General features: G+C 71.2%; 47 protein-coding genes (1 of these 47 running past the window's edge). 27 read left to right on the forward strand and 20 right to left on the reverse strand.

The features are described from left to right. Positions 1-123: 123 nt before the first annotated feature. The 3 genes from E1202_RS21590 to E1202_RS21600 are packed head-to-tail and all read right to left on the reverse strand — an operon-like array spanning position 124 to position 2565. A complete protein-coding gene (locus tag E1202_RS21590; protein ID WP_132684967.1) occupies positions 124-564 on the reverse strand; it encodes an FmdB family zinc ribbon protein in 441 nt (146 codons plus the stop codon). A gap of 54 nt (positions 565-618) precedes the next feature. Beyond that, on the reverse strand, positions 619-1437 hold the full coding sequence (locus tag E1202_RS21595) for an N-acyl homoserine lactonase family protein (protein WP_132684968.1): 819 nt from the start codon (positions 1435-1437) through the stop codon (positions 619-621). A 12-nt stretch (positions 1438-1449) separates the two neighbouring features. Beyond that, positions 1450-2565, reverse strand: coding sequence for an NDMA-dependent alcohol dehydrogenase (locus tag E1202_RS21600; protein ID WP_132684969.1), 1116 nt, complete (start codon positions 2563-2565; stop codon positions 1450-1452). A gap of 379 nt (positions 2566-2944) precedes the next feature. Between E1202_RS21600 and E1202_RS21605 the strand changes: the two genes are divergently transcribed. From E1202_RS21605 to E1202_RS21625, 5 genes are all read left to right on the forward strand, one after another. After that, positions 2945-4174, forward strand: a complete 1230-nt coding sequence (locus E1202_RS21605) for an MmgE/PrpD family protein (RefSeq protein WP_132684970.1) — start codon at positions 2945-2947, stop codon at positions 4172-4174. Then, complete coding sequence (locus E1202_RS21610; RefSeq protein WP_132684971.1) at positions 4171-5328, forward strand: acyl-CoA dehydrogenase family protein; 1158 nt, start codon at positions 4171-4173, stop codon at positions 5326-5328. The genes E1202_RS21605 and E1202_RS21610 overlap by 4 nt, the downstream gene beginning before the upstream one ends. 45 nt (positions 5329-5373) lie before the next feature. Further along, positions 5374-6123, forward strand: a complete 750-nt coding sequence (locus tag E1202_RS21615) for a GntR family transcriptional regulator (protein WP_132684972.1) — start codon at positions 5374-5376, stop codon at positions 6121-6123. Between the two features lie 32 nt (positions 6124-6155). Further along, the gene (locus E1202_RS21620; protein WP_132684973.1) at positions 6156-7298 is read left to right on the forward strand and encodes a CaiB/BaiF CoA transferase family protein; all 1143 of its coding nucleotides are present in this window, start codon (positions 6156-6158) and stop codon (positions 7296-7298) included. 98 nt (positions 7299-7396) lie between these two features. Then, positions 7397-8005 carry a dihydrofolate reductase family protein gene (locus tag E1202_RS21625; RefSeq protein WP_132684974.1) on the forward strand — a complete coding sequence of 203 codons (609 nt, stop codon included), beginning with the start codon at positions 7397-7399 and terminating at the stop codon, positions 8003-8005. On the opposite strand, the gene E1202_RS21630 is transcribed toward E1202_RS21625, so the two are convergent. Further along, positions 7987-8532: a CGNR zinc finger domain-containing protein gene (locus E1202_RS21630; protein ID WP_235878822.1), complete on the reverse strand. Its 546-nt coding sequence runs from the start codon at positions 8530-8532 to the stop codon at positions 7987-7989. The two genes, E1202_RS21625 and E1202_RS21630, sit on opposite strands and share 19 nt — an antisense overlap. Before the next feature lie 127 nt (positions 8533-8659). Here E1202_RS21630 and E1202_RS21635 point away from each other — a divergent pair, with 127 nt between their 5' ends. Beyond that, a complete protein-coding gene (locus E1202_RS21635; protein WP_207918849.1) occupies positions 8660-9589 on the forward strand; it encodes an MFS transporter in 930 nt (309 codons plus the stop codon). Then, positions 9568-9927, forward strand: coding sequence for an MFS transporter (locus E1202_RS31885; RefSeq protein ID WP_207918850.1), 360 nt, complete (start codon positions 9568-9570; stop codon positions 9925-9927). The genes E1202_RS21635 and E1202_RS31885 overlap by 22 nt, the downstream gene beginning before the upstream one ends. Before the next feature lie 111 nt (positions 9928-10038). Here the strand turns inward: E1202_RS31885 and E1202_RS21640 are convergent, their stop codons facing one another. The 3 genes from E1202_RS21640 to E1202_RS21650 all read right to left on the reverse strand — a co-directional run bounded on the left by E1202_RS21640 (position 10039) and on the right by E1202_RS21650 (position 13987). Beyond that, complete coding sequence (locus E1202_RS21640) at positions 10039-10818, reverse strand: hypothetical protein (RefSeq protein ID WP_132684976.1); 780 nt, start codon at positions 10816-10818, stop codon at positions 10039-10041. 650 nt (positions 10819-11468) lie between these two features. Next, positions 11469-12233 carry a crotonase/enoyl-CoA hydratase family protein gene (locus E1202_RS21645; RefSeq protein ID WP_132684977.1) on the reverse strand — a complete coding sequence of 255 codons (765 nt, stop codon included), beginning with the start codon at positions 12231-12233 and terminating at the stop codon, positions 11469-11471. Between the two features lie 176 nt (positions 12234-12409). Further along, a complete protein-coding gene (locus E1202_RS21650; protein ID WP_132684978.1) occupies positions 12410-13987 on the reverse strand; it encodes a BCCT family transporter in 1578 nt (525 codons plus the stop codon). Between the two features lie 688 nt (positions 13988-14675). Between E1202_RS21650 and E1202_RS21655 the strand changes: the two genes are divergently transcribed. After that, positions 14676-17618 carry an FAD-binding and (Fe-S)-binding domain-containing protein gene (locus E1202_RS21655; protein ID WP_132684979.1) on the forward strand — a complete coding sequence of 981 codons (2943 nt, stop codon included), beginning with the start codon at positions 14676-14678 and terminating at the stop codon, positions 17616-17618. A gap of 4 nt (positions 17619-17622) precedes the next feature. Here E1202_RS21655 and E1202_RS21660 read toward each other — a convergent pair whose 3' ends face one another. The 7 genes from E1202_RS21660 to gabT all read right to left on the reverse strand — a co-directional run bounded on the left by E1202_RS21660 (position 17623) and on the right by gabT (position 27304). After that, positions 17623-19047 carry a gamma-aminobutyraldehyde dehydrogenase gene (locus tag E1202_RS21660; protein WP_132684980.1) on the reverse strand — a complete coding sequence of 475 codons (1425 nt, stop codon included), beginning with the start codon at positions 19045-19047 and terminating at the stop codon, positions 17623-17625. After that, positions 19047-19991: an agmatinase gene (gene speB, locus E1202_RS21665; protein ID WP_132684981.1), complete on the reverse strand. Its 945-nt coding sequence runs from the start codon at positions 19989-19991 to the stop codon at positions 19047-19049. The genes E1202_RS21660 and speB overlap by 1 nt, the downstream gene beginning before the upstream one ends. After that, a complete protein-coding gene (locus E1202_RS21670) occupies positions 19988-21310 on the reverse strand; it encodes a flavin monoamine oxidase family protein (RefSeq protein ID WP_235878824.1) in 1323 nt (440 codons plus the stop codon). The genes speB and E1202_RS21670 overlap by 4 nt, the downstream gene beginning before the upstream one ends. A gap of 12 nt (positions 21311-21322) precedes the next feature. Beyond that, positions 21323-22780: a purine-cytosine permease family protein gene (locus E1202_RS21675; RefSeq protein ID WP_132684982.1), complete on the reverse strand. Its 1458-nt coding sequence runs from the start codon at positions 22778-22780 to the stop codon at positions 21323-21325. 156 nt (positions 22781-22936) lie between these two features. Then, positions 22937-24355: a PucR family transcriptional regulator gene (locus tag E1202_RS21680; protein ID WP_132684983.1), complete on the reverse strand. Its 1419-nt coding sequence runs from the start codon at positions 24353-24355 to the stop codon at positions 22937-22939. Positions 24356-24496: 141 nt separating this feature from the next. Then, positions 24497-25945 carry an NAD-dependent succinate-semialdehyde dehydrogenase gene (locus tag E1202_RS21685; RefSeq protein WP_132684984.1) on the reverse strand — a complete coding sequence of 483 codons (1449 nt, stop codon included), beginning with the start codon at positions 25943-25945 and terminating at the stop codon, positions 24497-24499. Between the two features lie 18 nt (positions 25946-25963). Next, the gene (gabT, locus tag E1202_RS21690; protein ID WP_132684985.1) at positions 25964-27304 is read right to left on the reverse strand and encodes a 4-aminobutyrate--2-oxoglutarate transaminase; all 1341 of its coding nucleotides are present in this window, start codon (positions 27302-27304) and stop codon (positions 25964-25966) included. 98 nt (positions 27305-27402) lie between these two features. Between gabT and E1202_RS21695 the strand changes: the two genes are divergently transcribed. Continuing rightward, complete coding sequence (locus E1202_RS21695) at positions 27403-28269, forward strand: LysR family transcriptional regulator (protein WP_235878826.1); 867 nt, start codon at positions 27403-27405, stop codon at positions 28267-28269. 13 nt (positions 28270-28282) lie between these two features. Here E1202_RS21695 and E1202_RS21700 read toward each other — a convergent pair whose 3' ends face one another. The 3 genes from E1202_RS21700 to E1202_RS21710 all read right to left on the reverse strand — a co-directional run bounded on the left by E1202_RS21700 (position 28283) and on the right by E1202_RS21710 (position 32479). Beyond that, the gene (locus tag E1202_RS21700; RefSeq protein ID WP_165943934.1) at positions 28283-28795 is read right to left on the reverse strand and encodes a pyridoxamine 5'-phosphate oxidase family protein; all 513 of its coding nucleotides are present in this window, start codon (positions 28793-28795) and stop codon (positions 28283-28285) included. Positions 28796-28913: 118 nt separating this feature from the next. Then, a complete protein-coding gene (locus tag E1202_RS21705; protein WP_132684987.1) occupies positions 28914-31067 on the reverse strand; it encodes an acyl-CoA dehydrogenase in 2154 nt (717 codons plus the stop codon). Between the two features lie 221 nt (positions 31068-31288). Then, positions 31289-32479, reverse strand: a complete 1191-nt coding sequence (locus tag E1202_RS21710; RefSeq protein ID WP_132684988.1) for a thiolase family protein — start codon at positions 32477-32479, stop codon at positions 31289-31291. A 135-nt stretch (positions 32480-32614) separates the two neighbouring features. Here E1202_RS21710 and E1202_RS21715 point away from each other — a divergent pair, with 135 nt between their 5' ends. From E1202_RS21715 to E1202_RS21735, 5 genes are all read left to right on the forward strand, one after another. After that, positions 32615-33376 carry a 3-hydroxyacyl-CoA dehydrogenase gene (locus tag E1202_RS21715; protein WP_132684989.1) on the forward strand — a complete coding sequence of 254 codons (762 nt, stop codon included), beginning with the start codon at positions 32615-32617 and terminating at the stop codon, positions 33374-33376. Positions 33377-33448: 72 nt separating this feature from the next. Continuing rightward, complete coding sequence (locus E1202_RS21720; protein ID WP_132684990.1) at positions 33449-34087, forward strand: TetR/AcrR family transcriptional regulator; 639 nt, start codon at positions 33449-33451, stop codon at positions 34085-34087. Between the two features lie 272 nt (positions 34088-34359). Further along, positions 34360-34641, forward strand: coding sequence for a hypothetical protein (locus tag E1202_RS21725; RefSeq protein WP_165943935.1), 282 nt, complete (start codon positions 34360-34362; stop codon positions 34639-34641). Continuing rightward, positions 34638-35534, forward strand: a complete 897-nt coding sequence (locus E1202_RS21730; protein WP_132684992.1) for a terpene synthase family protein — start codon at positions 34638-34640, stop codon at positions 35532-35534. Before E1202_RS21725 ends, E1202_RS21730 begins: the two co-directional genes overlap by 4 nt. A 225-nt stretch (positions 35535-35759) precedes the next feature. Beyond that, complete coding sequence (locus E1202_RS21735) at positions 35760-36563, forward strand: siderophore-interacting protein (protein ID WP_235878828.1); 804 nt, start codon at positions 35760-35762, stop codon at positions 36561-36563. A gap of 6 nt (positions 36564-36569) precedes the next feature. Here the strand turns inward: E1202_RS21735 and E1202_RS21740 are convergent, their stop codons facing one another. Beyond that, positions 36570-37058, reverse strand: coding sequence for a MarR family winged helix-turn-helix transcriptional regulator (locus E1202_RS21740; protein ID WP_132684993.1), 489 nt, complete (start codon positions 37056-37058; stop codon positions 36570-36572). Between the two features lie 315 nt (positions 37059-37373). Here E1202_RS21740 and E1202_RS21745 point away from each other — a divergent pair, with 315 nt between their 5' ends. The 6 genes from E1202_RS21745 (at position 37374) to E1202_RS21770 (ending at position 45071) form a co-directional block, all read left to right on the forward strand. Continuing rightward, positions 37374-38648, forward strand: a complete 1275-nt coding sequence (locus E1202_RS21745) for a NupC/NupG family nucleoside CNT transporter (RefSeq protein WP_207918851.1) — start codon at positions 37374-37376, stop codon at positions 38646-38648. Positions 38649-39006: 358 nt separating this feature from the next. Beyond that, the gene (locus E1202_RS21750) at positions 39007-40533 is read left to right on the forward strand and encodes a class I adenylate-forming enzyme family protein (protein WP_132684994.1); all 1527 of its coding nucleotides are present in this window, start codon (positions 39007-39009) and stop codon (positions 40531-40533) included. Between the two features lie 21 nt (positions 40534-40554). After that, entirely contained in the window at positions 40555-41313 is a 759-nt protein-coding gene (locus tag E1202_RS21755) for an SDR family oxidoreductase (protein WP_132684995.1), read from the forward strand. Between the two features lie 83 nt (positions 41314-41396). Then, positions 41397-43391, forward strand: coding sequence for a neutral/alkaline ceramidase (locus E1202_RS21760; RefSeq protein ID WP_132684996.1), 1995 nt, complete (start codon positions 41397-41399; stop codon positions 43389-43391). A 147-nt stretch (positions 43392-43538) separates the two neighbouring features. Then, positions 43539-44264 carry an Rv0361 family membrane protein gene (locus tag E1202_RS21765; protein ID WP_132684997.1) on the forward strand — a complete coding sequence of 242 codons (726 nt, stop codon included), beginning with the start codon at positions 43539-43541 and terminating at the stop codon, positions 44262-44264. 111 nt (positions 44265-44375) lie between these two features. After that, on the forward strand, positions 44376-45071 hold the full coding sequence (locus E1202_RS21770; protein ID WP_132684998.1) for a DUF899 domain-containing protein: 696 nt from the start codon (positions 44376-44378) through the stop codon (positions 45069-45071). Position 45072: 1 nt separating this feature from the next. Here the strand turns inward: E1202_RS21770 and E1202_RS21775 are convergent, their stop codons facing one another. Beyond that, positions 45073-45507: a DoxX family protein gene (locus E1202_RS21775; protein ID WP_132684999.1), complete on the reverse strand. Its 435-nt coding sequence runs from the start codon at positions 45505-45507 to the stop codon at positions 45073-45075. 206 nt (positions 45508-45713) lie between these two features. Next, positions 45714-48617 carry an arabinosyltransferase domain-containing protein gene (locus E1202_RS21780; RefSeq protein ID WP_132685000.1) on the reverse strand — a complete coding sequence of 968 codons (2904 nt, stop codon included), beginning with the start codon at positions 48615-48617 and terminating at the stop codon, positions 45714-45716. Positions 48618-48924: 307 nt separating this feature from the next. Here E1202_RS21780 and E1202_RS21785 point away from each other — a divergent pair, with 307 nt between their 5' ends. The 7 genes from E1202_RS21785 to E1202_RS21815 form a co-directional block, all read left to right on the forward strand. Then, positions 48925-52002: an amidohydrolase family protein gene (locus E1202_RS21785; RefSeq protein ID WP_132685001.1), complete on the forward strand. Its 3078-nt coding sequence runs from the start codon at positions 48925-48927 to the stop codon at positions 52000-52002. A gap of 130 nt (positions 52003-52132) precedes the next feature. Beyond that, positions 52133-52957 carry an SAM-dependent methyltransferase gene (locus E1202_RS21790; protein WP_235878830.1) on the forward strand — a complete coding sequence of 275 codons (825 nt, stop codon included), beginning with the start codon at positions 52133-52135 and terminating at the stop codon, positions 52955-52957. Between the two features lie 84 nt (positions 52958-53041). After that, entirely contained in the window at positions 53042-54136 is a 1095-nt protein-coding gene (locus E1202_RS21795; protein ID WP_132685002.1) for a baeRF2 domain-containing protein, read from the forward strand. Next, positions 54136-55497: a hypothetical protein gene (locus E1202_RS21800; RefSeq protein WP_132685003.1), complete on the forward strand. Its 1362-nt coding sequence runs from the start codon at positions 54136-54138 to the stop codon at positions 55495-55497. The genes E1202_RS21795 and E1202_RS21800 overlap by 1 nt, the downstream gene beginning before the upstream one ends. Positions 55498-55559: 62 nt before the next feature. Beyond that, complete coding sequence (tal, locus tag E1202_RS21805) at positions 55560-56657, forward strand: transaldolase (protein WP_132685013.1); 1098 nt, start codon at positions 55560-55562, stop codon at positions 56655-56657. An 18-nt stretch (positions 56658-56675) separates the two neighbouring features. After that, positions 56676-56933: a hypothetical protein gene (locus E1202_RS21810; RefSeq protein ID WP_132685004.1), complete on the forward strand. Its 258-nt coding sequence runs from the start codon at positions 56676-56678 to the stop codon at positions 56931-56933. Positions 56934-56962: 29 nt separating this feature from the next. Next, positions 56963-57671, forward strand: partial view of an AraC family transcriptional regulator gene (locus E1202_RS21815; RefSeq protein ID WP_207918852.1) — the 5' portion only. It continues 155 nt past the right edge of the window; the window shows 709 of its 864 coding nt (coding positions 1-709); the start codon lies at positions 56963-56965; its stop codon lies off the right edge, out of view.

Raw genomic sequence — 57671 nt, forward strand, 5'->3', positions numbered from 1 at the left:
TCCCTGACACCGGCGGTAACAGCGGCTCAATCCGCGCCCACGCGCGATCCGTCAACTCACCACGACCCACCACAACCCAAGATCAAACCAGACCGCGCCGCTAGATCAATTACAGGACAGAACCTAGTCCGCACCGTCCGGTCGGGAAGCGCCTCTGTCACGGCCGGCCTCGGCCGCTGCCTGGTTGGCATCGCCGCTGGTCGCCGCGCGCGAGGCCAGTTCTCGGTAGGTGAGCGGGGTGCGCTCGAAGCGGCCCTCGTGAGCGGCGATGGCGTCGCGCCGTTGGCGGTGCTCGGGGTGGCGCGCTTCGAACTCCCTGCGCGCCTCCACCGCCCGGCGCCAGTGCGTGACGGTGTCCCGATCCCCGTTGTTGAGGCCTTCCCAGGATCGCGGCGCCGACGTCATCGGCGCAGGGGGTGCGGCGAGCCCGTGCATCGAGGGGGAGGGCGGGCGGCGTCTGGTCGTCGCTCCGCAGTCCGGGCAATCGGGCGCCGGCGAGGACCACGAGGGGACCATGCGCTCGAACCTGGTCCCGCAGGTGCAGGCGTAGTCGTACATCGGCATGACCAGCTCACCTCCGAGTGCGGTGCCCGGCCCGCGAGCGGGCCGGGCGGTGGGTCACGTGTAGTAGTTGCCCGGGCCGGTTCGGAGCCGGGTGATCTGCTCCGGGTCGTGCCCGTAGATCACCTGCGCGTTCGTCCGCTCCTGGATGCCGCGGATCTTCTCCACGGATTCCAGCCAGGCCACCGAGTCGTAAACGATGCCCGCGCCGATGGCCGGCGGACCGTAGGACTCCTTGCGGTACAACGAGTCCGAGGCGAAGAGCATGGTTCCGGCGTCGGCGAGGTCGACCTGCAGGCTCATCGTTCCCCACGTGTGGCCGGGGGTGCGCAGCAGCGTGACGCCGGGCAGCAGCTCGGTGTCCTCGTTGATCGTGCTCATCTCCAGCCCGTCGTAGTCGGACTTGATGTGCGCGCCCTTGTTGTAGCCGTCGAAGGAGAACGCGCCCTCCTTCTCCTTCTCGTCGACGATGATCGTCGTGCCGGCCCGCTGCCAGAACTGCGCGTTGGCCGCGTGGTCCATGTGCAGGTGCGACAGGACCAGGTAGTCGATGTCGTCGGGTGCCAGGTCCAGCTGCTTCAACCTGGAGTCGAGCCACTCCTCCTCGGGAGCTTTGTCGACCGGGAAGAACTGGTCGAGGCCGGTCGGGCCCCAGCGGTCCTCCCAGTCCCGCGGGACTCCTGCGTCCCACATCAACTTCTGACCGTTCGGGTGTTCCACGTAGACGACGTGCGTGGGCACTTCGACCCAGTCGCGCTGCTTGTCGGGCTGGTTCCGCGTCGCCATCCGGGACGGGTCGATCAGCAGCCAGGTGAGGTCGGCGTGCATCGTTCCCGTCGGGATGATCGTGACCTTGATCTTGTCGTTGTCGGACATCTCGAGCCTCCCTCACTCGTGCACGATGACCCCGCGGATGAGCTTTCCGTCCTTGAGGTCCTGGTAGCCCTCGTTGACCTGGTCGAGCGAGTACGTCTGGGTGATGAGCTCGTCGAGCTTGAGACGACCGGCGTTCCACAACCGCAGCAGCTTGACGATGTCGTACTGCGGGTTGCACGAGCCGAACTGCGCGCCCCTGATGACCTTCTCGTTGCGGGTGAACATCGCGCTGGGGAGCTGGATGGTCAGGTTCTCCGGGTTGGCCTGCCCGACCACGACGATGGTGCCGCCCTTGCCGACGATGTCGAAGGCCTGGCGGACGACGATCTCGTCCATGACGCCGACCGTCAGGATCGCTTGGTCGGCGCCTTGGCCCCAGGTCAGCTCGTTGACCTTGGCGGCGGCTTCGTCGGCGTCGGCGAAGGCGTGGCTCGCGCCGAGCTTGAGCGCGGTGTCGCGCTTGAACTCCACCGGGTCGACGACCACCACGTACTTGGCCCCGGCGTAGGCCGCGCCCTGCACGGAGTTGATGCCGACACCGCCCGATCCGTAGATGACCGCGGTGTCACCGACTTTCACGCCGCCCGCGTTGACCGCGGAGCCCCAGCCGGTCGGCACACCGCAGCCGGCGAGAACCGCCACCTCCAGCGGGAGCCACGGGTCGACCTTGACCGCCGAGCGGGCCGGGATCGTGGCGCGCTCGGAGAACGTGCCGAGCATGCACATCCCGCCCAGGTCCCGGCCGTCGCGGTGGTAGCGGAAGGTGCCGTCGGGCATGTGGCCCTTGAGGATGTTCGCGCCCAGGTCGCACAGGTTCGAATGCCCGGAGGCGCAGTACCGGCAGATGCCGCAGCTGGGCATGAAGCTGCACACCACGTGGTCGCCGGGTTCGACGTGGGTCACGCCGGGCCCGACCGCCTCGATGATCCCGGCGCCCTCGTGGCCACCGACGATGGGGTACCGGGGCGCATTGCCGTAGACGCCGTCGGTCAGGTGGAGATCGGAGTGGCACAACCCGGAGGCGGTGAACTTGATCCGCACCTCCCCGACGCGTGGTTCGTCGACCTCGAGTTCGACGATCTCGAATTCCTTGCTTCCCTCTTCCAGGACTGCAGCGCGGGTCTTCATCGATCACCTCTGCGGGCGTTGTGGAAGTGCGAGGACGCTGGTGGCGGGGCCGGGTGGTGCGCGGCCCGTTCCTGCAGTGACGTCGGTGGCGGCGGAGTCTGCGATTGCTGCCGGAGTGGACACCGGCCGACTGCCGGGAACCGGCACTCAGATATGTACGGCCAAAGCTTCGCCAGTGTCTCGCCGGCCTTCGAGGGTGTCAAACCGGAAATCGGAGAGATGAGTTCACGTCCGGGACGTTATCGCTGGAAGTGGGCGTTGACAGCCTGTGTTCGCGCTTGCAGGATTGGCCGTACATTGTCGTCGACCTGCGCGGTGCTCCGCGGCGATCCTGGTTCCGGGCTCGCGTGGCATGGGCCGTGCGCGATCGGGAGCGCGGATGGACTCGGCCGCTGAGGCGCTGGCGCGATGGGCGCACGAACTCGTCCCCGATGCCGAGGACCTGGGGCTTGCGCAGCGCTCCTTGGTCGACACCCTCGCGGTCACCCTCGCCGCCCGCGATGACGACCTGGTGCGGATCTCCGCCGGGTTACCCGACGCGGCGCGCTGGGCTGCGGTCGGGCACGTCCTGGACTTCGACGACCTGCACATGGAGTCCACCGCTCACATCAGCGTGGTGTGCGTGCCCGCGACGCTCGCGGCGGGCGGCGATGCGCGCGCCTACCTGGCCGGTGCGGGTGTCATGGCACGGATCGGGATGGCGCTGGGCTGGTCGCACTACGCGAGCGGGTGGCACGCGACCTGCACCGCCGGTGCGCCCGCTGCCGCCGTCTGCGCCGCCGTGGCTCTCGGGTTGTCGCGCGAGCAGATCGCGACGGCGATGGCCCTGGCGGTTCCGGCCGCCGGGGGAGTGCAGCGCGCGTTCGGGTCGTCGGGCAAGTCGTTGCAGGTCGGGTTCGCCGCGGATGCCGGTGTTCGCGCGGCTCGGCTGGCGGCCGCCGGGGCCACGGCCGACCCGACCGCGGTGGACGCCTGGCTGCGCCTGGTGGGAGGCGATCCCGAGCGGATCGACGTGACCGGACCCGCGGTTCCCGGTGGTCTGGCGATCAAGATGTTCCCCTGCTGCTACGCGCTGCAACGGCCGATCAGCGCGCTGCGCGAACAGCTCCCCGCGCCGATCACCCCGGCCGAGGTGACCGGGATCGAGGTGCGCACCCCGGCCTGCGCGGTGCAGCCGCTGATCCACCACCGCCCGAACACCGGTCTGCAGGGCAAGTTCAGCATGGAGTACGCCGTGGCCACCGTGTTGCTGGACCCCCACCCCGGCTTCGGCAGCTTCACGGACCGGGCGGTCAACCGCCCCGAGGCCCAGCGCCTGCTGAAGCTCGTGAAGGTGACCGAAACACCCGGTGGTGACTGGCTTCTCGCTGGACAGGTCGCCATCACCGCGACGCTGGCGGACGGGACGCGGCACGACGTCGCCCTGCAGCTCCCCCCGGGATCACCCGGACGCCCACCGTCCGAACAGGACATGACGGCCAAGATCGCCGACTGCGGCGAGGACGTCCCAGCCTTGCTGTCCGATGTGGACTGGCATCGAGCTGTGAAGCTCCTGGCCGAGCATCTTCCCGGGGAAGTCGTCCACGACCAGGAGAAGGAACCCGCGTGAACAGCCTCAACGAACAAGAGCAGGCCATCGTCGACACCGTCCGCGACTTCGTCGACCGCGACGTGCGCCCGGTGGCTCGCGAGCTGGAGCACGCCAACGACTACCCCGAGAAGCTGATCGAGCAGATGAAGCGGCTCGGCATCTTCGGCCTGGCCATCCCCGAGCCGTACGGGGAGGTCGCGGTGTCCACGGCGTGCTACGCACAGGTCACCGAGCAGCTCGCGCGCGGCTGGATGAGCCTGGCGGGGGCCATGGGCGGGCACACCGTGGTCTCCAAGCTGATCCACACCTTCGGCACCGAGCAGCAGAAGCAGCGCTACCTGCCGAAGATGGCCACCGGCGAGATCCGGGCGACCATGGCGCTGACCGAACCCGGCGGCGGCTCCGACCTGCAGGCGCTTACCACCAGCGCGCGCCGCGACGGCGATCACTACGTGATCAACGGTGCGAAGACCTGGATCACCAACGCCCGCCGATCGCAGCTGGTCGCACTGCTGTGCAAGACCGATCCGGACGCCGAACCCCGGCACCGGGGCATCAGCATCATCCTCGTGGAGCACGGCGAGGGGTTCACGGTCTCCAAGGACCTGCCCAAACTCGGTTACAAGGGCGTGGAGAGCTGCGAGCTGTCCTTCGACGACCACCGCGCACCCGTCGACGCGCTGCTCGGCGAGGAGGAAGGCCGCGGTTTCGCCCAGATGATGAAGGGCTTGGAGATCGGCCGCATCCAGGTCGCCTCCCGGGCACTGGGCGTGGCTCGCGCAGCGCTCGACGACGCGCTGCGCTACTCGCAGGAGCGGGAGAGCTTCGGCAAACCGATCTGGAAGCACCAGTCCGTCGGCAACCACCTCGCCGACATGGCCACGCAGTACACCGCCGCGCGCCAGCTGGTGCTGCACGCGGCCGACCGCTACGACAGCGGGCAGCGGTGCGACATGGAAGCGGGCATGGCCAAGCTGTTCGCCTCCGAGGCCGCCATGGAGATCGCCCTCGACGCGGTCCGCGTGCACGGCGGCTACGGCTACTCCACCGAGTTCGACGTGGAGCGCTACTTCCGCGACGCGCCGCTGATGATCGTCGGCGAGGGCACCAACGAGATCCAGCGCAACGTCATCGCCTCCCAACTGGTCGCGCGCGGGGGACTCGATGCATGATCAGCTCATGATCACCGCGCATCGGCGACCGACGGGCTGTCGGCCATGAGCACCCGGGAGCACGGCGGCGAAGCGGCGTACAAGGTCCTCGCCCGCGAGCTGCGGCAGGCGATCCTGCAGCGCCGCTACGTCGACGGCGCGCGGCTGCCCACCGAGGCGGAGCTGGCCGACGAGTACGAGGTCAGCCGCCAGACGGTGCGCCGCGCCTTCCACGACCTCGTCGCCGAGGGCATGGTCTACCGCGTTCCCGGCAGGGGCACGTTCGCCGCGCCCCGAGACGGTCAGTACCTGCGCCAGTTCGGTTCCATCGAGGACCTCATGGGGCTGTCGCTGGACACCCAGCTCGAAGTGCTGCGGCCGTTGCGGCGCAAGGTCGATATCGACGCGGCCAGCAGGCTCCGGTTGGACAGCGACGTCGTGCACACCGTGGTCTTCCGCCGCACCCACGAGGGCGACTCCTTCTGCCACACGACGGTGCACCTGCACCCGGCGGCGGCCGCCGCGCTCGGCGACGTGCCGGAGCTGGCGGAGGCCGGAGCCGTCAGCGACGCCACGATCATCGGCCTGCTCGACACGCGGTTGCCGACGCCGATCGCCGAGGCCGAGCAGAGCATCACCGCCGCCTCCGCGGATCAGACGCTCGCCGACGCGCTCGGGTGCGGCGTCGGTGATCCGCTGCTGCGCGTGGACCGCATCTACCTCACCACCGATCAGCAGCCCGTCGAGCTGGCCATCAACCACTTCTTGCCCGAGCAGTACTCGTATCGCGTGAAACTCCGCCGCAGCACCCACTAGCGCTGCGTCGTTCGACACCGGGAGGAAAGCCCATGCTGCCGCTGGAGGGCATCGTCGTGGTCGCCCTGGAACAGGCCGTTGCCGCACCGTTCGCGACCCGCCAGCTGGCCGACCTCGGCGCGCGGGTGATCAAGGTCGAACGGGCCGGCGGCGATTTCGCCCGCGACTACGACACCACGGTCAACGGGATGGCCAGCCACTTCGTGTGGCTCAACCGGAACAAGGAGAGCGTCGTCCTGGACCTCAAGTCCGACGAGGGGCGGCGGACGATGGACAAGCTGCTCGCCAAGGCCGACGCGTTCCTGCAGAACCTCGCGCCCGGCGCGGCGGCGAGGCTGGGCTTCGGTGCAGAGGAGCTGCGCTCCCGCCACCCGAGGCTGATCGTCGGCGACCTGTCCGGCTACGGCAGCGATGGCCCGTACCGCGACAAGAAGGCCTACGACCTGCTGGTGCAGTGCGAAGCCGGGCTGGTCTCCATCACGGGCGGCCGCGACGAGCCCGCGAAGTCCGGGATCTCGGTGGCCGACATCGCGGGCGGGATGTACGCCTACACCGGGGTGCTCACCGCCCTCTACGAGCGCGAACGCACCGGCGAGGGAAGCGCTTTCGAGGTGTCCTTGCTGGACGCCCTCGCGGAGTGGATGGGGTTTCCCTACTACTACACGGTCTACGGCGGCAAGTCGCCTGCGCGCACCGGTGCGCGGCACGCCGCGATCGCCCCGTACGGCCCGTTCCGCACGGGTGGGGGAGCGCAGGTGTTCCTCGCGGTCCAGAACGACCGCGAGTGGCGGAAGCTCTGCGAGCAAGTGCTGGCGCTGCCCGAGCTCGTGGAGGACCCGAGGTTCGCGACCAACCCCGATCGCGTGGACCACGAGCGGGAACTCACCACGGCGATCGAGACGGCGTTCGCCGAACTCGCTGCCGACGAGGTCGTCGCACGCCTGGACCGCGCGCAGATCGCCAACGCCCGGATGCGCACCGTGGAGGAGTTCGCCGACCACCCGCAACTCGCGGACCGGAACCGCTGGCACGAGGTCGATTCGCCCGTGGGGCCGCTGCGAGCCCTGCAACCCCCGGTGACCCTCGCCGGCCGCGCACCCCGCATGGACCGCATCCCCGACGTCGGCGAGCACACCGACGCCGTCCTGGCAGAGCTGGACGACGACCCCGCCTGACGAGAGATCTCGAACTCCGGCCCGCCTTCGTCGTCCGTGCGGCGCGGTCCGGGGTGGCGCAGACTCGGGGGAGTGCCGTCCGGACTGGAGAGCGACGCATGGGCAGGGTGATCAGCGACATCACGGTCTCGGCCGACGGGTACTCCGCCGGGCCGAACCAGAGCGAGCAACGACCGTTCGGCGACGACGGCGGTGACGGCTGGGGCAGCGAGCTGCACGCGTGGATGTTCGACAGCGCCGACGAGAGCCGCGCCGAGATCGACAGGGTGGCCGCCGCGGGCGCGTTCATCATGGGCCGCAACATGTTCGGCCCGGTGCGCGGCGAATGGGACCGCCCGTGGAACGGCTGGTGGGGTGACGATCCTCCGTTCCACGCGCCCGTTTTCGTCCTCACCCACCACGCGCGCGAACCGCAGCCGATGGACGGCGGCACCACGTACCACTTCGTCACCGACGGGATCGTGTCGGCGCTCGCCCAGGCGCGCGCCGCCGCAGGCCACCGCGACGTGGCGGTCCAGGGCGGCGCGACCACCATCAACCAGTACCTGGCCGCAGGTCTGGTCGACGAGCTGCGGCTGCACATCGTGCCGCTCACCCTCGGCGCGGGCACCCGCATGTTCGAGGGCGTACCACCGCTGAACCTGGAGCAGATCACCTCCCGAGGTGCGAGCCGAGTCACCCACGTGACCTACGCAGTGCGCCCCTGAGCCGGGCGGCGGCGACTCGCGAAGGCACGAGCCTTGCTGCGATTACCGCAAACCTGCATGGAGCACCAGCGGCGACTGCGGTTCTTGGTCGAATCCCAGAACACCCACCCGCAGTCCTCGGCGGGGCAGCGCTTGATCCGATCCACCTCCCCGGTGATCCGCACCGTGGCCACCGCTGCGGCCAGCGCCGCGAGCGCGCGCGAGGTGCCGGCCAGTTCGGGCCCGGGTTGCAACGCGGCCCCGGGGCTCAGCGCGACCAGCAGGGGCAGTTCGCGCATCACGACGTCGGCGTCGGCGAGCACGTGCGCGCGCTGGTCCTCCGTGCCCAGCGCCTCGCGGACTCCGCCGCGCAACCGGAGGCAGCGATCGTGGTCGGCCTCGGTCACCGTCGGCGTTCGAGGCGCGAGCTGGTTGTCCACCAGCCAGCGGGCGAGGTCCGCGGGCTCGCGCAGCGCGTCGGTGCCCTCCTCGATGTCGAGGGTGTTGGCGAAGGCCATGACCACTGCCGCGTGCGAGGACGGTTCCACGGTGATGCACCTCCTCGGTAACCGGTCAACGCGATGACAGGTTACCCGTTCGCGGGATGGACCGGCATTCATCCGCCACCCATACTACCCACCTAAATCTGTTTGCCGGTTACTCGAGGTGGGGGCGATGGCGGAACCACTCGCAGCGCGATCCGTTGACCGCAGCGGGCGCAACACGTTGGTGCTGGTGGTGTTCACCGCGATCACCAACCTCGCCGACGGAGTGCTGAAGATGGCGCTTCCGCTGTTGGCCACCACGCTCACCCGCTCACCTGCGCTGGTTGCCGCCGTCTCCATGGCGCTGACGCTGCCGTGGCTGCTCATCGCGCTGCACGTGGGCGTGGCGGTGGACCGGTTCGACCGGCGCGCGTTGCTCTGGGTGGCCAACGGGATGCGCCTGCTGACCCTCACCGCGTTGCTGACCGCCTGGACCTCGCATGCGATGACCTTGCCGCTGCTGCTGGTCGCAGGTGCGGTCCTGGGGGTGGCCGAGGTCATCGCGCTGACCTCGGCGATGGCCCTGACCCCGGCTGCCGTCGGACCGCGCTGGCGGGAACGGGCCAACGCCTGGATCACCGGTGCCGAGACGGTGTGCAACGAGTTCTGCGGTCCGTTCGTGGGCGGTCTGCTCGTCGCGGTCGGCAGCACCTTCGCCCTCGGCGCCACCGCCGCCGGATACGTCTTGGCAACGGTCGTGCTGGTGTTCCTCATCGGGCGCTTCCGCGTCCCGCGTGAGCCCGCGAGGAACGTGAGCGTGAGCGGTCGGATCGGGGAGGGGCTGCGCTACCTGTGGGAGCGTCGGCTGCTGCGCCTCATGGCGCTGGTGCTGACCGTGCTGTGCGCGTGCTGGGGAGCGTGGCTCGCGCTGATGCCGCTGATGGCCACGACCGTGCTCGGTCTGGGGCCACGCGAGTACGGGATGCTGCTCAGCGCCCTCGGAGTCGGCGGACTCGTCGGGGCGCTGACCGTGACGACCGCGAACCGCCTCCTCGGCAGGCGCTGGGTGTTGTTCGCCGACCTCATGGCACCTTCGCCATGGTCATCGCCCCGGTGTTGACCACCGGCCCGTGGGTGCTCGCGGCCGGTGCCTTCCTCGGTGGCATGGGTGGCACGTTGTGGGCGGTCAACGCGCGCACTCTCGCCCAGCTCCTCGTTGAACCGGAGATGATGGGCCGCTACAGCGCTGTCGCGAGGTTGTTCAGCTGGGGCGCGATGCCCGTCGGAGCGGGCGCGGTCGGGCTGCTCGCGGAGTTCTTCGGCATGCGCGCCGCGCTCATCGTGTTCGCAGTTGCCGTCCTGGCCACGATCCCACCGTTCCTGCGCACCGTCACGCCGCAGGTCCTGGCGAGTGTGCGCGGGGGTGAGCAGCTGGCTGATTCTGGGGCGACGTGGTGATGTTGAGAACTTCGATATTCGTCCACAGTGGATCTATCCGGCGATCGGGGCTGACCTGCGTAGCACCGGACGCTCGGTGGGCGAGCGTCCGGTGCGACGGACGTGGTGGGTCTACCGCTGTTCGACGGTGGCGGCGCGAACGCCTCCGCCGCTGGACTGGGCGCACACCTCGGGCGGGCAGGCGCGGACGTTGCGGTTGCGGACGGTCCAGGAGCCGTCGGCGGCGACGGTGGCGGTGCCCAGCGGGGCCGCAGTGGTGTCGCAGGTGGTTCCGACGACGCCACCTCGATAAACGCTCACCGTCTTCCCGGTTCCAGCGGGCGAGACCGCTCCGTTGACCGCAGCTCGTTGGGCTTCCACTGGGCCCGCGTGATGGCCACGACATCGGTGCCCTCCGCGGGCGCCCCCCAAGATCTGCTCGGTTTCGACGATGGTCGCCTGGAGCGCGCCTCGCTCGGTCCTGTAGTAGCCCTCGGCTTCCAGGAGAAGTCCCTCATGCCCCTCGAGGTCGGCGAAGGTCTTCTCGTCGCCGGCGCCGTCGACGATCCTCGCCGGCCAGCGCGGGTCGCCGTTCAGCTCGACCTTCGCCCCTGCGACGGTGATGCTCTGCTCGTCGGGTGCCACACCCATTGATGATCCGACCAGAACGTTCTCGGCGAACTCGACGTACACCGATTCCGCCTCGAAGGTCAGGCAGGACTGCGTCGGATCGTTCGGAGCAGGGGTGTACGTGGCGGTGCCGTGCGCGATGACGGTCGCGGCGCCCTCGATCGTGGGCAGCGCGGGATTCATGAGATCGGTCAACGTGATGTCGCCCGTTTCCTGGCCCAGGTTCTGGGTCTTGACCAGGAGTTCGTCCGGGATGTGCAACGTCGCACCGTTCACGGTCATTGGTCCGGGCCGCTTCGTCGACATCCGAGATCCTGCCCTCGAACTCCAGAAGTTCTCCGCGGGATCCGTGGGCGGGGCGTGGCTCACCGGGACTGCCGGTGGCTCCCCGCAGATGCCGGCGGCGGGTGCGACCCACTCCCGACACCGACCAACGCCGCAGCCAGACCGATGGACGCCAACACCGCGACCGCACGCTGCCTCCTCCTCTGCGTTCTCACCTTCTGCAACATCTGAAATCCTCCTCGGCCCGATGCGGGTTCTCGTCGCTGCTTCCCCTGAAACATCGCGTGGTCCGAAAATGGCCCATCGATGTGCACCTCGGAAGCCCAGAAGAGGGTGGGCACCAGCCCCCCGAAACTGGGGTCGAGCTCTCGCTGGTCAGCAGAGCATTTCCGGATTGCTCACGCGGCTTTACCTTGGCGGCGGGGTTTTCACGGCTGATGGCGATGCGAGGCGAGTGGAGGCGGCTGGCCAGGAGCGTGCCTGGCAGGAGCCGGGGATGCAGCTTCTACTCCGCGCCGGATCGGAAGTGGAGGACGTCGCAGTCCTGTCGGCGCTCTCGGTTTGCGGTGTCACGGTCCGAAGGAGGCCGGAACGGATCGGCCGGGTGATCGGATGTGCTGATCAGCCGGCCGTGGGGGTGTGATCGGTCAGGCCCCGCGCCAGACCGGGGGGCGCTTCTCGGCGAAGGCTCGGGCGCCTTCTTGGGCGTCGGCGGAGCGGAAGACCGGTGAGGCGATCTCGGACTGGCGGCTGAACGCTTCGGCGTCGGTCCAGTCGACGGCACCGGCGACGATCTGCTTGGTGGCGCGGACCGCGAGCGGCCCGTTCTCGGCGATCCGGGCGGCCAGCGCGCGGGCCTCGTCGAGGGCGTGGCCCGGTTCGGTGAGGGCGTTGACCATGCCGTGCTGGTGCGCGACCTCGGCGTTGAGCGGGTCACCGGTGAGCGCGACCTGCATCGCCAGCTGGTAGGGCAGCGTCTTGGGCAGCCGCAGCAGCCCGCCCGCGGCGGCGACCAGGCTGCGCTTGACCTCGGGCAGCCCGAACTTGGCGTCGCGGGCCGCCACGATGAGGTCCGCGCTGAGAGCGAGCTCGCAGCCGCCGGCCAGCGCCCAGCCTTCGACCGCCGCGATCAGCGGCTTGGTCGGGGGCTTCTCGGTGAGGCCGCCGAATCCGCGTCCGGGGATGTTGGGCCGCTCGCCGCGGGTGAAGGCCTTGAGGTCCATGCCCGCGGAGAACGTGCCACCGGCCCCGGTGAGGATGGCGATGGTCAGGTCCGAGCGCGCTTCGAACTCGTCGATGGCGGCGGCGATGCCGTCGGCGACCGAGCGATCGACGGCGTTGCGGGCCTCGGGGCGGTTGATGGTGATCAGGGCTACCCCGTCGGCGAACTCCGTCAGGACGCTGTCGGTCATAGCGGTGTCTCCTTCGCTCTGCTGTACCGCACCGAGCATGCGTCGCCGTCGATCAGTCGGCAAGGACCCGTTGTTGAGGCGTTGCGGGGAGAACCACAGCGGCGTCGTGGCGAGCTCGCCACGACGCCGCTGAAGAACCTGAGGTGGTGCGAGCCGAGCCCGCACCTGAGCAGGACCTAGTGCAGCGTCTGCGGCGTTCGTTCCTCGGCCGGTTCCGGTTCGGCGGGCACGGGCACCTGGCGCGGGACGAACTCCGTGCTCAGGTCCTTCCAGAAGCTGACGGCGACGCCGATGAGGATGAGCAGGAACGGTGCCGAGCTGACGATCACCATCTGCTGCAGCGAGTCCAGACCGCCCGCCGCGAGCAGCGCGATCGCCGCCGCGCCGGTCACCGCGCCCCAGAGGGCGAGGATCCACGAGGGCGGGTTCTCGGTGCCGCGGCTGGTCAGCATGCTGAGCACGAAGGTGTTGGCGTCGGCTCCGGAGACGAAGAACAGCACCACGAGCACGATCGTCACCAGTGAGGTGACCGTCGACAGCGGCAGCGACTGGAGGGTGGCGAAGAACGCCGAGTTCTCGTCCCCGGCCGCGGCCACCGCGATCTTGGTGCTGCCGATGAGGTCGCTGTGGATCGCGGTGCCTCCGAAGGCGGTGAACCAGAGCGAGAACACCACGCTGGGCACCAGCAGCACGCCCACGACGAACTCCCGGATCGTGCGGCCCCGCGAGATCCGGGCCAGGAACACGCCCACGAAGGCCGCCCAGGACAGCCACCAGGCGAGCATGAAGTAGGTCCACGACTGCATGAAGTCGAGGTCGCCGCTGGCCGGGGTGATCAGGCTCGTCGACACCAGCTCGCTGACGTAGCGGCCGATCGACTGCACGTAGAGGTCGACCAGGTAGATGGTGGGTCCGACGACCAGGACGAACACGAACAGCAGCGCCCCCAGGCCCATGCTGGTCTCGGAGAGGAACCGGATGCCGCGAGCGACACCGGTCAGCGCCGAGGCGGTGAACAGCAGCGTGATGACCGCGATGATCGCGAACTGCACCGGCCGGGAGGTGGGGATGCCGAACAGGGCGGTGAACCCGCCGTTGATCTGCAGGGCTCCCAGCCCGAGCGAGGTGGTGGTGCCGAACAGCGTGGCCAGAACCGCGAACACGTCGATCGCGCCGCCCGCGACTCCATCGACGCGACGGCCGAGCAGCGGCCGGAACAGGGCGCTGACCAGGCCGGGACGACCTCGGCGGAACATCGACCAGGACATCGCGAGCCCGACGACGGCGAAGATGCCCCAGGCGTGCAGGCCCCAGTCGAAGAACGAGAACTGCATCGCGGTGACCGCCGAGCCCGGCGTCATCGGCTGCGCCAGGCCGTGCGGTGGCTCGGCGAGGTGGGAGATCGGCTCGGTGACGCCGTAGGAGATCAGGCCGATCCCCATCACCGCCGAGAGGATCATCGCGTACCAGGTGACGCGGCGGAAGGCGGGCCGCTCGTCGTCGCGGCCGAGGCGCAGGCTGCCGTAGCGGGAGCACGCGAGGAAGGCCAGGAAGGCCAGGAACCCGAGCGAGACCAGCAGGTACGCCCAGCCGAAGCCCCGCGTGATTCCGTCGAGCGCGCCGGAGCCGACCCGCGACAGCGAGTCGCCGGCGGCGGCGCCCCACACGGCGATCGCCAGCGCCAGGGCGAGCGAGACGTACAGGACCGGCCCGGGCCGCCGTTGATCGGACGGCGCGGTGGTTGATTCAGACAATCGGTGACTCCGTGAGCTGGGGAAACGACGATGGGACGACCTGTCGTGGGCACGCGTGATGCCGTCGCGGGGAAGACCGTGACGCCGGGACCGACATGACGCTCGTGCTTCGGAAGAGGTCTCCGTGACTGGGTCGGCGGCGTGGGGACGGGGTTGGGCCGCTGCGCGGGGGATCACCGGCGGATGCGTGCGCTGCGGTTTTGGGGGTTTTGCCGTTGCTCGCAACATCGGCGACAACGTTCGCGCTGGTCAAGCTCGCCGGAGCGGGAAGCAAGTTTACCCGTCGGGACGAGCCCCCAGGTGCGCGGGGCGGCCCCCGGCCACCGCGTCGAAACCGCCGAAGATCCCGGCGGATGCGGTGCGCACACGCCGGGTGACGGCGTCGGGACGCGCGGTGGCCGAGACTTGATCCGCGCGCCAGGCGCGGGCGGCCACCCCGGCGCCGTCGTGGCCGGATCCGGACGGGCTCCGCGCGCAGCCCCTCCGCCGCGGCGGGTGCCCGGGGCGCTGCGGTGCCAGGGTCGAAAGTCCTGGGCGTGCGCTCGCGCCGTGCTGGTAGCGTCCACTGTGGAGGGAGGGTGTCGACACGCTCTGCGATGACTTCTGCGGTGCTGTGCGGGAGAGTCGGTACCGTGCAGCACGGGAGCCACCCGCGACCGCTTCTCGTCCGCGCGAAGGGACTCGACGCATGACCGATTCCGCCGGCCGTTCGGTGCCCGCCGCCGAGGCGCCGCAGCGAGGTGATGTCAGCAGCGGGAGCGAACCGGAGTCGCCGTTGCTCCGGGCGCTCGCGGATGACGGTGTGCCGGCGGACGCCTCACCACGCCGGCGCGCCGAGTACGCCTACGACGCCTCCAACTACCGCGTCGAACCGCTGGCGGTCGTGTTCCCGCGCACCACCGACGACGTCGTGGCCGCCGTCGAGGCGTGCCGGACCACCGGGACTCCGATCATCGCCCGAGGTGGCGGGACCTCGATGGCGGGCAACGCCGTCGGTCCCGGACTGGTCCTCGAATTCTCCCGGCACATGGACCAGGTCGGCGCCATCGACGAGGACGCCGGGACGGTCGACGTGCAACCCGGCGTCGTCCTCGCGACGCTGACGCGCGAGGTCGAGCGCGGCACCGGTGGTCGTCGCACGTTCGCGCCGGATCCCTCGTCGAAGAACCGGGCCACGGTGGGCGGGGCGATCGGCAACGACGCCTGCGGCAACCACTCCGTGCGCTACGGCCGCACGTCCGACCACGTCGCCGAGATCGACCTCGTGACGTCGGACGGCGCGCGGCTGACGGCGACCGAAGCGGGGCTGCGCGCCACCGATCCCGCCGACTCCGCCTCCGCGGCGCGAGCGGACGCCCTCGTCGCCTCGTTGGCCGGGCTCGCGCAGGAGCACCTGAGCGCGTTCCGGCTCGAACTCGGCCGCATCCCGCGGCAGGTCTCCGGCTACCACCTGGAGAACCTGCTGCCGGAGAAGTTCAACGTCGCTCGCGCGGTCGTCGGCTCCGAGGGGACCTGGGCCGTGGTGGTGGGTGCGCGCATGAAGCTGGTGCCGAAACCGGCCAGCGCGCTGCTGGTCTGCCTCGGCTACCAGGACGTGGTCGACGCCGCCCGCGACGTCCCGACGATCCTGGAGTTCTCCCCGGCCGCGGTCGAGGGCACCGATGAGGCCATCGTCGCCACGATGCGCCACCGCCGGGGCCCGGATTCGGTGCTGGGGCTGCCCGAGGGCCGGGCGTGGCTGTTCGTGGACCTCGACGGCGACGACCCGGAATCGGTGCGCGCCCAGGCGGACCGGCTGCTCGACCGGCTCGGTGAGAACGGCCGGCTCGTGCAGGGCCGCAAGGCCGCCGACCCCGCCGAGCGCGCGTCGCTGTGGCGGGTCCGCGAGGACGGCGCGGGCCTGTCCTCCCGCCTGGCGTCGGGCGGTGAGTCCTGGCCCGGTTGGGAGGACGCCGCCGTCGCCCCGGAACGGCTCGCCGACTACCTCGCCGACCTCCGCGAACTCCTGGCCGAGCACGAGCTCACCGGGGTGATGTACGGGCACTTCGGCGCCGGCTGCATGCACATCCGCATCACCTACGACCTGCGCACCGGCGAGGGCCGGCGGGTCTTCCGCGAGTTCACCCGGCAGGCGGCGGAACTCGTCGTCCGGCACGGTGGTTCGCTCTCCGGCGAGCACGGCGACGGCCGCGCCCGGTCCGAACTGCTGTCCATCATGTACTCGCCGGAGGTGATGGCCGCCTTCGCCGAGTGCCGGAAGCTGTGGGATTCAGCGGGAATCCTCAACCCCGGCTCGGTGACCGATCCCGACCCGATGGACGGCCACCTGGCGCTCGCCGGTGTGCCGGACCGCGAGTGGCGCACCAGCTTCGAGTTGAGCCCGGCGTCGGCCGGGCGGGACCCGTGGGTCCACGCCGTGCAGGGCTGCATCGGCGTGGGCCGGTGCCGCGCGGACACCGGGGGCGTGATGTGCCCGAGCTTCCGCGCCACGCGGGACGAGAAGGACTCGACGCGCGGCCGCGCCCGCGTGCTGCAGGAAGTCGTCCGGGGCGCCCGCACGGTGGAGGAGGGCTGGCGGTCGGAGGAGGCCCGGGAGGTGCTGGACCTGTGCCTGTCGTGCAAGGCGTGCGCGACCGACTGCCCTGCGGGCGTCGACATGGCCACCTACAAGTCGGAGTTCTTCGACCACTACTACCGAGGCCGCCGCAGGCCGCGATCCCACTACTCGCTGGGCTGGCTCCCGCGCTGGCTGAAGCTGACCGGGCGCGTCTCGGGCTTGGTCAACGCCGTCCTGGCGACGCCGCTGGCCAAGGCCGCGGCGGCAGCGGGCGGACTCACGACCAAGCGCGCACTGCCCAGGTTCGCCCGCGCGGGGGAATGGCGCCGCGAGATCACCGACGCCGGAGCGCGGGGATCGGCGGTGCTGTTCGTCGACACCTTCACCCGGGGGTTCCGGCCCGAGGTCGCCGGTGCCGCCGCGCGCGTCCTCGGCGACGCCGGTGAGACCGTCGCGTGCTCGGCGGACGCCTGCTGCGGTCTGACCTGGATCTCCACCGGCCAGCTCGGCACCGCCAAGCGCCTGCTGGCCAAGACGGCCGCCGCGCTCGACGACGGCACGGACCGGCCGATCGTCGTCGTCGAACCGAGCTGCGCCGCCGCGCTGCGCAAGGACCTGCCCGAACTCGTCCACACCGAGCAGGCGAGGCGGGTCGCCTCGCGCGTGCGCAGCTTCGCCGCCCACGTCGCCGACCGGGTGTCGGGAGGGTGGGTGCCGTCGCCGGCACGGCCCGCGCCGCAGCGGGCCGTGCTCCAGACGCACTGCCACGAGCACTCGGTGTTCGGCGCCGCGGCGCAGCGGAGAGCTCTCGAGGCGGCCGGGGTCGGCGAGGTCGTCGACGCGACCGGATGTTGCGGCGTGGCGGGCAACTTCGGCTTCGAAGCCGAGCACTACGACGTGAGCATGCTCGTCGCCGAGAACGCCCTCGCACCGGCGCTCCGCAGCACGGGCGGCGACGTCGCCGTGCTCACCGACGGCTTCTCGTGCGCCCGGCAGGTCGACCAGCTCGCCCCGAGCAGGCCCGGCCTGCACCTCGCCCAACTCCTCGACCCCGGCCCGACCCGAGCGGAGTAGCGCCTCAGGCGAACTCGTGCATGACGTGCTTGATCCGGGTGTAGTCGTCGAGGCCGTACTTGGAGAGGTCCTTGCCGTAGCCGGAGTGCTTGAAACCGCCGTGCGGCATCTCGGCGACCAGGACCATGTGCGTGTTGACCCATACGCACCCGAAGTCCAGTCCGGCCGTGAGGCGCTGGGCTCGGCCGTGATCGGTCGTCCACACGCTGGAGGCCAGCGCGTAGTCGACGTCGTTGGCCAGGCTCAGCGCCTGCCGCTCGTCCTGGAAGGTCTGCACGGTCAGCACCGGCCCGAAGATCTCCTCCTGCACGACCTCGTCGTGCTGGCGCACGCCGCCGATCACGGTGGGCGCGAAGAAGAACCCGGTGTCGCCGACCGGGTGGCCTCCGGTGAGCACCTGGGCGTGGTCGGGCAGCCCGTCCACGATGGCCCGCACCCGGTCCAGCTGCGCGGCGCTGTTCAGCGGACCGAACATCGCGTCCACATCGGACGGAGGTCCGCAGCGCCGCGCGGCCGCCCGCTCGACGAGCTCGGCGGTGAACTCCTCGGCCACCGATTCCTCGACGAGCACGCGGGTCGCGGCGGTGCAGTCCTGGCCCGCGTTGAAGAACGCGGCATCGGCGATGCCCTCGGCCGCGGCGGCGAGGTCGGCATCGGCGAAGACCAGCGCGGGAGCCTTGCCGCCGAGCTCCAGGTGAACCCGCTTGACGTCCTGGGCGGCGGCGCGTGCCACCTGCTGGCCCGCTCGCGTCGATCCGGTGATCGACACCATCGCCGACACCGGGTGGGCCACCACCGCGCGGCCGGTGTCGCGGTCGCCGCAGACCACGTTGAGCACGCCCGGAGGCAGGGTCTCGGCGGCCAGCTCACCGAGCAGCGCGGCGGTGACCGGTGTGGTGTCCGCGGGCTTGAGCACCACGGTGTTTCCGGCCGCCAGGGCGGGCGCCACCTTCCACACGGCCATCATCAGCGGGTAGTTCCAGGGGGCGACCTGGCCGACGACGCCGACCGGTTCGCGCCGCACGTACGAGGTGCGCCCGGGCGAGTACTCCGCCGCCGCTGATCCGTCCAGGACGCGTGCCGCGCCGGCGAAGAAGCGGATCTGGTCGACCGAGGCCGCGACCTCCTCGGTCCGGGTGGCCTCCACGGGTTTTCCGGTGTTCTCGGTCTCGGCGGTGACGAACTCCTCGGACCGCCGCTCCAGCTCGTCGGCCAACCGCAGCAGCAGCCGCTGCCGCTCGGCCGGAGTGGTGAGCTTCCAGTCCTGGAACGCCCGCGACGCGGACCGGTAGGCGGCGTCGACGTCGGATTCCGAGGACAGCGGGGCGGTGCCGAAGACCTCGCCGGTCGCCGGGGCGATCAGGTCGGTGGTCAGCCCGCCTTCGGCCGGGACCGGCTTGCCGTCGATGACGTTGTGAACCGCGCGCATCAGGCACCTCCGTTGGGCAGCACGCTGAGGAGTTCGTAGGCGACGTGAGCCGCCGCGATCCCGGTGATCTCGGCGTGGTCGTAGGCGGGCGCCACCTCCACGAGGTCGGCGCCGACGAGGTTGAGCCCGTCGAGACCGCGCACGAGCTCCAGCAGTTCGCGGCTGGACAGCCCGCCGGCCTCGGGAGTGCCGGTGCCCGGCGCGAAACCGGGGTCGAGCACGTCGATGTCGATCGAGACGTACACCGGACGCGTGCCCAGCCGGGTTCGGATCCGGTCGATGATCGTGTCCAGCGGAGTCCTGGCGAAGTCGCGGCAGTGCACCGCCGCGAATCCCATCCGCTCGCTCTCGTCGAGGTCCAGCCGCGAGTACAGCGGCCCCCGGATGCCCACGTGCATCGAGTGGTCGAAGTCGATGAGCCCTTCCTCGGAGGCCCTGCGGAACGGCGTGCCGTGCGTGTGCGGAGCGCCGAAGTAGGTGTCCCAGGTGTCCAGGTGCGCGTCGAAGTGCAGCACCGCGACCGGTCCGTGCCGCTCGTGCTGCACGCGCAGCAGCGGCAGGGCGATGGTGTGGTCGCCGCCCACGGTGAGCAGGGTTCGCCGCGTGCCCGACAGGTCCCGGGCCGCGGTCTCGATGGTGCTGATCGCCTCGTCGATGTCGAACGGGTTGACCCCCACGTCACCGGCGTCGGCGACCTGGCGCACCGCGAACGGCTCGGCGTCCAGCGCCGGGTTGTAGGGCCGCAGCAGCCGGGAGCTCTGCCGGACGTGGTTCGGGCCGAACCGGGCGCCCGGCCGGTAGCTGACGCCGGTGTCGAACGGCACGCCCCACACCAGCGCGTCGGCGTCGCCGACCTCGTTGAGCCGGGGGAGTCGGGCGAAGGTCGTGTCTCCGCCGTAGCGGGGGACGCGGGTGGCGTCCACCGGGCCGATGGGTTCGGTCACTTCCGGCCTCCTTCGGACTGAGCGGCCACGATCTCGGCGGCGGCCCGCTTGCCGGACTCGATCGCACCGTCGATGAACGCCCGCCACCGGCGCGCGGTGTGCGAACCGCCGAAGTGCACCCGGCCCTCCGGCTCGCCGACGGCGATCTCGTAGCGCGCGAACTGGCCGGCCCGGAACGTCGCCCAGGTCCCCCTGTTGAACTCGTCGTTGACCCAGTCGTGCGATTCCGATGCGATCACCTCGGCCTCCGGCGCGAACTCGCGCACCGCGCGCTGCACGTCGCCGAGATCGTCGGCGTCGACCCGGTCGTGCTCCGGGGCGAAGCAGACCAGCACCACACCGTCGTCGGTGGTGCCCATCGCGCCGACGTAGTCGAAGCTGGTGCCCCAGCCGAAGCCGCTGATCTCGGGATCGACGCCGCGGGCCAGCGCCCACACCTTCTGGCCCTGCCCGGCGTGGTTCTCCTCGCTGATCGCCTTCTTGGCGGTGGTGAGCGGCGGGGTGAACTCGATGTCGCGCCAGACGCCGACCGGGGTGGTCATCAGCACCCGGTCGGCCCGCGCGGAGCCGCCGTCGTGCTCGACGGTCACGCCGTCGGCGTCGGCGCTGATCGTGCGGACCGGGCTGGACAGGCGCAGCTCGGCGGCACCGTCGGCGCGGATCGCCTCGGCCAGCGACACCGTGCCCTCGGCGAAGGTGTGGCCGAGGACGCTGGCCTGCACCATGCCCCACAGCGAGTTGTCCATCGAGGACAGCCAGCGCAGGATGGCCAGCGCAGAACCGGTTTCCTCGCTGGCGTTGGCGCAACCGCAGAACCACGAGATGAGCAGTTCCCGGGCGTTGCCGGTCAAGCCGGCGTCGTCGGCCCATTGCCGGATCGGCACGTCCAGGTCGGCGAGGCCCTGCTCGGACAGCGGGCGTTGCGGGTCGAGCCGGGAACCGGCTTCGACGAGAGCGCGCAGCGCGTCCTCCAGCGCGCCGTACTGCTCGGGCGGTACCGGCAGCAGCGAGTCGAGCACCCGACCGTGGTCGGACCAGGTCATGCGGCCGGGGAGGTCGCTGTCGACGACCGGGATGCCGTAGCGCTGCACCTCGCTCCAGACGTGGGTCTGCTGCGGGACGATCCAGGTGCCGCCCATCTCCAGCCCGAACCCGCCGAGCGCGTCCGGCCGGTACCAGGTCGATCCGCCGATCCGGTCCCGGGCCTCCAGGATCAGCACGCTCTTGCCGGCTTCCCGCAGATCGCGGGCGGCGGTGAGCCCGGAGAACCCGGCGCCGACGACGATGACGTCGTAGTGGTCCATCTCTTGCTTCCTCATCTTTCAGGTGCCTCAGGCGGATGCGGCCTGGGCCGGGACTGCTGGTGTCGCCGCGTCCGGAACCGGTTGCGGGGAACCGATCGTCAGCAGCAGGTAGGCCGCGGCGGTGGTCACCGCGGCGAGCGCGAAGCTCAGGTCGAGGCCGAACGTCCACTCGATCAGCGGCCCGCGGAACAGGGCGGTGTCGACCGACAGCAGGCCGATCGTCGAGCCGATGGCCCACGCCGCCACGGCTCGCAGGTTCCAGCCGGCCGTGAACCAGTAGAGCCCGCCCCGGGAACGCCGGTTGTAGACCTGCAGCCCGTCCGGGTCGTAGCGGCCTCGGCAGCGGTGGAAGCCGATCAGCGTGATCACCGCCCACGGAGCGCCGATGGCGGTCAGCAGCAGCACGAAGGCGGTGACCGCGTCCTCGGCGTCCCACACGAAGTAGCCGAGGAACACCAGGGCCGTCGAGGCCACCGAGGTCAGGATCGTGGCCTGGACCCGCGACAGCGGCGGCAGGATCGCGTCGAGGTCCAGGCCCATGCTGTAGATCAAGGCGCCGGCGTTGCCGATCGTGCCGAACACGCCGTTGAGCAGCAGCGGGATCAGGAACCACACCGGTGCCGCCGCCACCAGCGGTCCGACGTAGTCGTCGGCGGCGCCGGAGGCGAACGCGGTGAACGTGCCGAACAGCTGCGGCACCAGCAGACCCAGGACCATGCCCACCGCCGAGGCGACGAACACCGACGGGCCCGAGTAGCGCCGGGGCGAGACGTAGCGGCTGTAGTCGCCGAGCAGCGTGATGAAGGCCATCGGACCGCTGAGCCCCGCCGCGACAGCCGAGAGCGCCCACGTGGTCCAGAAATCGCCCATCGCGTACCCGGCGTCGGTGACCGGCGCCGTGCTGAACTTCCCGGCGTAGGCGACGATGCCCAGCGCCATGAGCGCCATCGTCCCGGCCGCCACCCACTTGCTCATCCGCGTGAGCAACCGGTACCCGAAGATCGCGATGAGCACCGACAGCACCGCCAGCACCGCGTAGGCGGCGGAGAAGCTGGCGCCCCCGTCGGGGAGGCCGAACAGCCGGTGCAGCGGGCCGACGATCGCCGCTCCACCCGTCCACACCGTCAGGGCCGCGTAACCCAGCGACAGCAGCAGCCCGATCATCGAGCCGATGAGCCGGCCCCGGACGCCGAACGTGCCGCCGCTGCTGGTCGAGAGGTTGGTGGCGGTGCGGAACGACACCAGGGCCAGCGGGGCGACCAGCACGGTCCCCAGCAGCGTTCCGGCGACCATCGAGGCGATCGCCGGCCAGAACTCCAGCCCGAATGACGCGGGCAACCAGCCGAAGATGACCACGCCGAGACACATGTTGGAACCGAGCAGGATTCCCGCGACGTCGCGCGGTCGGCCGGTGCGGTCGGATTCCGGGATGGTGTCGACCCCGTGCTTCTCGATACCCGAGTCGCGCCGCGTCTCCGGATGCATCAGCGCATGACCTCCTGTGAGGGCTCCCATCGGCCGTCGTTGGCCGTGGCTCCCGCACAGAGTGGTCGACCTCACCCGGGATCGGATAGGGACCGATCCTCCGAAGTCGAGAGGTGTCGTTGGACGATCGCACAACGCCGGTGTGCGATCCGCGGGTCAGCCCTGGTGCAGGCCGCGCAGGGCCAGGTAGAGGTCCACGCGGTCCGAGGTGCGCGACAGGCTGCGACCGGTCAGCTCCTCGACCCGGCTCATCCGGTGCCGGAGCGTGTTGATGTGCACGTGCAGTCGCTGCGCGGCCTCCTGCCAGCGGCCCCCGGCGTCGAGGAACACCGCCAGCGAGGGCAGCAGGTCTCCGCCGCGGCTCTCGTCGTGGTCGAGCACCGGGCCGAGCAGCGCCTTCGCCGTGGCGGTGAGCAGTTCCGGGTCCTGCACCGACAGCAGCAGCGCCGGACTGCTCAGCTGGTCGTGCGTCATCCAGCCGCCGTCGGCTCGCGAGGAGGTCGCTTCGGCGGCGTGGGCGGCTTGCAGCAGGCTCACCCGCAGCTCACCGGCTCCGCCGGGCTTGCCGACACCGACGTGGACCACCTCGCCGGCCTCGGCGAACGCGTCGTGGACGCGGCGGGCGAGCTCGGTCTCGGTGCCGCGCACGTGCGCGAAGGCGGCCACCTCGCGGCCCCGCTGCACCGCGATGCCGTCGGTGGCCAGCAGCTCGCCCAACCGCACCGAGTGCGCGGCCGGATCCCGGCTGCGCAGCACGACCGCCGCGAGCGGCCCGTCCGGCGGCAGCCCCAGCGAGTGCAGCCGGGTGCGCACGGCGGCGGTGTCGACGGTGGCGCTGTGGACCCACTCGAACAGCTCCCAGCAGTACCGGACCTCGGTGGCGCGCACCGCCCGCACGCGCTCGATCTCCATGGCGATGAACGGCATCGCCTGCACCACGGCCGCGTGCTGCTCGACGTCGAGCTCGTCCATCGGTCGCGGCAGCAGGAGCTCGGCGTCGGCCAGTCCCTCGCCGACGAGGGGCAGCGGATGGCTCGGGTGCGGCTCTTCGCCCTCGATCAGCCCGCCACCTCCGCGCACCGCCACCGGCTGCCCGAGCTGACCGGCCAGGGTGCGCAGCACCGTCTCGACGCCGCGCCGGACGCGCAGCGCGGCGACGATCGCGTCGTGTTGGCCGAGGTGGCGTCGCAGCGGGCGCTCCCACTCGGCCCGCTTGGTGTTGACGAACGCCTCGACGATCTGCAGGAACGCGACGTCGACCGGGACGACGAAGCAGGTCAGACCGCGTTGTCGGGCGGCGTCGATGAAGTCCTCGGGCACCGCGGACTCCGGCGGCACGATCCCGAACCCGACCGCGGCGACGTCGGCCTCGACGAGGTCGTCGATGAACGCCTCGGCGGTGATCCCGGCCGCACGCCACACGCCGGCGGTGAGCACGACCTCGCCACCGCGCAGGAACCTCCCCGGGGCGCGCACCTCGATCGTGTGGACCCAGCGGATGGGCCGGTCCAGCTGGCCGCGCACCCGCACCTCCAGCGCGAGTTCGGGGGTTCCCAGCAGATCGTCGACTCGCAACCGGCAACCTCCGCAACTCCGACCGACCGGCCCGGTGTCCCACCACGAGCACCCGATCCGCCGGTTATACCCCGAACCGCCCGAGCCGGCCCCGGCCGGATCGCCGCGGAGATCCGGCCGGGGCTCAGCGGGAGTCGGGCTTCACCAGGCGAGGCTGAGGTACTGGGTCTCGGTGAACTCGTGGAGGCCTTCGTGGCTCCCCTCCCGGCCCAGTCCGCTCTGCTTGGTGCCGCCGAACGGGGCGGAGGGGTCGGAGACGACGCCCCGGTTGATGCCCACCATCCCCGCGTCGATGTGCTCGGCCAGGTCGACGGCGCGCTGGAGCTCACCGGCGAAGACGTAGGCGGCCAAACCCATTTCGGTGTCGTTGACGGCGCGCAGCAGCTCGTCCTCCTCGCGCCAGGTGACGACGGGCGCGACGGGCCCGAAGATCTCCTCGCGCACGACCCGCGCGTCGGCGGGAACGTCGGTGAGCACGGTCGGGGCCAGGAAGAACCCCGGCCCGTCCGGGACCTCGGAGCGAGCGGCGACGCGAGCACCGCGCGCGACCGCGTCGTCGACGAGCGCGGTGATGTCGGCGACGGCCTGGGCGCTGATCAGCGGGCCGATCTGGTTGCCCGGGTCGTCGGCGGGACCGACGCGCAGCGCCTCGACCTCCTTGCCGAGCCGCGCGGTGAACTCCTCGGCGACGTCGGCGTGCACGTGGAAGCGGTTGGCGGACACGCAGGCCTGCCCACCGCCCCGGAACTTCGCGACCATCGCGGCTTCCACGGCCGCGTCGAGGTCGGCGTCGGCGGTGACGACGAACGGTGCGTTCCCGCCGAGCTCCATCGAGGTGTTGACGACCCGATCGGCGGCCTGGTGCAGCAGCAACCGGCCGACCCGCGTCGAGCCGGTGAACGACAGCTTGCGGACCCGGGAGTCCGCCAGCCACGTGCCGACGACCGCGGCGGCGTCATCGGTCGGGACGAGGTTGACGACCCCGTCCGGAACACCGGCTTCGGCCAGCAGCCGGGTGATCGCCAGCGCGGTCAGCGGCGTCTCCGCAGCGGGCTTGAGCACCACGGCGCACCCGGCGGCCAGCGCGGGCCCGATCTTGCGGGTCGCCATGGCGGCGGGGAAGTTCCACGGCGTGACCAGCGCGGCCACGCCCACCGGCCGGTAGGTCACCAGGGTGCGGGCGCCTCCGGCGGGCGCGGTCGAGTAGCGGCCTTCCGCGCGCACGGCTTCCTCGGCGAACCAGCGGAAGAACTCGGCGGCGTAGGTGACCTCGGCCCGCGCGTCGGCCAGGGACTTGCCGTTCTCCGCGGTGATCAGCCGGGTGAGGGCCTCGTGGTCGCGGTGCATGAGCTCGTAGGTGCGGCGCAGCACGTCGGAGCGCTGCCGGGGAGGCGTCGCCGCCCAGGAGGCGGACGCGGCGGAGGCGGCGTCGACGGCGGCGGTGGCGTCGTCGGTCGAACCGCTGGCGACGGTGGCCAGGACCTCGGTGGTGGCGGGGTCGACGACGTCGAACCGGCCCGCGCGACCGGCCTGCCACCGCCCCGCGATGTGGAGCGCGCGGCCGGTGTCGAGGGTGTCGGGGGAGAGCACGGGATCGTCCTTTCAGGATCAGAGGTCGGCGAACGCGGCGGAGAGCACGTCGAACGCCTCGTGGAGCAGTTCGTCGCTGATCGTCAGCGGCGGCAGGAAGCGCAGGACGTTGCCGTGGGTTCCGCACACCAGGACGATCACGCCCTGGGCGTGCGCGGCGGCCGCGACCGCGCGGGCCAGCCCGGGGTCGGGTGCCGAGCTCGTCGGATCGACGAGCTCCACGGCCAGCATCGCGCCCCGTCCGCGCACGTCGCCGATGCGCGGATCGGCGTCACGCATGCGCGAGAGCCGGGGGAGCGCGAGCGCTTCGATGTCGCGGGCGCGCTGGATCAGCCCGTCCTCGGTGATCGTGTCGATCGTGGCCAGCGCCGCCGCGCAGGCAAGCGGGTTGCCGCCGTAGGTGCCGCCGAGTCCTCCCGCGTGCGCGGCGTCCATGATCTCGGCGCGCCCGGTGACCGCCGCCAGCGGCAGGCCGTCGGCGATGCCCTTGGCGCTGACCAGCAGGTCCGGCACCACGTCCTCGTGCTCGCTGGCGAACATCGCACCGGTGCGGGCGAACCCGGTCTGGACCTCGTCGGCGATGAGCACCACGCCGCGGCTTCGGCACCACTGCTGCAGCGCGGGCAGGAAACCGGGCGCGGGCACGATGAACCCGCCCTCGCCTTGGATCGGCTCGATGACCAGCGCCGCGAGGTTGTCCGAACCGACCTGCTTGTCGATGACCTCGATGGCGCGGCGGGCGGCCTCCGGGCCGTCGACGTCCGGGCCGTCGCGGAAGGGGTAGGACAGCGGCGCGCGGTAGACCTCGGGGGCGAACGGGCCGAAGCCGTGCTTGTAGGGCATCGCCTTCGCGGTCAGCGCCATCGTCAGGTTCGTGCGGCCGTGGTAGGCGTGGTCGAAGGCCGCGACCGCCGACCTCCCGGTGGCGGCGCGGGCGATCTTCACGGCGTTCTCGACGGCCTCGGCGCCGGAGTTGAACAGCACCGAGCGCTTCTCGTGCGTCCCGGGAGCCAGCCGGTTGAGCCGCTCGGCCACGGCGACGTAGCCCTCGTAGGGGGTCACCATGAAGCAGGTGTGGGTGAACTCGCGCACCTGCTGCTCGACGGCCTCGATCACGCGGGGCGCGCTCGCCCCGACGGTCGTGACGGCGATGCCGGAGCCGAGGTCGATGAGCACGTTGCCGTCGACGTCCTCGACGACACCGCCGGCGGCGCGCGCGGCGAACACCGGCATCGTGGTGCCGACGCCGCGGGCGATGGCGGCTTCCTTGCGCGCCATGAGCGCGCGCGAGCGGGGACCGGGGATCTCGGTCACGAGGTGGCGGTTCTGGTGGAGACCCGTGTCGGGAATGGCGGTCATGGACCCCATCCTCGGCACGCGAGCCCATGCCGTCGAATGCCTGTTTCGCACGCCGACTAGTACGTGCAGGCATACTCGCAGGTGTGGAGCTGCGCAGCATGAGGTATTTCGTCGCCGTCGCCGAAGCCGGAACCGTGAGCGAGGCCGCCAAGCGGGTGCACGTGACCCAACCGGCGTTGTCCCGGCAGATCCGCCTGCTCGAACGCGAGCTGCGGGTGACGCTGTTCGACCGCCGCGAGGGCAGGCTGGAGCTCAGCGCGGCCGGCCGCGGGTTCCTGCCCGTGGTGCGCGACGTGCTGCACCGCGCCGATGCTGCCACCGCGGCCGCCGAGTCGCTGGCGGCGGGACGGCTCGTGCACCTGACGATCGCGGCCAGCCCCACCACGCTGACCGACGTGGTCGCCCCGTTCCTGGCCACCTTCGGGCCGCAGGACCCGCTGCCGACCGTGCAGGAGTCGAGCGGTCCGGACGCCCTCGACCGCTTGCGCCGGGGAGCGGACCTCGCGATCGTCGCCCAGCAACCACCGGCCCTCTGGAGCACGCGCACGCTGGCGGTCCTGCCGCTGTGGGCCTACGTGCCGCAGGAGCACCCGTGGGCCGACCGCGACACCGTCGACCTCCGCGAGCTCGCCGCTCAACCGCTGGTCGTGCTCGATCCGACCTTCCGGCCGCGCCAGCTGCTCGACCAGGCACTGGCCGAGGGCGGACAGGCGCTGGCGGACCCCGTCGAATGCGGCAACGCGCAGGTCGCCCAGGCGCTCGCGGCAGCGGGCCGCGGCATCGCGGTCGTCTCGGACGACCCGCGCTTCGACCTCCACGGCCTGCGCATCACCCGACCCGGAGAGGACGACCTCAGCATCACCCTCCACGCGGCGTGGGACCCCGGGCACCACGCGGCCGCGTCGTTGAGCACCTTGGCCGAACGCCTCGAGACCTTCTGCCTGACCCGCTACCCCCGTCCTTGACCTGGCGATTTCCCTACCGGTCGGCCGATTCCGGGTAGTGCGCGGCGGTGGTACCGCCGAGGGGCACGGGGCCCAGACCGAGCTTGCGGTGGTCCCACGAGCGGGTGCGGTGGACGTCGATGCGCACGGCGACGCGCTTGTGCAGCATCTGCTCGACGAACGGTTTCACCTCGTCGCTGTAGGGGCCGTGGTAGCGCTCCCACATGCTCACGCCGACGGCCCACAGAGCGTCGCGGTCCTCGACGATCTCCGCGCGTCCCTCCAGGGAGACGCCGCGCAGCACGTCGTAGGTCAGGCCGTCCTCGATCAGGACGGTGACGCGCGGGTCGCGGCCGATGTTGACCGCTTTCTGGGCCTTGGCCTTGGTCTCGAACCAGATCACGCCGTCGATGAGCGCGAACCACATCGCCACGGCGTGCGGGTGCCCGTCGGCGCCCAGCGTCGCCAGCGTCGCGGTGCGGCGGGTGGCCATGAACGCCGAGATCTCCTCGGGTGTCATCTGGACCTGCGCCCGTTGGTTGGCCATGCGAATCCTCTTCTCGTGCTGGAGCGTCTCCACGTCGACGCCCGACTACCAGGCCGATGCGGCCGAGTTCCTGGAAATCCGCTGCGCCCGGTCGGGTTTCCGCCGGGGCAGCGGATGGTCACTTGATCAGCGGATCGCGGGGCAGGCCGAGGATGCGCTCACCGATCTGGTTGCGCTTGATCTCGCTGGTGCCGCCCGCGATGGACAGCCCGCGGTGCAGCAGCGCCAGCGCACCGCTGAACGCGCCGGGCCCGTCCAGGTAGACCGCCTCGGGCCCGCTGAGGGCGTTCATGATGGCCGCGGCCTCGTGGCCCAGCTCGGAGAGCACGAGCTTGGTGATGGCTCCCTCGGGTCCCGGTTCGCCTCCGGCGACGGCGCGGTGCGCCGAACGCACGTTGAGCATCTCCATCGCGTGGTGCTCGGCGGCGTACCGGCCGACGCGGACGGCGCCGCCGGTGAGCCGGTCGGGGTGCGCGTCGAGGTGCGGGAGCATCGCCGAGGCCGGGGTGGACATGGTGCCCTGACCGCCGCCGATGCTGACGCTCTCGTTGCCGAGCGTGGCCCGCGCGACGGTCCACCCGCCGTTGACCGGACCGACGACGTCCTCGTCGGGGACGAAGACGTCCTGGAAGAAGACCTCGTTGAACTCCGAGGCGCCGGAGGGCATCTTGATCGGCCGCACGTCCACGCCCTCGGCCCGCATGTCGATGACCATCATCGTGATGCCCTGGTGCTTGGGCACCTCGGGATCGGTGCGCACGGTCGCGAAGCCCTTGCCCGCCTTGTGCGCTCCGCTCGTCCAGACCTTCTGGCCGTTGACGAGCCACCCGCCGTCGACGCGCGTCGCGCGGGTCGTGATCCCGGCGGCGTCGGATCCAGCGGCCGGTTCGCTGAACAGCTGGCACCAGATGACGTCCTGGCGCAGCGCGGGGCCGACCCACCGGCTCACCTGCTGCTCGGTGCCGTGCTGGATGAGCGTGAGGACGACCCAGCCGGTGATCCCGTAGTGGGGCCGCTTGACCCCGGCCGCCGCGAACTCCTGCTCCACCACGAGCTGTTCGACGGCGCCGGCAGCCCGGCCGTGGGGCTCGGGCCAGTGCGGCATCACGTAGCCGGTCTCGATCAGCCGTTCCTTCTGCCGCTCTTCGGGCAGCGCGGCCAGTTCTTCGGCGATGGCGCGGACTTCCGCGCGCAGGTCCTCGGCCTCGGGCGGCAGCTCGACGGTCCGGGCCCGGGTGACGCCCTGGCGGGTGAGCGCGGTGACCTCGCCGGCGGCGTTGTCGGCCGACAGGGTCGCGAGCAGCGTCGTCGCGCGTCGCACGTAGAGGTGCGCGTCGTGTTCCCAGGTGATGGCGATGCCGCCGTGCACCTGGGTGGTGAGGTTGGCGCACAGGTCCGCCGCGGGTGCGGCGAGCGCGGCGGCGGCCGCGGCGGCGAAGGTGAGCTGGTCACCGCCTGTCGCGGCCGCGCGGGCGGCGTCCCAGACGGCGCTGGTGGCCAGCTCGGTGGCCACGGCCATGTTCGCGCAGTGGTGCTTGACCGCCTGGAACGTGCCGATCACGCGCCCGAACTGCTCGCGCTCCTGCGCGTAGGCGGCGGCGAGCTCGGTGCACTCGCGGGCGACGCCGACGGCCTCGGCGGACAGGATCACGCGCGCCAGATCGACCAGCGCTCGCCGGCCCCCGACCAGGACCGCTGCCGGGGCGCCGTCCAGGGACACGCGAGCCGAGCGGCGGGACGGGTCCAGGTTGGCCGGAACCTCCGCGGTCACGGCGTCGCCGACCTCGACGACCACGACGTCGTCACCGGCCGGCAGCACCACCAGCCGCGCCAGGCCGCCTCCCAGCACCGCCGGGGCCGATCCCGACGCGGTTCCGCCGGAGACCTCCAGCCGGGCGTCGAGCGCGATACCGGCGGGCACCGAACCGTCGGCCAGGCCGGGCAGGAACCGCCGCTTGGTCTCCTCGTCGCCGACCGCATCGATCACGGCCGAGGCGATCGCGGTCGGTGCGAACGGTCCGGGCGCCACCGCCCGCCCCATCTGCTCGGCGACGATCGCGGTCTCCGCGAGCCCGAACCCGGCGCCACCGTGCTCCTCGGGCAGGTGCAGCCCCAACCAGCCCAGGTCGGCCGCCTCCTGCCAGAACGCGGGAAGGGGTTCCGAATCGGATTCCAGCAGCGCGCGGCCGGCAGCACGTGCGTCGCGCCGCGTCAGCAGAGCGGAAGCGGTCTCAGCCAGCAGCCGGTGATCTTCGTTGATCGCGATCGACATGTCTGAAGCCTAGGTTCAAAAAGGCCCCCAGCCCACCCAGGAGAGCCATCGGATCTCGCGGACCGCATCACCGCTGTCGCCCGCTGCGACCGCGAGACGACCGGCGAGAGACCGTCCACTGTGGCCTAGCGAGAAGCCTTGTGATCCAAGTCTCATTGGTCCGGCGCCGTTGATCACCCGGCCTGGGCGGCACTGCCCTGGCCGGGTGACCGCACGGGTGCTCAGAGGCGTTCGACGAGGGTTGCGTTGGCCATGCCGCCGCCCTCGCACATTGTCTGCAGGCCGTACCGGCCGCCGGTGGCCTGCAGCTGGTTGACCAGCGTGGTCAGCAGTCTCGTGCCGGAGGCGCCGAGCGGGTGGCCGAGCGCGATGGCCCCACCGCGCGGGTTGAGCCGGGCCGGGTCGGCGTCGAACTCGCGCTGCCACAGCAGCGGCACCGGGGCGAACGCCTCGTTGACCTCGTAGGCGTCGATCTCGTCGATCGACACGCCCGCGCGGTCCAGCAGCTTGCGGGTGGCCGGAACGACGCCGGTGAGCATGAGCAGCGGGTCGCTGCCGGTGACGGCGAAGCTGTGGAACCGGGCCTTCGGCTGCACGCCGAGCGCCGCGGCCTTGGCCTCGCTCATGATGAGCACCGCCGACGCGCCGTCGGTCAGCGGCGAGGAGTTGCCCGGCGTGATCCGCCAGTCGATCTCCGGGAAGCGCTTCGCCAGCTCCTCGTTCGCGAAGGAGGGGCGCAGGCCCGCGAGCCCGTCGGCGGTGGTCGACGCGCGCACGGTCTCGTCGGTGCTCACGACGCGCTCGGTGCCGTCCTCGCCGGTCACCGCCACGGGCAGGATCTCGTGCTCGAACGCGCCGGAGGCGGCGGTCTGCGCGGCGCGGGCGTGGGAGCGGGCGGAGAACTCGTCGAGCTCCTCGCGGCCGAACTTCCACCGCGCCGCGATCAACTCCGCCGAGACGCCTTGGTTCACCAGGCCTTCGGGGTAGCGCGCGGTCATCGACGGACCCCTGGGGTCGGTGCCCATCGGGGAAGTGCCCATCGGCACCCGGCTCATCGACTCCACACCGCACGCGATCACCACGTCGTAGGTGCCGGCGAGGACGCCCTGGGCGGCGAAGTGCGCGGCCTGCTGGCTCGAACCGCACTGCCTGTCGATGGTCGTGGCGGGCACCGATTCCGGGAAACCGGCTCCCAGCACGGCGTTGCGGGTGATGTTGAGCGCCTGCTCGCCGGCCTGGCCGACGCAGCCGCCGATGACGTCGTCGACCTCGCCGGGGTCGATGCCGGTTCGCTCGACGAGTCCGCGCAGCGCGCGGGTGAGCAGTTCGGCGGGGTGGATGCCCGAGAGCTGCCCTCCGGGTTTGCCCTTGCCTGACGGGGTTCTGATCGCGTCGACGATGACGGCGTCCATGGCGCTCCTCCTCGGAAAGTCCACTTAACGGTCGCTAAGGGTGCGCGGGGTGTCAATACGACGAACGCTTGGTTACTTAGCGCTCGCTCAGTATGCTGCCCTCCGGTTCTCGGTCGACATGTGAGGAGTCGGAAAGTGGACATCGAAGGTGCTGTCGCGCTCGTGACCGGAGGTGCGTCCGGGCTGGGCCTGGCCACGGTGGAGGAGCTGCGCGGTCAGGGCGCGAAGGTCGTCATCGTCGACCTGCCGTCCTCCCAGGGCGAGGCCGTGGCCGCGGAGCTGGGCGGCGGCGTCGTGTTCGCCGCGGCCGACGTCACCGACGAGGAGCAGGTCACCGCGGCGCTCGATGCCGCCGACGGCCTGGGGGCGTTGCGGATCGCGGTGAACTGCGCGGGCATCGGCAACGCCGCCAAGACCGTGGGCAAGAAGGGCGCCTTCCCGCTCGCCGACTTCACCAAGGTCATCAACGTCAACCTCATCGGCACCTTCAACGTGCTCCGGCTCGCCGCCGAGCGCATGTCCCGGACCGAGCCGGTCGGCGAGGAGCGGGGCGTCATCGTCAACACCGCCTCGGTCGCCGCGTTCGACGGGCAGGTCGGCCAAGCCGCCTACTCCGCGTCCAAGGGCGGCATCGTCGGCATGACGCTGCCCATCGCGCGGGACCTGGCGAGCCTGAAGATCCGGGTGACGACCATCGCCCCGGGCCTGTTCCACACCCCGCTGTTCTCAGCGCTGCCCGAGGAGGCGGTCGCTTCGCTCGGCGCGCAGGTCCCGCACCCGTCGCGGCTCGGCGAGCCGAGCGAGTACGGATCTCTGGTGCGCCACATCGTCGAGAACCCCATGCTCAACGGGGAGACCATCCGGCTGGACGGGGCCATCCGCATGGCACCCCGCTGAGGTTCGACCGAACCGGCCGGCGCCGGTCACCGGCCGGTAAGGTCACCCGCAGGCGGGAGAGGGAGAGACGTGATGGCTCAGGCGAGTGCGGCGAAGCCGGACGCCGCGTCCGGGTGGCGGGATTTCGGGCCGCTCGAACTGACGCCCATCCTCGACGCCGCGGTCGACGAGTTCCGCGAGAGCGGGTTCCACGGCGCGACCGTGCGCCAGATCGCTCGCCGGGTCGGCATGACCGTTCCCGCGCTGTACTACCACCACGAGAACAAGGAGGGACTGCTCGTCGCCCTCCTCGAACTGGGCACCAGCGACGTGGCCTGGCGCGTGCGCGCCGCCGCGCGCGAGGCCCCGGGGTCGCCGCGCGAGCAGTTCGTGAACGTCATCGAAGCCATCGTGCTGCACATGACCTACCGGTTCCGGCTGGCCGCGCTCGACAGCGAGACCCGGTACCTCTCGCCGAGCAACCGGCGCCGCTACAGCGCCCGCCGCAAGACCGTGGAGACCGTCCTCACCGAGGTCATCGAAACCGGCAGTCGCGAGGGCACCTTCACCATCGCCGAACCGGTGGAGACCTCACGGGCGTTGCTGGGCATGTGCCAGTCGGTCGCCCGCTGGTACCACGCCGACGGCCCGCTGAGCCCCGAGGAGATCGCGGCCCGCTACGTCGACATCGCCCTGATGACCGTCGGCGCCCACCCCCGACTGCAGCGCTGAGCTCATCGGGTCCATCGGCGCGGGAGGAGCCGGTTCCCGGCGACCGGCACGTCTCGGTGGCGGGGTTCTCCCCGCCGGGGTGGGGAGTTCAGAACTCCCGGTTGACCACGAGGTGGGCCACCTCCTCGATCCGCTCCGCCGCCCCCGGGCGGTACTCGGCTCGGCGGGCGGCCGAAAGCGATTCGGACATCAGCCTTTCGGCCTCCGACCGGCTCCACTGCCGGCCACCGGACTTGTCCACGAGCAGGGCCAGCCGTTCGACCTCGGTGTCGGTGAGCTCCCTGACCGGTCCCGCCCGCAGCGCCCTCGCCGAGCTTCCCACCGGCGAGACCTCGCTCGACATCGCGCACGTGCTCGCCGCCGACAACCTCGGGGAGCACGAGGGCCAGGACGAGCGACGGCTCTCGCTCGCCGAGGCGCAGGACTCCGACGGTTCGTGGGCCGCCGGCGCCTGCTACCGGATGGGCCGGTTCCAGGTCTACTTCGGATCGCGCTACCTGACGACGGCTTTCGCGATGCGCGCGCTGTGGCGGTCGGGCGAGGTGAGCCGGTGAGCGACTTCGGACTCCCCGTTCGCGACCGCATCTACCCGGAGGTCGCCGACATCGGCGATCGGCTGTGCCGGTGGGCGGCACGCGTCGGTCTGATCACCACCGACGCCGATGAGCGGCGGCTGCGCGGGGCCGGGTTCCACGAGGTCACGGCGATGGTGCTGCCGGACGACCCGGCGGAGGCCGTCGAGCTCTACGCGCAGTGGATCACGGTGCTGTTCCACCTCGACGACGAGCAGGACGACGACGCCGACCGCTCGGCGGATTCGGTGCGCGAGGTCTACGCGGCGATCACCGCTCTCATGCTGGGGCGACCGGTGCTGGTCGGCAGCCCGCTGATGTCGGCGATGGCCGACCTGTGGCCGCGCACGACGGCGGGCATGTCGGTGCGGTGGCGGTACCGCGTCGTCGCCCACCGCACGGCGGGGACCCTGCCCACGCCGGAGGAGTACCCGGTGCTGCGCCGGGAGACCAACGGCATGTTCAAGTTCGACGTCCTCGAATCCGCCTGCGGCACCGAGGTTCCCGAACCGCTGGTGTGCAGCGAGGCGTGGAAGGAGCTCTGCGCCGCCTCCAACGACCTCACGGCCTGGTGCAACGACATCCGCTCCCTGGCCAAGGAGTCGGCGAACGCGGAACCGACCAACTACGTCGCGGTGCTGCGCGGGGCCCACGCCTGCACCGAGGGCGAAGCCATCAGCGAGGTCCGCCGGCAGATCCTGCAGCGGCAGAAGGAGCTCGACGAGGCCGCCGCCGAGGTCCGCGATCAGCCGGAGGACCAGCCCGAAGAGCTGAGGGCGCGGATCGGCCACCTCACCGACGTCATCGGCCACATCCCGGGAGGGCACGCCTCCTGGCTGGACACCTCGGCCCGCTATCGGCCCCCGGCAGCGTAGCCGGACCTCCGCGCTCGCCGAGCGACCTCGGTCCCCGGGGAGGCCGCTCGGCGAGCCGGCGGTGGCCTGCGAGGGATGGGGCAGGTGAGGTGCTGGTGGCCGGTTGAGGTCGGGGTGCGAGTGGACGCTCGACGAAGTCGCTGAGAGGGGCGGGTAGGTGCTGCGCGCTACCGCAGGGATAAGTTAGGCTGGCCTAAGTCTTTGTGAGTGCGTTGAGGAGTTCGAGTGGCGACCTACCTGACCGTGACGGGTGCCGAGATGGTGACTCCCCGGGTGCGGCGACTGTGGTTCCGCAGTGATGACCTGTCGGCCTTCGCCGAGAGCGTGCACACCGACCGCTACGTCAAGCTGGTCTTCCCCAAGGAGGGCGTGACCTACCCGGAGCCGCTGGACGTCAAGGCGATGCGCGGCACGTTCCCGGCCGAGGACATGCCCACGGTGCGCACCTTCACCGCGCTGTTCCCGGACGTCGAGCGCGGCACCATGGCGATCGACTTCGTCATGCACGGCGACCAGGGCGTGGCCGGTCCGTGGGCCGCGAAGGCCGAGCCGGGCGACAGGTTGATCATCAACGGGCCGGGCGGCGCCTACAAGCCGGACCCGGAGGCCGACTGGCACTTGCTCGCGGGTGACGAGTCCGCGCTGCCCGCGATCTCCGCCGCGCTGGTCGGGATGCCCGCCGACGCCGTGGTGCGGGTGGTCATGCTCGTCGACTCGCCCGCCGCGGCGCCGGACCTGGCGCTGCCCGCGGCCGGCGAGGCCGTGTTCATCTACCGCTCGGACGTCGGCGAGGACGGCGCGCTGGAGAAGGCTGTGCGCGAGCTGGAGTGGCTGCCGGGCCGCGTGCACGCCTTCGTGCACGGCGAGGCCCAGGAGGTCATGCGTCGCGTCCGCCCCTACCTGTTCCGCGAGCGCGGGGTGGCCCGCGACCAGGCGTCGATCTCCGGGTACTGGCGCCACGGCCGCACCGAGGAGGCGTTCCGCGAGTGGAAGGCCGAGTTCAACAAGGCCGAGGCCGCGGCTCGCTGAGCCCGATCAGGCGGCGTTGGCGTTGCGCAGCGTGCGCATCGCGGCGGCCAGGCTCTGCGACTGCTGCTCGCCGAGCGGCTTGAGGATGCGGTCGCGCAGGATCTCGGCGCAGACCTTGCGCGCTTCCTCGGCCACCTCCAGGCCGTGGTCGGTGAGCACCGCGTAGACGACGCGGCGGTCTTCGGCCGAGGGCTCGCGGCAGATCAAGTCGGCCTTGGCCAGCCGGTCGGCGACCTTGGTGAAGCCACCGCTGCTCAGCGCGGCCTCCACGGCGAGCCGGGTCATCGGCAGTCGGTGGCCGGGGGAGCGCAGCAGTCTGATCAGGATGTCGAACGAGCCCGGGGCGAGGTCCACGCGCTGGCTGATCTCGTTCATCATCAGGCTGTGGGTGGCGTGGTAGCCCTCGATGACCAGACCCCACCAGGTGACGGTCTCGTCATCGCTGGGCAGATCGACCTCGTGGGCCACGGCTTCCGTTCCCTTCTGCGGACTCATCGCGCTCTCCGTTCTCGCCGTCGTGGTGACGGCTCCACGCACAATCTTACACGCAATCATCTTGAGCGAAAGATATCTCTCGAGGAGCCTCTTTTCTGCATGCGGTTGGTGAGATCCAGCCGTCCGCCCGATGGCGCCCTCCGGGTCCCCCGCGTCGAGCCGGTGTGCACTGTGGAGTGATCACCTTCCCCTGACCTGCCGTTAGCGGAGTCACAAACTCGCCACCCGGGTGCGTGCCGGCGGGTCTGCGTGCGAGCATCCCCCGGACCCAACAGCGCCGCGACGGCTGCGGCGGTTCGAGGAAAGGCTGGAACAGTGCAGGTCTTGTGGGGCATCGGCGGCATGGTCGTCGTACTGCTGCTGGCGTTGGCGCTGTCGACCGACCGGCGCGCGATCAACCTCCGCACGGTGCTCGGCGCGCTGGCGATCCAGATCGTCTTCGCCGTCGTCGTGCTGCGCTGGCCGCTCGGGCAGCAGGTGCTCGCCACCGTCGCGGCCGGGGTCACCAAGGTCATCGAGTCCTCGAAGGAGGGCATCGACTTCCTGGTCGGGCCGATCATGCCCACCGAGGGCACGGTCGTTGCCTTCCAGGTGCTGCCGATCATCATCTTCGTGTCCTCGCTGACCGCGGTGCTCTACCACCTGCACGTCCTGCAGTGGGTGGTGCGCATCATCGGTGGCGCGCTGCAGAGGGCACTGGGCACCACGCGGGCGGAGTCGCTGAACGCGACCGGCAACATCTTCCTCGGCCAGACCGAAGCGCCGCTGCTGGTGCGCCCCTACCTGTCGAGCATGAACAGGTCCGAGTTCTTCGCGGTCATGGTCGGCGGGCTGGCCACCGTGGCCGGCACCGTCATGGTCGGCTACGCCATGCTCGGCGCGAAGCTGGAGAACCTCATCGCCGCCAGCTTCATGGCCGCCCCCGCCGGTCTGCTCATGGCCAAGCTGATCATGCCGGCCCCCAAGGACGAGCCGAGCTCCGACGACGCCCAGGTGTCCGAGGACGACGAGGCGGCCGAGGAGGAGGAGTCCCAGAAGGTCGCCTTCGGCACGGCCGCTCCCGCGTTGGAGGAGAAGCCGCGCAACGTCATCGACGCCGCGGCCACCGGTGCCTCCGACGGCCTCAAGCTGGCGCTCAACGTCGGCGCCATGCTCTTCGCCTTCGTCTCGCTGATCGCGCTGCTGAACCTCGTCGTCGGTGCCCTCGGTGGGTTGTTCGGCCTGCCGGACCTGACCCTGCAGCAGATCCTCGGCTACGTGTTCTCGCCGCTGATGTGGGTGATCGGCGTGCCGTGGCACGAAGCGATCGCCGCGGGCGGTTTCGTCGGTGAGAAGCTGGTGATCAACGAGTTCGTGGCGTTCGGCGACTTCGGGCCTCAGGCCGGCAACTTCAGCGAGAAGACCGCCACCATCGTCACCTTCGCGCTCACCGGCTTCGCCAACCTGGGCTCGCTGGCGATCCTGCTGGGCGGCCTCGGGGGTCTCGTGCCCGCCAAGCGCGGCTGGATCGCCAAGGACGGCATCCGCGCGGTCCTCGCCGCGACCCTCGCCAACCTCCTGAGCGCCACCATCGCCGGAATCCTGGTCTAAGCACCATCCCCGCGGTCAGCGCCCGGTCGCGGCGGCAATCCGTCACCCGACGACGCCGGTGGCCGGTGGCCGCGGCGGTTCGTGACCGGATTACCGCCGTTCTCGGGTGTCCGATTACGGCGGTAATCCGTGCGCCGGTGGTGGCGGTGGTCGTAGTGGATGGACGACTCACCCGGATTACCGCCGTGTTCAGGTGCCTGATTGCGGCGGTAATCCGTCATCCTGCACGCGGTGCCGCTCCGCGCGTTCTTCGGAAGGGTTTCGGGAGGCTGGTGCTGCCGTGCCGACGATGATCCCCTAACCAAGCGATTGTTTGGTACGGTGCCTCCGGTGTTCGCGGTGGGGAGCGGGAGGCGCGATGCTGATCAGCGACGTGGTGGCCTTGGCCGCCGGGCGAACGCCCGGAGCTCCGGCGCTGACCTTCGAGTCCACCACCTGGACCTTCGGTGAGCTCCACGCGTCGATCCGCCGCCTGGCCCACGGGCTGGCCGGCATCGCCCGGCGCGGTGACCGGATCGCCGTGCTCACCGAGAACAACGTCGAGTACGTCCTGGCCTACTACGCGGTCCCGCTCGCCGGGATGGTGCTGCTGCCGGTGAACTACCGGCTCGCGCAGCGCGAGATCGCCGACCAGCTCGCCGACGCCGCGCCGACCGCGCTGATCACCGAGGCCAAGTACCTCGACCCGGCGCGGCACGCCGCCGACGCGGTGCCGTCGATCCGCACGGTCGTCACCGTCGACGACGTCGCGGGCACCACGCCCTTCAGCGCGCTGATCGACGGCAAACCGGACACCGAACCCGAGCGCGCCGACGAGAACGCGCCCGCGTGGCTGATCTACACCTCCGGCACCACCGGGCGCGCCAAGGGCGCCGTGCTGACCCACCGCAACGTCGTGGCGGGCGCGGTCAACGCCGTGCTGAGCTGGCCGCGCGCGACCGAGGAGCGTCCGGTGACGCTGGTGCCGTGGCCGCTGTGCCACATCGCCGGGTACAACGTGCTCGTCGCGCACCTGACCGCCGAGAACGTGGTGCTGCTGCGCCGTTACAGCACCGAAGGCTTCCTCGACGCCGTGCAGCAGCACGGGGTCACCGCCACCACGGTCGCGCCCACGATGCTGGAGATGCTGCTGCGCCATCCCGGCATCGGCGCCTGCGACACCGCCTCCATCGCCCGCATCGGCTACGGCTCGGCGCCGATGCCGGTGACCACGCTCCGCGAGGCGATGAACCGCTTCCCGCACGCCGGGCTCCGCGCCGGGTTCGGCATGACCGAACTCGCCGGCAACGCGCTCGCGCACGGCCCCGAGGGGCACCGGGCGGCAGCGTCCGGACGTCCGGAACTGCTGGCCTCGGCGGGCCGGTCGATGCTGCTGTCGGCCGCGCGCATCGTCGACGACGAGGGCGTCGAGCTCGGCCCCGAGGAGGTCGGCGAGTTGGAGATCCGCGGTGATCAGGTCTTCTCCGGGTACTGGAACCGGCCCGAGGCGACGGCGGAGGCGTTCCGCGACGGGTGGTTCCGCACCGGCGATCTCGCCCGGCGGGACGCCGAGGGTCGCTTCGCCATCGTCGACCGGCGCAAGGACATGATCCTCACCGGTGGGGAGAACGTCTACTCCCGCGAGGTCGAGGACGTCCTGCACCAGCACCCGCGCATTGCGGCCGCCGCCGTCGTCGGGGCGCCGGACGAGCTGTGGGGCGAGCGCGTCGTCGCCGTCATCGAAGCCGACGGCGAGCCGGACCTCACCGAACGCGAGATCCGCGAGTTCTGCGCGACGCACCTCGCCGGCTACAAGTGCCCGCGACAGGTGCTGGTGGTCGACGAGCTCCCGCGCAACACGGCGGGCAAGGTCCTCAAGCGCGAACTCCGCGAGCGGGTTCGCTGACCTCGACGAGGAGGAGCACCAGTGGAGATCAACGGCAAGAAGGCGGTCGTGTTCGGCGGAGCCTCGGGCATGGGCCGGGCCAGCGCGGAACTGCTCGCGGCGCAGGGGGCGTCGGTGGCGATCGCCGACCTCGCCGACTCGGCGGGCCAGGACGTCGCCGCGCAGCTCGGCGGCACGTTCCACCCGGTCGACGTCACCGACTTCGCCGGCGTCGAGCACGCGCTCGACGCGGCCGTCGCCGAGCTGGGCGGGCTGCACATCACCGTGACCACGGCCGGCGGCGGCATGGCGCAGCGCACGTTGGGCAAGCAGGGGCCGCACGACCTCGACGCGTTCCGCCGGATCCTGGACCTCAACACGGTCGGCACCTTCAACATCAGCCGCTTGGCGGCGGCGCACATGAACGACAACGAGCCCGAGGACGGTGAGCGCGGGGTCATCATCAACACCTCGTCGATCGCCGCTTTCGAGGGTCAGGTCGGGCAGGTCGCCTACACCGCGGCCAAGGCCGCGATCGCCGGGATGTGCCTGACCATGGCCCGCGACCTCGGGTCGATGGGCATCCGCGTGCTGGCCATCGCGCCGAGCCTGTTCGAAACCGGGCTGGTGAAGGGAGCTCCGGAGGACGTCAAGGCCGCGCTGGTCAAGGACGCGGCGTTCCCCCGGCGCATGGGTCGCCCCGAGGAGTACGCGAAGCTGGTGCGGGCCATCGTCGACAACCCGATGCTCAACGGCCAGTGCCTGCGGCTGGACGCGGGCCAGCGCTTCGCGCCGAAGTGAGTCTTGGCAGCCCGAGTTGATCGGCGTAGCCTGCCCGCATCCATGAACGTGAATTCGCTTCACATTCACCGAGAGGCAGGCTCATGCCCGTTGCCAGGAGGCAGGTGCTGGCCGCGGCCGCCGTCGCACCGCTCGCCGCCACGATGTTCGGCGTCATCCCCGCGTCCGGCCAGGAGGCCACCGGCTACCGGGTCGGGCGCGGGGTCGCGGACGTGACCGGTCCGGCCGCTGAGAACGGCATGATGGGCTACTCCATGCCGCAGCAGCAGACCGCGGGCATCCACCTGCGCACGCTCGCGCGCGCGTTCGTCGTGGACGACGGCGCGAACCGCGTGGTGTTCGTGACCGCCGAGCTGGGCGCGCTGTTCCAGTCGGTGCACCAGGCGGTGCTGCGCCGCCTGGCCGAGAACTACGGCGGTCTCTACACCGAGCAGAACGTGCTGCTCAACGCGACCCACACGCACGCCGCCTGCGGGGGAGACTCGCACTACGCCGCGTACGACCTGGCGACGCTGGGCTTCCAGGAGCAGGTCTTCAACGCCGTCCTCGACGGCATCAGCGAGGCGATCGGCCAGGCGCACGACGACCTGCGACCCGGCGCGCTCTCGCTCGGGCGGGCCGAACTCACCGACGCCAGCGTCAACCGCTCCCGCAGCGCCTTCGACCTCAACCCGGCGGAGGACACCCGGCACTTCCCGCAGGCGATCGACCCGGCGGTGACGGTGCTGCGCTTCTCCCAGGGCGGGCGGGACGTCGGCGCGATCACCTGGTTCGCCACCCACGGCACCTCGATGACCAACGAGAACCACCTGATCAGCTCGGACAACAAGGGATACGCGGCCTTCGCCTGGGAGCAGCGCGACGCCGGGTTCGTGGCCTGCTTCGCCCAGACCAACGCCGGCGACATGTCGCCCAACCTGGAACTGGCGCCCGGATCCGGGCCGACCGACGACGAGTTCGACAACACCCGGATCATCGGCGAACGCCAATTCCGCGCCGCGCGACGGGCTTTCGAATCCGCGCGAGAGCCGATGAGCGGTCCGGTCGACTCCGCGCTGTGCTACGTCGACCTCTCCGAGGTCACTGTGGACGGACGATTCACCCCGGACGGCAAGACGCATCGCACCTGCACCGCGGCCATCGGGATGTCGATGCTGGCCGGCAGCACCGAGGACGGCCCGGGAATCCCCATCGGCGAAGGAATTCGCAACCCGCTGCTGGACTGGCTCGGGGGAGCAGACGTACCCGTCCCGCCGGAGCTCGCCGACGAGCAGGCGCCCAAACCCGTCGCGGTGCCCTTCGGCGCGATGCAGCCGCACCCGTGGTGCCCGCAGGTGCTGCCGTTGCAGCTGATGCGCATCGGTGAGCTCTACCTGGTCGCCGGACCCGCCGAGTTCACCATCGTCGCCGGCCTGCGGATCCGCCGGAGCGTTGCCGCCGAACTCGGCGTCCCGCTGGAGAACGTGCTGCTGCAGGGTTACGCCAACGCCTACAGCCAGTACGTCACCACGCCCGAGGAGTACGACTCCCAGCAGTACGAGGGAGCCTCCACCCTCTTCGGCCGCTACACGCTCCCGGCCTACCAGCAGGAGTTCACCCGGCTGGCCGCGGCGATGCGCGCGGGGGAGCAGCTCCCGCTCGGTCCCGTTCCGCCCGACATGAGCGGGACGTTGCCGAACTTCCAGCCGGGCGTCGTCTTCGACGCCCCGCCTCCCGGCCGCGCCTTCGGCGACGTCCTCGCCGAGCCCGCGAGCGGTTACCGCCGGGGCGATCGGGTCGCGGCCGAGTTCGTCACCGGGCACCCCAAGAACGACCTGCGCCGCGGCGGCACCTACGCCGAGGTCCAGCGCCTCGTGGACAGCCGGTGGGTGCCGGTGGCCGACGACCGCGACTGGTCCACCCAGTACCATTGGAAGCGCAGCGGTGTCGCGTCCTCCACGGCGACGATCACCTGGGACGTTCCGGCGGAAGTGCCGACCGGTCGCTACCGCATCGTCCACAACGGAGACTGGAAAGCAGCGGCCTCGGGCGAGATCACGCCGTTCACCGGACGCAGTCGGGATTTCCTCGTGGCGTGAATGCGAAGTTCGAGCGCGCGCGTGGTCGAATCGTAATGTTCCAGCGTGGGAAATGCGGAGTCCGAAGTTCGACACGGGTGGAACTCGGAGCTCGGGTCGCGTACACGTGGGGACAGCACTTGACAAGTCCGAACCAGGAAGGTGTTCATGACCTCTTCGCCGAACGAGCCCGGCCAGAGCGGCTCCGAGAAGCAGCCCGCTGAGGAGACCGAGACCTCGGCAGTGGAGCAGCCCTCGGAGAGCTCCGCAGCCGGCCACGGCGACGCCGAGTCCGGCGCTGAGAAGTCGGGCGCCGAGCAGCCTGGTGCCGAGCAGGGCGAGCCCGATGCGGAGCAGACCGAGAAGGCTCAGCCCGCAGCCGAGACCACCGAGTCGAACGAGTCGTCCGAGTCCGCTGAGGCTTCTGAGGCGTCTGCGGCCACCGAGTCCGGTGAGGAGCCCGCGAGGAAGAGCAAGGTCGGCATGATCGTCGCGGTCGCGGCCTCCGCGCTCGTCATCGCGGTCGTGGCCGTCGGTGCCTTCTGGCTGTTCAGCGGCAGCTCCGCCCAGTCGACCGCCGAGGACTACGCGGCGCTGTCGACCAAGGAGACCCAGGACCCGCGCAGCGTCAAGGCCGACGACTACCGCGCGGTGGTCTGCAACAGCGCGATGCCGCAGATCGAGGAGCTGCAGAAGCAGAAGGAGGAGTTCCTCAAGGTCGCCAAGCCGCAGGACCTCGAGATGCTCAAGCAGGTCAAGACCACCGTCAAGTCGGTCCAGGAGAACGGCGACACGGGCACCGCGACCATGGAGTCCACCGTTCCCGGCCAGCCGCCGCAGGCCGCCGACCTCAAGCTCGTCAAGGAGGACGGCGACTGGAAGCTCTGCGCCTGAGCAGTCCCTTCTCGGTGCCCGGTCGTCGCTGCGACCGGGCACCGATGAGTTTCACGGGCGGTCGCGGTCTCCATTCGTGACCGCCCGTGACACTCATCCGTGGGAGAGACCATGACCACCACGCACGCACTGCCGCCCGTCGTGGACGCCGACACCTGGCAGCGCGAGCTCGACGCGTTGCGCGCCCGCGAGAAGGCGGCGACGAAGGAGCTCGATGCGATCGCCGCGCAGCGCCGCCGCCTGCCGATGGTGCGGATGCCCGATTACGTCCTCGAAGGCGAAGCAGGACCGGTCTCGCTGGCCGAGATCTTCGACGGCGCCTCGCAGCTGATCGTGTACAACCACATGTGGTTCCCGGGGGAGAAGTGGCAGTGCCACGGCTGCACCGGGTTCACCTCGCAGTTCACCCGGTTGGACTTCCTCCGCGACTACGACGCGCGGTTCGTCATCGTCACCCAGGGGCCGATCGACGAGGCCGTGGCCTACAAGCGCCGCGTCGGCAACGCCTTCCCCTGGTATTCGACCGCGAACAGCTCCTTCGGCGCCGATGTCGGCGCGCCTCCCGGCGGCGGCTTCGGGCTGAACGTCTTCCTGCGCGACGGCGACACCGTCTACCGCACCTGGCACACCACGGGCAGGGGCATCGAACAGCTCGGGCACACCTTCGCGCTGATCGACGCCCTGCCCTACGGCCGCCGCGAGGCCTGGCAGGACTCCCCGGCGGGCTGGCCGAACGACGAGGACCCCGGAAGTCGCTGGCAGTCCTCCGAAACCGTCGCCGAGCGCTACGGCCGGCCCGACGCCTGAGTCACGCCGCTGCCGGTCGCGGTGAGCGGCGCAGCGCACGGCCGAGGGCGAGCGCGCCGGGTCCTGTGAAGGCCAGGAGCAGGAAGGACCAGGCGAACAGCGCAGCCTGCTCCCCTTGGTTCTGCAGGGGGAGCAGGCCGTCGGGCTGGTGCACGATGAAGTAGGCGTAGGCCATCGAGCCGGAGGCGAGCACCGCGGCGCCGCGGTGCAGCACGCCGAAGGCGACGAGGAGCCCGCAGCCCAGCTGGATCACCGCCGCCCACCACGAAGGCCAGGTACCGAACGGCACCGTCCCGCCGCCGGTTCCCTGAACGCCGCCGAAGACGCCGAACAGCGATGCCGCGCCGTGGCTGGCGAACAGCGCACCGACGACGATCCGGAACGCGCCGAGGGCGTAGGGCGCGAGGGCGGTTGCTTTCCTGTCGAGAATGGGCATTCGCGACTCCTCAGGTGCGAGCGGACACCCGATGAGCGTTAAGTTAGGCTAGCCTAATGTCAAGGTGATCAACCGGACTGTCCAGAACCGGAAGCACGCCCGACTGCGAACGGCCGACCAGGTGCGCACCAGTGGCTGCGACCTGATTCCCCTGGTCAGCGGCCTGGCGTCAGCTGGTAAACGGGAACGATTCAGTCGACGAACCCTCACCCCGTGTACTTCCGGCCGATGTACTCCTCCCCGGCCAGGGTCGGCAGGCGCGTCCAGCCCGCGCGGTCGTGATGCCGGAACCCGAAGTCGACCTGACGCGTGGGGAAGTCGTAGACGATCCGGTCGACGGTGCCCCAGGGCGCGGTCTCCGGCCCGCCCGGCAGAGCCGAGGCCATGCGCACGTAGGTCGCGGTCTGGGCGCTGGTGGCGAAGTTGCCGCCCCAGTCGGTGAACGTGGAGTTCGACAGCACGCCCGGGTCGATGTGCTCGGCCGCGCTCACCCGGACGGTCGGCGGATTGGTCATGCCGTGCGCGACCTCCGCGTGGTCGATGTCCGGCCACAGCATCGCCGAGAGCTGGTCGGCGAAGACGGTCTGCCCGTCGGTGACGGTCGTGACCGGCCGGATCTTGGTCAGGCGCGGTTCACCGACCGCCAGCCACGGCCCGCGCTGCTCGGCGACGACGCGGATCGCGCGCGCCGGCTGCGGCAGCGCCACCGCGAGCTCCTGCCAATGGCGGGCTCCCAGTGCGGCATCGGGGGTCAGCGGGAGGCCGACCACACCGGAGGGCGTGTCGGCCTGCACCTCGAGCCGGTGCGCGGTGAGGCCTTCGCCGAGCACCGGGACCGTGACGTGGGTGCCGTCCCCGGTCGCGGGCACCGGGTACCAGCCCGTGACGAGCGCGCCCTTCCCGGTGGGCGGGGTCGTGCGGCTGTGCCACACCGCCCCGGGTGCCGACGGCGGCACCGGAAGCGGCGAGGTCGTGACGAAATCGCCGCGCACGACGGCGGGTTCGGCCGGAGCGGGTGGCTGGACGTCGGCGTCGGCGAGGACCTGGACGTGGTCGGCGAGCCCGGCCGTGCGGCCGGTGGTGGCGAACTCGAAACCACCGCTGGCGACCGTCCAGCCCGGCGCCTGCCGGAACGGCGCGTAGGCGAACACCGCGAACATGCCGATGACCAGCAGCAGCGCGGTGGCGATCAGCACGCCGCGTTCCGGCCGCAGCAGCACGCCCAGCCGTCGGCGGCGTCGCCACAGGCCGAACGCGGCGATCGCCACGGCCAGCCCGACCCACAGCTTGGCGTCGCGCAGGAACACGTCCCCGATGTGCGGTGCCGTCATGCTCAGCTCGATCTTCGACAGCGACGGCGGGAGGTGGTTGCCGAAGGACTGGCCGCGGTCGCTGAACGGCTTCCAGATGTTCGGTCCGGAGAACCCGGCGGCGGCCACCGCGATCAGCACACCCGCCCCGGCGATGCTCGCCACCGCTCCCGTGGTGCGCGGCAGCGGCGAGCGCAGCAGCGCGGTCGTCAGCAGCACGATCGCCGGGGCGGCCAGGGCGCCGAAGTGCAGCACCCACTTGGTGGGGCTCAGCGCCAGGAACGCCATCGCCAGCGCGGTGACCACGGCGCTGCTGAGCATCAGCCACCGGACCGTGCCCGGCGCGGCCCGGCGGCCGCGGCCCAGCGCCACCAGCAGTCCCACGCCGAGGGTCATCAGCACCGGGAGGCGCAGCGCCCACGGCCCGCTCATGAGGGTGTCGATGTGCCGCCACTCCTCGTACCAGGCGAACGAGCCGTAGTACCAGCGGTGCACCTTGGTCGCCTCGAGCACGTCCCCGAAGGTCGCGTCGGCGAAAGCGACCGGAACGATGGCGGTTCCGGTTGCCACGACCGTCAACCCCGCCACCGAACGCGACTTCCAGCTGCGGTCGCGCAACCACCGCCACAGCCACGGCAACGCCGGGGCCAGCGGCGCCCACGCCACGAGACCTGACGGCGAGCAGCTCAGCGCCAGTGCCGCGACCAGCGTCGCCGCAGCCGCCGCGGGGATGCTCTCGCGGCGGCGGGCCGTCTCGGCGAGCAGCATCGTCACCGCGGTCAGGCACAGGATCAGCGGTTCCGGGCGCAGCGTCATCCCGTAGGGCAGCCACCAGGCCAGGAACGCCAGTCCCAGCGCCCACGGCACCCACGGGTTGCCGGCGGTGCGACCGAGCGTCGTGGTCAGCAGGCGACGCAGCGCGACCCAGGTGATCAGCCCGTAGGCCAGCGGCAGCAGCCGCAGCCACCACAGCGAGAACTCACCGAGCCGGCCCCAGAACTGCATCAGGTACTGGCTGAGCACGAACGGGTTCTCGGTGGCGTTGAACATGTAGACGTAGTTGCCTAGGTATCCCGACGCGCCGGCGTTGCGGGACATCAGGACGTACCACGCGTCGTCGTACTGCACCGGGCCGAGCAGCACCCACGACGTGGCCGTGACGCCGACGACCAGGTCTGCCCAGCGGGGCCGCGCTCGCGGGATCCGCACCGGTCCCCAGTGCCGCCACGCCAGCACCAGGGTCGCTCCGAGTGCGATCAGATGGGCCCACAGCAGAAGGGTTTTGAGCCCGTTGGGCTGGGAGTTGTAGCGGTCGTCGGTGTGCAGCACGACCGCCAGCCCGCCCGCCTGCGGCATCCCCTCGGCGGCGGTGATCAGCGCCGCCACCGAGGGCACCGGCAGGTCGGGGAAGTTCGCCACCGGCGCGGAATCGCGCGTGATGGACAGGCCGGTCGCGGTCGCGGCGATGCGGTAGTCGCAGCCGTCGGCCGGGATGGGTTCGTCGAGCACCGGAGTTCCGGCGGCGAGCACCGAAACCCGGCCCGCGGCGGCGGTGACGGCCAGTCCGGTGGCCGGGCTCGCCCCGGCCGGGACGGTGCGCAGGACGTCGCCGTTGCCGACGGCGCGCAGCGCGGCGCAGGGGATCGTCGCGTGCAGCGACAGCGGGCGAGGCGGGCTCAGCGGAACCACCGTCGAACTGGGCAACTTGCCCGCCTGCGGCCAGGAAACCACCGGATCCGAGGCTGTGACCGGCGCGAAGGGGATCGCGACGCCGAGCAGTACCGCGATCGCCGCGAGCACGCCGCACCACCACGCTCGGCGATCAACCGGGGCCGGCCGGATGCGCGGGCGGCGCGCGGAGGTGGATGGGTTCAGTGCAGGAGGGGACTGCGATACGACCACGCCAAAGTCATCGACGGCCCGCCCCGTCAACTGCACTACACGATCGAGTGCGCGAAATACGAACGAGATTCACCGACCTCGGTGGTGGGAGCAACCGGATCGATCGGGCTGCGGGTTTTTCACTCGTCGGCGGATTGTGCCTGATCGCCTGTGGGCGCACGATCGATCGATTCGCGGATTTCGACGGATCTTCGGGAGATTGCCGATGGCAGCGGGGATTTCACGGTTCAGGCTCACCCGACGACGCGCCCTGCAAGCCGGTACCGGTGCGGCAGCGGCCCTCGCGTTCGCTCCACCACGCGTGGCGCTGGCCGACGGCGCCGGTGTCACGCTGCGGCAGGGCACCAACCTCTGCGCCGCGGCGGCACCGGACGGACGCGTGGCGTTCGACCTGGTCAACGCGATCTGGGTGCTGGGACCCGGTGGCGGGGCGGCGAGCAAGCTCACCGATGAGCTGCAGGACGCCACGCAGCCGGACTTCTCCCCGGACGGTCGCAGCCTCGTGTTCCAGTCCTACCGCGATGGCAACTTCCACCTCTGGACGATGGCAGCCGACGGTTCCGGCCTGCGCCAGCTCACCGCGGGCGGGAAGGACCACCGGGAACCGAAGTTCTCGCCCGGCGGAGGGGCTCTCGCGTTCGCCTCCGACCGAGCGGGCGGCTACCAGGTGTTCGTCATGGACCTCGATTCCGGGGTGATCAGCCAGGTGACCCGGGATCGACCGGATGTGGCGATGCCGAGCTGGTCGCCCGACGGCCAGGCCCTCGTCTACGTCGCCGGGGACACCGCGATCGAGCGCGTCGAGATCGCCTCCGGGCAGGTCAGCGTGCTGGTCGACGGTGGCGACGAGGGCTCGCTCCACGGGCCGAGCCTCGCTCCCGACGGCCGGTTGGCCTACGTCCGCCTCGCCGGTGCGCGGCGGGACCTGGTGGTTGACGGTCAAGCCGTGACCGAAGGCGAGGACGTCTTCGGGTTCGCGCCGCGCTGGATCGGCCCCGGCGAACTGCTCTACACCGCCGACGGAGTGATCCGCAGGCGTGGGCTTCCCGGTGAGCGCAACGAGGTTCCGTTCACCGCAACGGTTCCGGTGCTCTCCCGCCGCGACTACCCGAAGCGGCGTCCCGGGGTGCGCGGGCCGAAGGTCACCGGCATCGCGAGCCCGGTGTGCTCACCCGATGGCACCCAGGTCGCGTTCCGCGCGCTCAACGCGCTGTGGGTCATGCCGATCGGTCGCGCACCGCGAAAAGTGGTCGGCGACGGCTACTTCGCGTCCGACCCCGACTTCTCCCCGGACGGGCGGCAGCTGCTCTACAGCAGCGACCGCGGCGGCACGGCCGACCTGTGGCTGCACGACCTGGCCACCGGCTCGGACCGGCGCGTCACCGACGTGGACGGCGCGGCGATCACGCCCCGGTTCTCCCCGGACGGCGAGCGGATCGCCTACCAGGACCAGGACGGTGCCACGTGGGTCGCGGACCTCGCCGGCGGCGCACCGCGCCAGGTGACGCCGCCGCTGTTCCAGCCCGGTCGCCCCGACTGGTCGCCGGACGGGCGAACCATGGTGCTGGCCGCCGTCAAGCCCTACGGCACGCGGTTTCGCGAGGGCACCAGCCAGATCCTGCGGGTCGACGTGGAAACCGGGGCGCTGCACTACACCGAGGTGATGCCGTTCCGGTCGCTGGCCACGCGTGGCGACGACGGCCCGGTGTGGTCCCCGGACGGCAGGCACCTCGCGTTCGTCGTGGAGTCGACCGCGTGGATCGTCGCCGTCGACGCGGCCGGGTCGTTCACCGCTGCGCCCCGTCAGGTCACCACCGAGCTGACCGACTCGCTGAGCTGGCGCGACGCCGACCACCTGCTGTTCCTCAACGGCGGCGAGCTGCGTTCGGTGCACATCGGCACCGGCGAGGTCTCCGCGATCCCGCTGGAACTGACGTGGACGCCCGCGCGGACCGGTGAGAACCAGGTGGTGCGCGTCGGTGCGCTGTGGGACGGCGCGTCCGAACAGCTGCGTCGCGACGTCGACATCGTGCTGACGGGAGAGCGGATCGCCGCCGTGCTCCCGGCCCAGGACGGGCGTGCCCGGATCGACGCGCGCGAGCTGACCGCGATCCCCGGGCTCATCGACGCCCACGTGCACTGGCACCTGCGCGGACGGCAGTGGGGCGATCGGCAGGGACGCGCCTGGCTGGCCTACGGCGTGACGACGACCCGATCGCCGGGCGATCCGGCCTACCAGATGCAGGAGACCCGCGAGGCGCTGAGCTCGGGAGACCGCGTCGGGCCGCGGTACTTCGCCACCGGTGAGGCCATCGACGGCGGGCGGATCTACTACAACTTCATGCGGCCCACCCTCAACGAGGAGCAGCTGCGGCTGGAGATGCGGCGCGCGTCCGCGCTGGACTACGACATGGTCAAGACCTACGTGCGCATGCCGGTGCGGATGCAGCAGGCGGCGATCGCGCAGGCGCACGCGCAGGGCAGGCCGCTGAGCTCGCACTACGTCTACCCGGCCGCACACCTGGGCATGGACGGCATGGAGCACACCGGGGCGACCAACAGGCTCGGCTACTCCCACACCTGCGATGAGCTCGGCAGGTCCTACGACGACGCCGTGGAGCTGTTCATCGCCAGCGGCATGTCCATCACCCCGACGCTGTTCACCTCGTCGGGGATGTACGCGCAGGACCGGTCGCTGATCGAGGACCGGCGGACGCGGGTGCTGTTCCCGCCGTGGGAGTACCAGCGCCTGCTCGGCGAAGCCGAGGACGCGGCCGGTCCGGACGGGGAGGTCACCCGCTTCAAGCTGGCCGGTCAGGTCGACATGCTGCTGCGCATCCAGCGCGGGGGTGGGTTCGTCATCGCGGGCACCGATTCGCCGCTGGACAACGTCGCGGTCTCGCTGCACATGAACCTCCGCGCGCTGGTCGCGCACGGCTTCACGCCCCGCGAAGCGCTGACGACCGCCACCCGGAACCCGGCCCGCTGGCTCGGTCTTCCCGGTGAGCTCGGCGAAATCCGCCCCGGCGCCTACGCGGACCTGGCGCTGGTCGCCGGTGACCCGCTCACCGACATCACCGCCGCAGCGGCGGTCCGCACGGTCGTCAAGGGCGGCGCGGTGCACACGACGGACGCCCTCCTGGCGCCCTTCGACTCACCCGACGCGATGGCCGCCCCCATCTCCGGATCGCATCGAGCGAGTCCGGAGACCGACCCCGCGTTCTGGTGGCACGAACCGGAATGGACCCACCGCGTCTGCTGCGAGCACCCGCGCTTCGCATGACGAGGTCAGGAGGCGGTCGTGGTCCGGAACTGCCGGGTAGAACCCGAAAACGCCCCCTGCCGCGAAACCCGCACCGGCGGCCGGGCCGCGGGGTACCGGAAGCGCGCGGCGGATCGGTACCCTGGAAAGGTTGCGTTCGCCGGTGCGGGGAGGCGTGGTGGTGCTGCCGGAGCCGAAGGGTGTGGACGTCGAACGCCCGAACTCGGCGCGGATGTACGACTACTACCTGGGCGGGTCGACGAACTTCGCTGCCGACCGCGAAGCCGCCGAGGCCGGGCTCAAGGCGATGCCTCACGCCCGGGACTACGCGGTCGCCAACCGGGCGTTCCTGCGCCGCGCGGTGGATCACCTGGTGCGGCAGGGCATCGACCAGTTCCTCGACCTGGGCTCCGGGATCCCCACCGTCGGCAACGTGCACGAGGTCGCGCACCAGCACAACCCGCAGGCCCGCATCGCCTACGTCGACCACGAACCGGTCGCGGTCGCCCACGCGCGAGCCCTGCTCGGCGAGAACCCGATGGTGTCCATCGACGAGGCCGACATCCGCGAACCGGAGCCGGTACTGCGCGCCGGCGGCGTCGCCAAGATCGACTTCGGGCGTCCGGTGGCGGTGCTGGCCGTCGCGATCCTGCCGTTCGTGCCCGACCAGGACGAGGCCACCGCGCTCACCGCCGCCTACCGGGACGCCTGCGCTCCGGGCAGCTACCTGGCCGTCACGCACATCTCGCAGCTCGCCGCCACCGATGAGCAGGTCGCCGCGGCCGAAGAGGTCATGGCCCGCACGCCGACCCCGGTGCGGTGGCGTCCGCCGGAGGAGATCGCCGAGCTGTTCCACGGCTACGAACTCATCCCGCCGGGCCTGGTGCCCACGCCCTCGTGGCACCCGGATCTTCCGCCCACCGAGGACGACATCGCCCGCGCCAACGCCTACGCCGCCGTCGGCCGACTGGTTTAAACGCACGCACCACCCGGGGATTCTCCGGGCACGGCCTCCGCCGTTGCGGGGGCGACCCGTGCAGCAGAACAGGGTGATGTAGCCGTGGAGACGGGAACTCTCCAGCACGTCTACGACCGACCCGGCCCCTTCGTGACCGCCTACCTGGACACCTCGGGGGACGCCGAAGACGCCGCCAAGGCGATCGAGCTGCGGTGGCGAGCGATCCACGAGCGGTTGCAGCAGCAGGGAGCCGACGAGGCCACCGTCCAGGCGATCGCCGATCACGTGCGCGAACACCGCGCGCAGACCGGCCAGCGGGGGCAGGTGCTCGTCGGCGAAGGCGCCGAGGTGGTGCTGCAGGACGAACTGCCCGAGCCGCCCACCGACCTGCCGGCCGAGGACCAGGCCTACGTCGGCCCGGTCCCGCACCTGATGCCCTACCTGCGGCGATGCATGTCGCGGGTGGCGTTCCTGGTGGCCGACGTCGATCACACCGGCGCGGACCTGACGGTGGTGTCGGGCTCGGGGGATCTGAAGCGGATCCGCATCGACGGCGAATCGCACCCGGTGCACAAGACCCACGCCGGTGAGCAGGAGAACCAGCAGCGGTTCCACATGGCCGTCGAGGAGCGCTGGAAGCGCAACGCCGAGGCCGTGGCCGGTGAGATCACCGAGCGCGCGGGCAAGATGGGCGCGCAGGCGATCGTGCTCACCGGGCAGGATCAGCAGCGCTCCCTGGTGCACTCGCTGCTGGGCGAGGACCAGGAGCTGGTGATCGAACCGGATTCCCGGCAGGAGTCGGCGGAGCGGTTGCGGCACCAGGTGACCCGCAGCGTCCACGAGGCGGAGGTCGCCGAGGTGGTCGAGGAGTTCCAGCGCGAGAGCGGCCGGGGCGAACGCGCCGTGGAGGGCTGGCAGGACACCGTGGACGCCCTGCGCCGAGGTCAGGTCCGCACGCTGCTGTGGACCGCCGACGATCACGCGGGCGACCTGCACATCGGTGCCGGTGCCACCGAGCTCGCCGCGGACGAGCGCGCCCTGAAGGACACCGGCAGCGAGATCATCGGTGACGCTCCCGCCAGCGCGGCGGTGGTGCGCGCGCTGGCCGGTACCGGTGCCGACCTGGTGATCACCGACCCCGGCACCATCGATCTCACCGGCGGCATCGGCGCGGTCCTGCGGTACCGGGCGGCGTGATGCGGCCGAGTCGCGCGGTCGCCTCGTTCGACTCGGCGACCGGGATGCTTCGCGCGCTGTCGCACTGCCTGGCCGGACGTGACGCGCCCGCGCTGGGTGCGGCTCCGCGCGCGGCGGTGCCGGTGATCTCGGCGTTGCTGGGCGGGGTGAACCGGCTGCCGCCCTCGCTGGCCGATCAGGTGTACGCCGTCAGCGGTGTCAGCGAGGCGGTGCCGCCCGGCCGGCTCGCCGACATCGACGCCGACGACCTCGCCGAGTGGATCGTCGACCACTACCCGCGTCGCAGGTATCCGGTGGTGTTCCTCGGTTCCTCCAACGGCGCGCTGATGCACCTGGCCGCCGCGCTGGACGCGCCGTGGCTGCCGCAGACGCTGCTGATCCCGGTGCGACGCGGTGGGGTGGACCGCGACGATCCGGCGGCCGAGCTGGAAGCCGGGCGGCATCCCGGACGAGAGCTGCTGCGCACGAACCCCGAACTCGTGCTGCACCACATGCACGACCCGAACCAGGACCGGCTGATGATCGCCGGGATGTCCTACTTCCGGGTCAAGTGGCGGCAGCTGCCGGTGGCCTACCGGCGGTTCATCCGCGAGCACCTGGCTCCGGACGGCGTCGTGGTCACCTCGGAGTGCGAGCTGGACTGGCCGGTGACCAGGGTTGATGAGCGCCACGTGTTCCAGTTCGGCGCGCTCGGCGGCGCCGACGAGCAGGAGTACTTCACCGGTGGGCCGCGCGTGCGCGAGTTCCTGCGCAACTACGGGTCCGAGCACGAGTCCTGGAACCCTCCGCAGCCCGACGAGCGGCGCCCGGAGGCCGAGTGGGGTTTCGAACCGGAGCTCCTCGATGACGTGGACGCGCTGGGTTTTCCGGTGCGCAGACTGCGATTCGGCCACCCGGAGGACCTGAGCCCGGCCGTGGCGCAGCTGCACCGCGAGTGGTACGCCGCGAACGGCTCGCCCACCGATCGATTGCTGGTGGAGACCTTCCTGCTGCTGGAACCGCACTGGGCGTGGCGCACGGGTTCGGTGCCGTTCTGGCTGACGTTCAACGCGGGGAGTTCACCGGCAACCCTGCGCGAGCACTTGGACGCGGTGTCCTACGACGAGATCCGGATGATGCTGTTCTCGCACGGCACCGAGTCGATCGGGCTCGCCCCGATCGGGACCTGGCAGCACCTCGTGGGTCGCGCCCGCCGGTTCGGCGCGCTGCTGGGAGCCGATCCGGACGCCTACCCGCGGGACTTCGCGGGCCTGGTCCGCGCCCACCGCGCGTTGACCCGAGTCCCTGCGCGCGAGGAGCTGCCGAAGATGTCGTTCCACGAAGCGGAATCGTTGCTCCGGGGGCCGAACGTGCGCCTGTGAGACGCATGGCGCGAGGGTTGAGCGGGTAGGCCGTGGGAAGCCCGAGTGGGATTGGAGGACGCCTGGTGGCGAATGCGAACCTGAAGGCGTTGACCGACGTCGGCGTGTCGATCTGGCTGGACGACCTGTCGCGCAACCGGATCCTGTCCGGGGGCTTCGACGAGCTCATCGAGGACTACGGCCTGGTGGGCGCGACCAGCAATCCGACGATCTTCGCCAAAGCGCTGTCGAAGGAACCCGAGTACGACCGGCAGTTCGACGAGCTCGCCGAGGCGGGCGTGACCACGGACCGGGCCGCCCGCATCATCACCACCGATGATGTGCGGGACGCGGCGGACATCTTCCGCAACGTCTACGAGCAGACGGGTGGTGTGGACGGCCGGGTCTCCCTGGAGGTCGACCCGCGGCTGGCGCACGACACCGACAAGACCGTCGCCGAGGCGATCGACCTGTGGAAGGCCGTGGACCGGCCGAACCTGATGGTCAAGATCCCGGCCACGCTGGCGGGCCTGCTGGCCATCACGAAGGCGATCGCCGAGGGCATCAGCGTCAACGTGACCCTGATCTTCTCCGTCGAGCGCTACAAGGCCGTCATGGACGCCTACCTCGCCGGTCTGGAGCAGGGCAAGGCCTACGGCCACGACCTCGCGTCGATCGAGTCGGTGGCGTCGTTCTTCGTCTCCCGCGTCGATGCCGAGATCGACAAGCGGCTGGACGCGATGCAGGAGAACCACCCGCTGCGCGGGCAGGCCGCGATCGCCAACGCCCGCCTGGCCTACGCCGCCTACCAGGAGGTCTTGTCCTCCGAGCGGTGGAAGGCCCTGCAGGCCGAGGGCGCTCGGGCGCAGCGCCCGCTGTGGGCCTCGACCGGGGTGAAGGACAAGTCCTACTCCGACACCCGCTACGTCGACGAGCTCGCCGCGCCGAACACGGTCAACACCATGCCGGAGTCGACGCTGCAGGCCACCGCCGACCACGCCGACGTGCGCGGTGACCTGGTCAGCGGCACCGCGCAGGCCTCGCAGAAGGTCTTCGACGACCTCGCCGCCGCCGGCATCGACCTCGACGACGTCTTCAAGCACCTGGAGGCCGACGGCGTCGACAAGTTCGAGAAGTCCTGGACCGAACTCCTCGACACGGTCGCCGATCGGCTCGGGTAGTCCACAGAGGAGGGTGAGATGTCTGATCCCGCAGATGCTTCCACTCCCACGCCCAACGAGACCGAGCCCGACACGCAGGACCTGGAGGATCCGGCCAACCTGCAGTCGGCCGAAGATCTCGACGAGGACGAGCTCGGCACCGATCCGCTGGAGCGCGGCGTCGAACCGCCCGAAGGCTGGTCGGCCACCTCCCGGGACCGGCCCACGCCGCGCGACCAGCGCGAGGGCCGCACCCTCGACGAGCGCATCGCCGAGGAACGCCCGGAAACCGACTAGCTGTCGGTGGCCGGTGGACAATGGGCGTGGTGACCGAGCAGGACCAGGAGCGGCGGTTCGTCCAGGGCGGGCGGCTGATGCCCGGCGCCGTCGTCTCGGCGGTCGGCTACAGCTCCCGCCTGGACCGGCCGTGCCGGCACGTGGGGATGCCCTCGCCCGCGTTGACGCTGGTGCTGACCTTCGACGAGCCGGTGATCTCGGGCTTCCAGCCCTCCGGCGACGACGCCGAGAGCGCTCACGTGGTGCTCGGCGGCCTGCACACCCGCCCCGCCTACATCGCCCAGCCCAGGGTGCAGAGCGGCATCCAGCTGGCGGTCCGCCCGCTGGCGTTGCGCCGGATGTTCGGCGTTCCGGCCGGTGAGCTGCGGGATCGGGCGATCGACGCGCGGGAGGTCCTCGGCAGCGGCGTCGAGGACCTGCGCGAGCGGCTCGCCGAACTCACCACGTGGCCCGAGCGTTTCGGCGCCCTGGCCACCTACCTGCGTGCGAACACCGCCGAGGTGACCTCGGGTGCGCGTCCGGAGGTGGTGGAGGCGTGGAAGTGGATCGCCTGGCACCGCGGCACCGGCTCGATGAGCGCGCTCGCCCGGCACGTCCACCTCGGTGAGCGGCAGCTGACGTCGGTGTTCAAGGCCGAGCTCGGCGTCTCGCCGAAGGCGGCGTCGCGGTTGATGCGCTTCGAGCACGCTCGTCAGCGCATCGCCCACGCCGTCCAAGCAGGGGCTCCGCTCGACCTGG

The organism is Saccharopolyspora karakumensis, assembly GCF_004349225.1.
Taxonomy (GTDB): domain Bacteria; phylum Actinomycetota; class Actinomycetes; order Mycobacteriales; family Pseudonocardiaceae; genus Saccharopolyspora; species Saccharopolyspora endophytica.

Excerpts from the sequence above, each read along its gene's own strand:
- E1202_RS21595 (WP_132684968.1), bottom strand. The coding sequence starts at position 1,437 with ATGTCCGACAACGACAAGATCAAGGTCACGATCATCCCGACGGGAACG.
- E1202_RS21640 (WP_132684976.1), bottom strand. The coding sequence starts at position 10,818 with ATGACCGTGAACGGTGCGACGTTGCACATCCCGGACGAACTCCTGGTC.
- E1202_RS21750 (WP_132684994.1), top strand. The coding sequence starts at position 39,007 with ATGCTGATCAGCGACGTGGTGGCCTTGGCCGCCGGGCGAACGCCCGGA.
- E1202_RS21590 (WP_132684967.1), bottom strand. The coding sequence starts at position 564 with ATGCCGATGTACGACTACGCCTGCACCTGCGGGACCAGGTTCGAGCGC.
- E1202_RS21775 (WP_132684999.1), bottom strand. The coding sequence starts at position 45,507 with ATGCCCATTCTCGACAGGAAAGCAACCGCCCTCGCGCCCTACGCCCTC.
- E1202_RS21675 (WP_132684982.1), bottom strand. The coding sequence starts at position 22,780 with ATGCATCCGGAGACGCGGCGCGACTCGGGTATCGAGAAGCACGGGGTC.
- E1202_RS21810 (WP_132685004.1), top strand. The coding sequence starts at position 56,676 with ATGTCTGATCCCGCAGATGCTTCCACTCCCACGCCCAACGAGACCGAG.
- E1202_RS21695 (WP_235878826.1), top strand. The coding sequence starts at position 27,403 with ATGAGGTATTTCGTCGCCGTCGCCGAAGCCGGAACCGTGAGCGAGGCC.
- E1202_RS21710 (WP_132684988.1), bottom strand. The coding sequence starts at position 32,479 with ATGGACGCCGTCATCGTCGACGCGATCAGAACCCCGTCAGGCAAGGGC.
- E1202_RS21740 (WP_132684993.1), bottom strand. The coding sequence starts at position 37,058 with ATGAGTCCGCAGAAGGGAACGGAAGCCGTGGCCCACGAGGTCGATCTG.
- E1202_RS21760 (WP_132684996.1), top strand. The coding sequence starts at position 41,397 with ATGCCCGTTGCCAGGAGGCAGGTGCTGGCCGCGGCCGCCGTCGCACCG.
- E1202_RS21620 (WP_132684973.1), top strand. The coding sequence starts at position 6,156 with ATGCTGCCGCTGGAGGGCATCGTCGTGGTCGCCCTGGAACAGGCCGTT.
- E1202_RS21720 (WP_132684990.1), top strand. The coding sequence starts at position 33,449 with ATGGCTCAGGCGAGTGCGGCGAAGCCGGACGCCGCGTCCGGGTGGCGG.
- E1202_RS21655 (WP_132684979.1), top strand. The coding sequence starts at position 14,676 with ATGACCGATTCCGCCGGCCGTTCGGTGCCCGCCGCCGAGGCGCCGCAG.
- E1202_RS21605 (WP_132684970.1), top strand. The coding sequence starts at position 2,945 with ATGGACTCGGCCGCTGAGGCGCTGGCGCGATGGGCGCACGAACTCGTC.
- E1202_RS31885 (WP_207918850.1), top strand. The coding sequence starts at position 9,568 with ATGGTCATCGCCCCGGTGTTGACCACCGGCCCGTGGGTGCTCGCGGCC.
- E1202_RS21785 (WP_132685001.1), top strand. The coding sequence starts at position 48,925 with ATGGCAGCGGGGATTTCACGGTTCAGGCTCACCCGACGACGCGCCCTG.
- E1202_RS21600 (WP_132684969.1), bottom strand. The coding sequence starts at position 2,565 with ATGAAGACCCGCGCTGCAGTCCTGGAAGAGGGAAGCAAGGAATTCGAG.
- E1202_RS21645 (WP_132684977.1), bottom strand. The coding sequence starts at position 12,233 with ATGACCGACAGCGTCCTGACGGAGTTCGCCGACGGGGTAGCCCTGATC.
- gabT (WP_132684985.1), bottom strand. The coding sequence starts at position 27,304 with ATGACCGCCATTCCCGACACGGGTCTCCACCAGAACCGCCACCTCGTG.
- E1202_RS21765 (WP_132684997.1), top strand. The coding sequence starts at position 43,539 with ATGACCTCTTCGCCGAACGAGCCCGGCCAGAGCGGCTCCGAGAAGCAG.
- E1202_RS21705 (WP_132684987.1), bottom strand. The coding sequence starts at position 31,067 with ATGTCGATCGCGATCAACGAAGATCACCGGCTGCTGGCTGAGACCGCT.
- E1202_RS21670 (WP_235878824.1), bottom strand. The coding sequence starts at position 21,310 with ATGAGGAAGCAAGAGATGGACCACTACGACGTCATCGTCGTCGGCGCC.
- E1202_RS21700 (WP_165943934.1), bottom strand. The coding sequence starts at position 28,795 with ATGGCCAACCAACGGGCGCAGGTCCAGATGACACCCGAGGAGATCTCG.
- E1202_RS21635 (WP_207918849.1), top strand. The coding sequence starts at position 8,660 with ATGGCGGAACCACTCGCAGCGCGATCCGTTGACCGCAGCGGGCGCAAC.
- E1202_RS21615 (WP_132684972.1), top strand. The coding sequence starts at position 5,374 with ATGAGCACCCGGGAGCACGGCGGCGAAGCGGCGTACAAGGTCCTCGCC.
- E1202_RS21770 (WP_132684998.1), top strand. The coding sequence starts at position 44,376 with ATGACCACCACGCACGCACTGCCGCCCGTCGTGGACGCCGACACCTGG.
- E1202_RS21625 (WP_132684974.1), top strand. The coding sequence starts at position 7,397 with ATGGGCAGGGTGATCAGCGACATCACGGTCTCGGCCGACGGGTACTCC.
- E1202_RS21660 (WP_132684980.1), bottom strand. The coding sequence starts at position 19,047 with ATGCGCGCGGTTCACAACGTCATCGACGGCAAGCCGGTCCCGGCCGAA.
- E1202_RS21800 (WP_132685003.1), top strand. The coding sequence starts at position 54,136 with ATGCGGCCGAGTCGCGCGGTCGCCTCGTTCGACTCGGCGACCGGGATG.